Genomic DNA, 57320 nt, shown 5'->3' on the forward strand with positions numbered 1-57320 from the left:
CCCCGACGCTTCGCGTCCCGAACGGGTCGAAATGCTTCATCATCTGCTCCGGGACAGCGTTCTTTGCTTTCGTTACATCCTCCGAGACGTATGGGGAGTGCCGGCTTAGCTTATCTGGAGGCAACCTCCTCCTGTCCCGGCTCAACGGGCGCCGCCTGACGATCAATGGAGCTGCCGAACTCATCCCGTCCGCCGGCGTGACCCTTGCCGCAACGGGCCTGACTCCAGCCACCCTCTATTACATCTACGCCTATATGAACTCGGGCACGATGACGCTGGAAGCATCGACAACTGGTTCGGTGGTCGACTCGACAACAGGGATCATGGTGAAGTCCGGAGACGCGACGAAAAGCCGTGTCGGCATGGTCTATCCCGAGACGGGTCCGGTCTTCACCGATACGGCCAAGAAGCGCTTCGTTCGGTCGTGGTATAACGACGCCGGCGTCAGCCTGTTCAGCAATTTCACGGCCAACCGGGCGACGACAAGCACAAGCCTTGTCGAATTGAATTCCGAAATCCGGTGCGAGGCGCTTGTCTGGAGCGGCGAGATTTTCGAGGCGCTATCATCCGGTACATGCGTAAGCGGCGCGTCGAGCGGCGGCAATAGATCCTCGCTTGCCTTTAATGGCACGACACCAGAGCCGAGTGGGTCAATGGCAATCGTGGTCGCGGCCGGTGACTCCATCCCGTTTTCGGCGCAAGCCGTAAAAACCGGGCTTAGCGAAGGATACAATTACGTAACCCTGATAGGGGGCGTCCAAACGAGCGGGACCGGCACTTGGTATGGTGATGCAGATAGTCGCCGAACCAGCATCGCCGCTCGCGTCAGGAGATAGAAAGATGAACATCGGCCCGAATTTTGGAAATGAGTTGATTGCGGCTGGGCTCAGCGGTCTACCTATCGCGTGGGGAGAAGACGGCGATGTTGAATGCGGCGCTCTGACTGACGAGCAACGCGCAACGCTCGATCTCGTCATTGCCTCACATGACCCGAGCAAGCCGGACCAATCGACGTTTGATCGGGTGACGGCCCGTCAGTTCAAGCTGCAGCTTCTGTCTGCGGGCCTTCTCGATGCTGTTGACACATGGGTAGCTCACCAGCCGCGAGACGTTCAGATCGCCTATGAGTATTCTGGCGCGTTCGTGAAAGACAGCCCCATGATGACGGCCGGCTTCGCGGCTATGGGATTTTCGCCGCAGCAGATCGACGCTTTCTTTGCTGCGGCGGCGCAACTGTGATCCTCCGCTACATCGCCTACCTCCCGATCAACCTCCTCTTCGTCGGGCTGGCCTATCTGCTCTCGCCCTTCCTGGCTGCATGGTCGATGAAGCACGGCCCTGTTCTCCCGGGCCGCTGGCGCTGGTTCTCGACACTGAACGCTGATCTGGACGGCTACATCCCGCAGAAGGTCGCCGGGTTCGATCCTGCCGCCAAGGGCCTGAAACTCTGGTGGCAGCGTACCCGCTGGACATGGCGCAACCCTTGCAACGGCTGGCAATCCGAAGCGCTGGGCGTGGATGACATTGCCTCTGCTTTCACCGTCAAACGCGATGTCCCGCTGGCATTCGGTTTCTATCTCAAGCTCTGGCTTGGCTGGAATCCGATCAAACGGGGTGGCAACTTTTACCCATACATGCTGCAGGCCGGCTTGAAGCGCCGGTCGTAGTCACTTCCCACAATCTGGAGCCTACCCATGCTCGTCCATAACTGGCGGCGCGTTCTTGCGCGCTCCCTGTCGCTTTGGTGCGTCTATTTCGCGGGGATCTTCGAACTGGCCCCATACCTCGTCCCGTATCTCGATAGCTACATCCCGCCGTGGCTATCGATCGTCCTTCTCCTCCTTTCAGTCCCGGCTCGGGTAGTCGATCAGAGGCTTTCCAATGGCAAATAGAATGAAGAAGGGCAGCGCGGTTGCCGCGGCTGCTGTGGCGCTCGTCGGCGGCTTCGAAGGACTTCGGCAGCACGCCTATCCCGATCCGGCCACGCAGGGCCAGCCGTGGACGATCTGCTACGGCAGCACGAACGGCGTGAAGCCGGGAGACTACAAGACGGTCGCCCAGTGCAAGGCGCTTCTCTCGCTCGAGCTGCAGAAGTACGCCGCCGGCATCGAGAAGTGCGTGACGGTCCCGATGCCGGATTCGCGCTTCGTGTCGCTGACCTCGTTCGCCTATAACGTCGGCGTAACCGCCGCCTGCGGCTCCAGCGCCATCAAGCTGATCAACCAGGGCAAGACGGCGGAAGGCTGCGAAGCGCTGTTGCGGTGGAATAAGGCGGCCGGCATCACCTTCCCCGGCCTGACCCGCCGCCGGCAGAAGGAACGCCAGTTCTGCCTCGAGGGCGCATGATGCTTGCCTTCCTCGCCACACCGATCGGCAGATGGGTCGGCTCTATCGTCGGTGGCGCCTTGCTTATCGTCGCCCTCGTCGCGGGCTTCCGCTTGTGGCTCCATGGGCACGATAAGGCAATCCTCTCAGGCTATGTCGCCAAGAGTGAGAAAGACGCGTCCGACGCGCTGGTGAAAAAGCTCCAGCATGACCTTCTCCTTGGCCAGCAGATCCGCGAACAGGCTGACAAAGCATCCGAACAACTCGATATCGAAGCGCAGAAGAGGCGCGATGCTGATGAAAAGGCGATTGCCGACAACAAGGGCGGCGCGTCTCGCGTCACTCGTGATGATCTCGATCGTGTTGACCGGGTGCGGAACGCTCGATGAGCGGCTTTCGCGTGCGTCGGCTTCGAAAGCTGTGGCCGATAGCAGCACCATCCTTCCCGATCAGCCGCCTAAGTGCCAGGGCAAGATGCGCCGCATCAGCCCACAGGAAGGCGAGGAGTGGTTTGCCGTGCAAGTCCGGTGGATGACGGCGGCAGACGAGCAAGACGCGCGTACGGCTCTCTGTGCGACCTTCTACGACGACGTGAAATCTAAATACGGGACCGCAAAATGAGCCTCATGCTTGGATTGTCCACCGCCATCACCAACCAGTTGGGCGGGGGTGGTGCTGCACCGGGACAATTCAATTTCAAAACCTCGCAGTTCCCCAAGACCAAGGCCGCGCTGGCTCGTGTGGCCGGCGGCACTGGTCGCGGCAAGATCGTCTGCATTGGTGACAGCACGACCTTTGGCGAGGGCTCAGGAACGGGAGGCAACGGCCGGATAGGGTGCATGCCCAAATCATGGCCGGCCAAGCTGGCGGCGTCCCTGACGGCGCTCGGCACTCCTGCAGTGAACGAAAACAAGATCGGAAGCTCTGGCATCACGACGACGACTGTCACGATTGCGGAAAACCGCAACTCGATAAAGCCGGGGTTCAATCCAGCGTCTGCAGGGTGGGTCTTGTCAACATCGACGGCGGCCGGCGGCGTGCTCTTCACCAACACCGCGGACACGTCGAGCATCCTCAGCTATGCCCCGACAATCTCAGTTTCGAAATTCGAGCTGATCGATCTCACCGTCAGCACCGGCGGCTCGATCACATACAACGTTGATGGCGGTTCCGAAACCGTGCTTTCTCAAGCCGGATCCAGCACACTCCGAAGCACGATCATCGATTGCGGTTCGCTCGGGGCGCATACGCTCAACATCAAGCGGGTATCCGGGAACGCCTTCGTGGTCGGCGTCCGTGCGTGGGACGATACGGCCAAGGCCTTCGACATCTGGAACCTCGGCAACTGCGTGTCGCAGACATCAGACTGGATAGGGGTGGCAAACCCCTGGTCTTCTCTCAATGCCGCCACCACCTATTGCGCGGACGCCGATCTGGTCACCATCGATCTGACCATCAACAACGCGCTACTGTCGCCCTCGTCCTACAACACAACCTACCCCACGCAGATGCAGACGATCATCAACGCCGCCAAGGCCGGGGGCGCCGATGTCTTGCTGATGACCGGCAACCCGTCACGCGTCGATATCATCGCGGATTCTGTGCAGCAGCAATTCCGCCAGGCGCTGCGGACCCTCGCCACCACAAACGATCTGCCCATGATCGACCAGTATTCGAAATATACGGATTGGGTGACCTTGAACGCCCTCGGGTGGATGTTCAACGCCAACCACCCGAACGAGTTGCAGTATGCCGATCTTGGCGGGTTCATCGCCAGCAGCATCAAGACCTGGGCGGTTTAGCTCAATGAACAGTTTTCACCGGGATTGCGTCCATGAGCATGATGCTAGGCCTTAACCTCGCGATAACTGGCCATGTGGGCGACGGGGTCGGCGGAGCTATCGCGACCTTCTACGTGGACCCGGCAGGCTCTGACACCAACGACGGCCTCTCACAGGCTACCCCGTGGCAGACGCTGAGCAAGGTCAACGCGGCCACGCTGACACCGGGCTCCTCGGTTCTTTTCAAAGGCGGCTCGACGTTCACCGGTCAGTTGATCCTTGTCGAGGGGAAGCACTTCGGCAGTTCCGGGCTGGCGACCACCTTTGGGTCCTATGGCACTGGCAACGCAACGATCCAGGCGGGCGTGAACAGCGACAACGGGATATCCGCCCTCAACCCGCATCACGTCACCATTCAAGACCTGATACTGGTGGGCACAGGCAGCACCGTGAGCACGGGCACCGGATGCGCGCTGACCAATGATCAGCTCGGCAGCACAAAGCTTGCGGGCGTTTCGCTGCTTCGCTTGGATGTCAGCGCCTATGGCGTCGATGGAATTGCGGCATACACAGGCAGCACGGCTTACGCCGCCAATTCGGCATCCGGCTTCAATGCGCTCTTGATCGATGGCTGCATTGTCCACGACAACACCGGCAATACCGCGACGGGCAGCGGCAACGGCATCACCATGCAGGGTCTTTATGGCCTGCTCAATTTTGCCGCCAGCCATACCAATTGCATCGTCCGCAACTGCAAGATTTACAACAACACGGGCAAGGCAGGGCTTTCACAGCACTCCGGCAATGGCATCCTTCTTGGCCAGTGCTCGGGGGCTCTTGTTGAATATTGCGAGGCGTATAACAACGGGGCGAACAATTCGAACGCCGCCGGCCCGGTCGGCATTTGGATGTACGACACGATCAACTCGACCATCCAGTTCTGCGAGAGCCACCACAACAAGACCGGTGTCGGCACTGCTGACGGCGGCGGCTTCGATATCGACGGCGGTTGCCAGGGCTGCATCATTCAATATTGCTACAGCCATGATAATTATGGCCCAGGCTATCAGCTCTACCAATACAGTGATGCGGCGAATATCCTGCCCCTCAGCAACAACCTCATCCGCTACAACATATCGGAGAACGACGGGACGCAGGCGCCCGCGACCAAAGGTTCTGTCCACCTCGGGACCGCGGATCTTGTGCGCGCGAACACCGGCAACGCCATATTCAACAACACGCTCTACAGCAGCGTGGCGTCGGCCAACGGCCTCTACGTTGACAGCAACCCCGATAAATTCACGACGACCTATTTCTCCAACAACATCGTCTATCTGACCGGGGCAAGCACGAAGGTCATCAACTCGACGCCAAGTTCAGTGCCTGGCATCTTGTGCATCGGCAACTGCTATTCGTCGCCGGCAACCTCCATCAAGTGGGGACCGAGCACCTACACCACCTTCGCCAACTGGCGCGCAGCCTTCCCGACCCAAGAGACAGTGGCTGGGGGCGCTACCTTCAAGGCCGCCAACCCAACCCTGGTGGGGACCGTGCCCGTAGGCAACATCAACGGCTTCAATTCCGCTCTGCTGGGCGCCTACAAGACGCAAGGGGCTTCGGTCTGCCGCAATGGTGGCCAGAACATCAATAGCCTCTACGGCATCACCGTGGGGTCGCAGGATCTGTACGGGAACCCGATCCCGCAAGGGCTCTATGACATCGGCTGTTTTGAAAGCGCATAAGATACATGACATCCAATGAGGATATCCTGCGCGCCCTCGGCCGCGTGGAGGGAAGGCTTACCGGTATTGAGGAGAACGTCAGCCTCCTGCGCAATGAGGTGAGCGACGAGAAGGAAAACGCTCACGAAAGCAGGGCTGTTATCCACCGGCGCCTCGACGAGCAGGGGAAGCAGATCAACTTCCTCGACAAGGCCGTTGAGATAAGAACTGGCGTTGATGTGCAGGTTCGGGAAGAGCTGAAAGCCATCAAGGAGACGGTGCAGAAAAACCATGAAACCATCCAGCCAACGCTGGAGGAGTGGAAAAGGCTCAAAACTCTCGGCTATGGGATTTCAGGATTGATCGCCTTCGCCGGCCTCACGGTCGGCGGGACCATCGCCTATGCCAGCGACGGCGCTGTGGCTTGGCTTCGGCATTGGTTAAAGATCAACTGAACACGCACCAAAAAGGCCCCGCTTTTGGGGAGCGGGGCTAGTTTTGGGTTGAGTTGGGTCGCACATCGAAATGTCGAGTGTGGCTGCCTTACAAATCTCCGCACGACCCGCCTTCCTTACCGTCAATGAAGCTGATTGTTCCCGGCGGACGGATTTTTTATGATCCGCTAGGGACATGCGGGACCGTTGGGGGCATCAAAAAAGCCCCGCCGAAACGGGGCAATTTTGGAAAGGACGGATCGCAGGTGACATATGGCCCGGTCACAAAGGGCCACCCGTACGATCCTGTCGCTCTAACCGAAAAGGGGTTGCTTTGTTCCCGCATAGTTCCGCACCAATCATTTCGCCGCTGCGGATTAGATCAGGAGCCGCAGCAGGGTTTGCTCGTCCTTCACCCCATGCTGGAATGACTGGATAATCCGGCAGGCTAAATCCTCACGCTCAGCGTCTGCGTTGATTTGCTTCACCGAAACGACGTGGTCATAGACCCTTTGGCATAGCGCCACTTCGGCGTCGTTCAGCACGTTTTGCGCTTGCGCAATCTGCGACGGGATCATGACGGCCCTCACTTCCCCCGTTATAGAGGGTAGGGCGGGGAAACGCCGGTTCAAGCGCTGGGGCGAGATCTGACAATTAGTCGCACCAGTCATTCCGTTGCTTCGGGCTCCAGGTTCGCGCGAAACCCTCCTTGATCAGCTTCATGCCGATCTCTTCCCCATTTGTTCGATAGATGTTGACGAGCGGCCGGTGCGAAGGCGTCCGGTCGACCGCGCCACTCGACACGATCCGCAATCCCTTTTCAGCCAAAAGGTCTTTCAGCCTTCCTTTGGCGATCAGCGCCAGCTTCCGTTCCTTCATGCACTTCGCGTGCGACCCGATCTCCGGCGTGTCGATGCCCGAGACGAACGGAACACCTTCCCCAAGCAGCCGCATGTTCTGCCCGTCGCATTTGATTGTGTCCCCGTCGACCGCCGTCAGCGAGGCGCATACTATCAATTCAGCGATCATCCTTGCTCCCCCGCAGGCCATTATGTCGCATCAGCCGGTGATAGTATTCTTCGACCTTTCGCATAGCCTCCCGCGGCTTTGCTTCGAATCCTTGATGCGGCGTTAGTCTTACAGGCACATGCGGGCCGTGCCCGCTCCATTGCCACTGCCCATTTTTCGGGCCCCCGCTCACCATACGAATTCTCCCGATGATTACCTCCCCGTCATAGCCCAGCCAGTCGAGATCCGTCGGCTCGCCTTTCTCGTTGAGCTTCGTGCCGCGCCATTTGTAGAGTGGTTGGTATCGAGTTGGCATATCCGGATCATCGACCTAGCCGGTTCAATAATCAATCTGGGTGTGAGCTATGAGGGGGTTCCCAGAGCGGCGTCGGTGGACCGCACGGCCACTGCGAACAGGGGTGCAGCAGTACAAGATACTGAAGCCGTGCGGCCCGTCGTAAGAACCCATAACTGCCTGAACAGGTTCCCGGATCATCAGTTCACCGCGAACAAAAAAGCCCCGCTCGTTGGCGGGGCTAGTTTGTACGGAAAGGCGGCTGCGCCATAGTTGCTGGGGAGCGGACGAAAGCGCATCCTCGCGTAAAACCCGCCGTCGCAACAAACAGTTCCCGGCCCGCACCTAATGAATTTGGGCAAATTGCTTTTCCGAGCGCCGCTGCTGAAGTGTCAGCATGACGAAGCCGCCTCGCACACCCTCGAAGCCGCTGCTCGGCGACGTTGACGCACCAATCCGCAGCAAGGCGCGCCGCCGGCGCGATCCCGCCCAGCCGCAACTCCTCCTTGATCCCATGCCGGCGCGCATCGAGCCGTGCCTGGCGCTGCTGAAGCCGCGGCCCCCGAAAGGCCCGCAATGGACATACGAGGTGAAATGGGACGGCTATCGGCTGGCCCTTCACATCGAGCCGACCAGCGTTCGCATCCTGACGCGCGGCGGCCATGACTGGACCGAGCGCTTCCCGGCGATCCTGGCGGAGGCGAGGCGGCTTCCTGTCTCGACGGCCATCCTGGACGGCGAGGCCGTCGTGCTCGACGCGCAAGGCCGATCGGATTTCGGCATGCTCCAGCAGTCCCTCGGCGGTCGCGGCGGCAAGCGCTCGTCCAGAGATGCAATCTTCATGGCTTTCGACCTTCTCTATTTCGACGGCCATGACCTCACCGGGACCGAACTCAGTTCCAGGCGCCATCTCCTTGAGGGGCTGGTGCCGCCGGATCGCGAGGAGGCAATCCGGCTGTCCGAAGAGATCGAAGCCGACGGCGAGCAGCTGCTGCGCATCGCGTGCGAACACGACCTTGAAGGGATCATCGCCAAGCGGATGGACACCCCCTATCGCAGCGGCCGCCTCGGCGACTGGGTGAAGATCAAATGCGTCCAGAGTGATGGCTTTGTGATCGTCGGGTACGAGAAGTCGGCAGCATCGTTCGGGGGTATCGGACGGCTACTGCTGGCGGCGCGCAAAGGAAAGGAGCTTATCTATGTCGGGGGAGTGGGAACCGGCTTCAACGAACGGTCCGCGAGCGAGCTTCGAGAGCAGATGGACGAGCTGATCATAGGCAAGCCGGCCGTCGATACAGGACGGAAGCGAGATGCTGTCTTCGTCCGCCCGAAGCTCGTTGCCGAGATCGAATACCGAGCATGGACGCACGATCGCAAGCTGCGGCATGCTTCGTACAAGGGCTTGAGGGAAGCGGCTGATGGCGCCGAGATTTATGCCTTCGAATAGTGGAGATGTTATTGACGCTTCTCCCGCTGTGGGGCCGCTGGGTAGACTTTTCGCAGGAGGGCCCTACATCCCCTCAATCGTCGGCAACCGAAAACGTAGGCGCTGACGGCTGAGGGTTACGATGTGCTCCCGCCTGCAAACAGCGGTGTGCACTCATGGGCAAGCCCCCTATTGACGCTGCGGTGATATCCTCCCGCGCTCTAATCCAACAATCATACCAGTTGCTGGCATCGACCGGTCGGCTTGTATCTGCGGATCGGCGGATCCCAAGGTGGACTGAAGACGGCCATCCGGATTCTGAGTCGAGGCAGAGCGATCCGGAGGTTCGCCGGCTTGACGCGGCTCAGGCACTCCCGTCGACATCTCCGTCTTCCTCGAGGTGATGCACCGGCAGATAAAGGTTCTTCTCCATCCACTCCCGGACGATAAACCTGATCGTGTCGTTGCGCGTCATGCCGAACTCGCCGGCCAGGTCGCGCAAGGCTTCCTCAACATCATCGTCCATCGAGATGCCGCCGGCGTTGCGCAGCCGCAGCGCCGCGCGCCGCAACATGATCTGCAGATCCGGCCGCGAGATATCTGCGATCCGATCGGCGGCGTCCTCGAGGAGGGTGGCGGTGTCCGGCGATGTCATTGGCTTACCATCCTGACCTTTGAACCCTCATGCGCGCGGCGGCTTGCCACTAAGCACCAAGCTGCTTATCCACTTCCATCGCCGCGATAGCGCGCCCGAGTGCATCATGGAGCCATTTCGCCAGGTCGCAGGGTATTTCCGAGGCGGTTTCGATGTTTCCGTGATGCAAACGCAGCACCAGCGCATTTGCCGCCGCATCGAGTGAAATATGTATGTCCTCTATTTTCAGCGTCCGAACGTCGGCGGGCACATTTAGGCCGAGTTGTCCGGCCTCTTCTGCCGAAAAATGGACAACCTCACCGTTATCTCGGATGAGATCTGTGCCCGTCGGCGTTGCTATGGTTTTCATCGTCTTCTCCCAAATGATGGCCTTATGCCTGTGCCGACGCTGAAGCTATCTTGTCAAGAATATCAGCATCCTCTTTCATGCATCAAAATGGATTTCCCTGCCAACGTCCTTAGAACTTCCTAAAGGGTACCGGGCATCGCAAATGGACAACTTCCGAAATCGGATCGTAAACAAGCAGTCAGCGAGGCTTGCTCGCTGATCCGCAATTTCTTGGAGAACCGGATGTCTGAACTTGATGACCTCTTGAGGCAAAAGGCAGAACTTGAAACTCGAATCCAGGAGGTTATGGCAGGGCAGATAGACCGGCTAAAGCTGGAATTTGCCGATCTAGCCTATAAGCTTCGTGAGCTCGGCGCGCTACCGAGTGCCGTCGAGGCCATTTTCACGGACAAGGCCGGAACATTCAATTCCTACCGCGTAATGCGGGTGAAGAAGGCGTAGGCAATCCCGATGGCCGACGTATCTAACCTTGACGCTGGCATACTATGCGAAGAATGCGGCGACTGCTGAGCGTATGCGAGCCAAGATGGCTCGCCTCGGTGTCACGCCCGCAGGGCACAAAGTTTGGACGGAGATCGAAGATGATTTCTGCCGTCTTCTTTACTTCGACCAATTCGCCTTACGTCAAATACTCAGCCATCGAACGGCTCGGGCGATCCAGGCGCGTTGCTGTAAGCTTGGATTTGGGCGGGCGTATCATCGATGGGGGCCATTGGAGCGACAGAAGCTCCGCAAACTGTATCCCGAGGCCTCTCAGGAAGAAATTTGCGCCACATTCCCCGGCGTCCCGTGGGAAAATATCCAAGCCGTCGCCCGCTACTATGGCTACCGGCGGAAAAAGAAGCCTTACGTCATAACCGGGATCGTAGCCAATGATCAGGTCAGAGCATTTTGCTACGACCTCGGTTGGATCATGCGCGACCTCGATGAAGAGAGCGGCACAGGGCTCTATTTTCAGCGGAGCGGCAGTAGGCGCAAGTATCCAAATTTCAAAGCGATCAGCAGAGCTGTGAAAGCGCTTGGCGGCGTCTTACAGGTCCACTGGCCTGCGGAGGAGTGACAGGCAGTCAGCCTTGTCGTTTGGTCTCATCTGATGTTTGATAATTTGCAGCGACTGGCGCCTGCGTTTTCAGATACTTAGCGATAGCCTTTTTAAGAACGATCTGCCACGTTCCCAAGCTGATCTCCGTCCGTTCACCCTGTCGGCTGTTGTGAGCAGAACGGACCTCCGCTACCACTCTCATTGCAGATTTGGCGATTTGTGCGGCTCGGTTCGAGCCGATGCCAGCGGCCAGCAAAGCTGGCCGGCTTCTGATCGACAGGATTTCCGCTAGCGCCGATGACAGGACTATTTATAGAGCGTCAGAAGCGCTATTGGCAGCTTCATCGCCCACAGGTGGGATGCGGCAGCGATAATAATAGCCCATACGGCAAGCGAGAACGTCACCGCCGCCAACTTGATCCCGACTGGCTGCATCGTTTTCCTCCGTCCCAGCATCCGTATCCTCCTCGGACGATCTAATGCTAACAGGGCGCTGGTCGATCAGCTATCGTAAGAAATCGCTACCAGATAATCGAATCCAGTGATGCTCGGGAAGATGTAAGGTTTGGTGATGCGGCGCCCTTTCCCTAGCCCTCAAACGACAAAGTGGAAATTGTCGTATTGCGCGCCATAATAATCCGGTCCGCTCGTTTCGGTGATGACGGGCTCGGTGTCGAGCACGAGAGAATCGATTTCGCCGTAAGCGCTGAGATCGATCACTTGCGGGTCATGAATGCTGTCGGAGGTCACGTTGACCGTGACCAGGAAGACGGTATCGCCGTTCAGCTTACCTTCGATCGTTAGAACGTTGTCATAGTCCGATGTGCCGTTTGCCACGCTGAATTGCTCGATCTGGAAGGTGCCGCCATCGGCGGCTTGAATGGGTGTCCAGAACACGCCGCCTGCGAGATAATGGTTGCCGTCGGCTTCCTTATGTACCGTTGCATCGTCACCATCGTGCCAAGCGCCCCAATCGAAGCCTTTGTAACCCGTGGGGAAGTCGTGTTTGCCGACATCCTCGAAATTGACGAAGACGTCGCCGCGTTCCGGCAAGTCGACCGCGATATTGAGCAAACCAAAGTCGGTGGCGCCTTTGCCGTCCGATATCTTGAAATTGAACTGGTCGACGAGTTGATCGCCCGGGCCGAGCGCTGCCACCACCGGGTTGGAGTGATCGAGCTCATAGGTGTAGTGGCCGTTGGAATAGACAATCAGCGTGCCGTATTTTCCCTCGATTGTCGTCGTCGTGGCGGGTCCATCCGGGTCGGTCGGCTGCGGAATTCGCTGTCCGTTCACGAAGTTGAGGCGCACCCGATCTCCGTCGGCATCCGTTGAACTGGTGCTATCCAATATGTTGCCGTCGATCGGGTTGTCGATGTCAAAGATAGGCTGGTATACGTCACCTGCGACCGGCTTATGATTTGCCATTTCCACCTCCCGTGTGATGCGCTGTTCGACTATGCAACCCTGTCGGGTGTCTGGCAACCCAAATTGCTGGGAGGGGCAGAGCAGTTGCCGCCAGTCCAATGAATTTTCGGCCGGCTGCAGCTCAAATACCAAGTAAAGACGGTTCAGGAACCAGGGGTTTAGGTCTTTCCCTGCATTGCTGCCGCAGGGTCGACCATCATGTTTCTCGCCTTTCGGGCGATCCATCCATGCGGCCGGCGGGCAACTTTCGACCAGGATAATATTGGCAGGGCAATAACGACGTCGTGATGACGATATACTGCATGAATGGCTCGGCGTGCGAAGGGCAATCTGAAAGGCGGGGCGGGGTCACCGACGGCCCGGCTTCGGCCGGCCATCAATCAATGCAGGCCGCCGACGCCAAGCAGGCTCTCGACAGCCTCATGATCCTTGGTGAGGTTCTCAGGCGTCCCCGTCCAAGCCAGCCTGCCCCGTTCGAGAATGACGACCTGATTGGCGAAATCGAGCGCGCTCTGGATGCGCTGTTCCACAAGCACGATGGTCATGTCGCCCGATTTGGCGAGGTCGGCGAAAGCCGCCATCAGTTCCTCGCAGATAACGGGTGCCAGGCCCTCCAGCGGTTCGTCGAGCAGCAGGACGGACGGGCGGCCGAGAATGGTACGGGCGGTGGAGAGCATCTGCTGCTCGCCGCCGGAGAGCTGGCTGCCGAGGTTGCGGCGGCGCTCCTTGAGGCGCGGGAACATGGCATAGGCTTCCTCCAGCGCCGCCTTCGGCCGCGATTTCAGGCCAACGAAAAGGTTCTCCTCGACTGTCAGCGTCGGGAAGACACAGCGCGTCTGCGGCACATAACCGAGACCCTTATGCGCGCGTGTCGCGCTCGGCGCCGTGGTGACATCCGAGCTGCCAAGGCGGATATGACCCTCATATCGCCTGGTCTGCCCGGCAAGTGTTGCGAGCAGCGTCGTCTTGCCCATGCCGTTGCGGCCGAGCACGGCGAGCCGGGCGCCCGCCGGCACCGAGAAGGAAATGCCTTCCAAAACCCGTGTCGGCCCATATCCGGCCGACAGATTTTCGACCTCAAGCGACAGGGCTGGCATTGGCATAGCTCCCGAGATAGGCTTCACGCACACGCGCGTCCCTGGTGACGTCTTCAGGCAAGCCGTCGAAGATGATCGCGCCTGATGCAAGCACGATGACACGTTTTGCGAAACGGAAGACGAGATCCATGTCGTGTTCGATCATCAGCACGGCGAGATCTGCGGGCAGATCGGCCAGCGCCTGCTCGATGCGGCCGGTATCGCTCTGCGGCACGCCGGCTGCCGGCTCGTCGAGCAGCAGCACTTTCGGTCTCAACGCCAGTGCCACGGCGATCTCCAGAAGCCGCTGCTGGCCATAGGCGATCTCGCGGACCTTGCGGTGCATCAGTGATGCCAGCCCGAGCTTGCCAAGGAGATCGTCGACCTCCGCCATGACATCGGGCATGCGCAAGAAATTTCCGAAGACACGCGCGGACTTTCCGTCCCGCTGCAGAACGGCAAGCCCCACATGTTCGGCCGGCGTCATGTCCTGGAAAAGCCGCGTCACCTGAAAGGATCTGATAAGGCCGCGTTTGACCCTGCCGATCGCATCGACCTTCGTCACCCTCTCGCCGCCGAGGCGAACCTCGCCGGAATCGGGGGCGAGGTTGCCGGTGACGAGATTGACGAAGGTGGTCTTGCCGGCGCCGTTCGGGCCGATCAGCGCGATGCGGTCGCCTGGCGACATCGACAGCGAGACATCATTGGTGACGGCAAGGCCGCCAAAGGCTTTCCTGAGATTGGCGACTTCGAAGACCGGGCTCATGCGCGCTGTTCCCTGCGACGGCTGACGAAGGCGGCAGCCGTGCCGAACAGGCCTTTCGGCGCAAAGAGCACAACGGCAATCAGCAGTGCGCCGACCATGGTCAGCCAATGAAAGGGATTGGCGGCGGAGACGTAATCCTCGAAGAGCATGAAGATGACGGTGCCCGAAAGCGCCCCGACGAGAGAGCCGGTGCCGCCGAGCACGAGCATAACCAGCGCTTCGGCCGATTGCGTGAAAGACAGGCTGTCGAGGCCGACGACCTGGGTCGAGATCGCATTCAAGGCGCCGCCGACACCGGCGACCGCGCCTGAGATAACGTACATCCTGATGAGCGCCGCCTTTGGCGAAGCGCCCATGGCGCGGATGCGCAACGGATCCTGTTTGATGCCGCGGCAGAGCATGCCGAAGGGCGAGCGGACCAGCAATCTGAGCAGCACGAAGACGACAAGCAGCAGCGCCATGCCGAAGAAGAAGGCGGTGTGACCGTAGAGATCGAATTCGAAGAGACCGAAGACCGGGTCCGGGGCGATGCCGGAAAGGCCATCGCTGCCGCCTGTCCAGGACGAAGCCTTGTTGGCGAATTCATGGAAGAGATTGATGAGGGCAATCGACAGCACGAGCTGCGGCAGCCCATGCGCCCGCAGGATGATCGCGCCGCTGAGCAGCCCGGCAAGCGCGCCGCCGGCAATGCCGGCCAGCATCATCAGCAGCGGATCATTGATGCCGTAATGTGCCGACAGGATGCCGGCGGCATAGGCGCCGGAGCCGAAAAGGGCAGCATGGCCGAGGGTTGCGACGCCGCAATAACCCGTCACCAGATCGAGCGACAGGACGAGCAGCGCGATCGTGATCATCCGGGTCAGAAGCGCCAGATTATCAGGGAAGGCGAAATAGCCGATTGCGGCAATGGCTGTCATAACCGCTATTGCCGCGAGATCGCGGCCGAGGAACCCGCGCCGATGCTGAAGAGGTTCGGTTTCGTCGTTGATTGCAAGCGCCATATTACTTCGCCCTTCCGGCAAGGCCGCGTGGGAAGACGCAGATGATCGCAATCACGGCGAGATAGAAGAAGAATTCGCCGAATTCAGGCATCAGATAGCGTCCCGTCGTATCGATCGCTCCCAGCAGCAGGCAGGCGATCAGCGCGCCCGGAATGGAACCTGCGCCGCCGACGGAGACGACGACCAGGAAGGTGACCATGTAGCGCAGCGCGTAATAAGGTTCGACGGGCAGCAGTTCGGCGCCGACCACGCCGCCGAAAGCGGCAAGCCCGACAGCGACGGCAAAGCTCACCGCGTAGATGATCTCGGTGCGCACGCCAAGCGCGGCAGCCATTGCCGCATCGTCCACGGAGGCGCGCAGCTTGACGCCGAAACTGGTCCTTTCGATCGCAAACCAGAGCCCCAGCGCAACAGCCAGGCCGCAAAGGATGGCGAAAAGCCGGTGAACGGGAATGGTGCGGAAGCCGAGATCGGCCGATCCTTGCAGCGTCGCGGGAAGCGGTATGGTCTTCAGCGTCGGCCCCATCGCGTAATTGGCGATACCGATGACGCAGAAGGTGATGCCGATCGTCATCAACACCTGGGTCAGTTCAGGCGCGCCGTAAATCCGCCGGTAGAGCAAACGCTCGAGCGGGATGGCGATGATGATTGTGACCACCACGGCGGCGAGGACCGCTGCGGCATAGCCGAGGCCGAGGTCGCGGGCGGCATAGGAGGCGACATAGCCGCCGATCATCGCGAAGGCGCCATGCGCCAGGTTGACGACGCGCATCAGTCCCATGGTCACGGAAAGGCCGATCGATATGACGAAGAGCACCATGCCATAGGCAAAGGCGTCGACGGCGATGCTGAAGACTGTCTGCATGGAAATACCTTGCTTCGATGCGACGGGCTCGGCCGGATCGATGACCCCGCCCGTCGCATATCAATGCCGGAGCTTACTTGGCGGCCGCCAAGCCCGGGTCGCCCTGCTTCTCGAAAGTCTGGATCTCCTTGTTGATATAGGTCCCGTCATCGGCCTTGGCGACTTCGCGCAGATAGATGTTCTGCGTGATGTGCCGGCTTTCCTGGTCGATCGACACCGGGCCGCGCGGGCTCACCCAGGCAAGGCCCTTCACCGCATCGACGGCCTTCTCGGCATCCTGCTTGCCGCCCGTCGCCTCGATCATCTTGTAGATGACATACATGCCGTCATAAGCGCTGACCGCGGGGAAGGAGAGCTCGGCCTTGTTGCCGATCGCTTTAGTGGCAGCCTCGACGAAGGCCTTGTTCTCAGGCGAGTCGTGCGACACGGCATAGTGGAAGGTCGTCTGGATGCCGAGCGCGGCGTCACCCAGCGCCGGCAGGTCGGATTCCTGCGTCAGATCTCCCGGCGCAAAGAACTTGATGCCGGCGGACTTCAGGCCATTCTCGTTATAGGCCTTGACGAAGCCCAGCGTCGTCGGGCCCGATGGCAGGAAGGCGAAGACACCCTCGGCGCCGGAATCCTTGATGCGCTGCATGATAGGGCTGAAGTCGTTGGTCGCGAGCGGCATGCGGATCGCCTCGACCACCTGGCCGCCGGCCTTTTCGAAACCGGCCTTGAAGGCATTCTCGGCGTCGATGCCGGGGCCATAATCGCTGACGACCGAGATCACTTTCTTGACACCGGCGTCGAAGGCGACCTTGGCGATCGGCGTCGAGGTCTGCCAGGTGGTAAACGAGGTGCGCACGACGAGCGGGCTCTTGGTGACGATCGCCGAGGTGGCGGCATTCATGATGACCATCGGCACATTGCCCTGCTTGAGGATCGGCGTCACCGCCATGGCATCGGGTGTGAAATAGAAGCCGGCGAGATACTGGACTTTTTCCTTGACGATCAGTTCCTGGGCAAGCGCCTTGGATTGGGCAGGATCGGCCTGCGGCACGTCGCGATAGACGATCTCGACGGTATCGTTGCCGACTTTGCTGCCGTTAACAGCCATATAGGCGTCAATCCCGGCCTTGAAGTTTTTGCCCTGGAGCGCGAACGGACCGGAGAACGGGCCGATGACGCCGACCTTGATGGTGTCGGCATAGGCGCTCGTTCCGATGGCGATTGCCGCCGCGGCGGCCAGAAGCAACTTCCTCATTTTCTCTCTCCCTTTTCGGCGTACTCCGGCGCCGTATTGACTTTCAGGCTAGCTTGTCATGCGAAATGGTGATGTAAAATGAAATAAATCCCCAAACACATGATTTATTGGTTATGGTTCTGCCTCCCGAACATCCGGTGTTCACTGCGGATGCGCGCATCCTTCATCCGCAATCCTTCAGAATGGCAGCCCCACATAATTTTCGGCAAGGGCCGTCGAGGCGGCGCGGGAATGGGTGAGATAGTCGAGTTCGGCCTCCTGGATCTTCTGGTCGAAATCGCCGGTGTCGGGAAAACGATGCATCATCGTCGTCATCCACCAGGAAAACCGAACGGCTTTCCACACGCGGGCGAGCGCGGCCTGAGAATAGGCATCGATGCCACGATCCGAGCCTTCGCGGTAATGTTCGATCAGCCCGGAGAAAAGGTAGTGGACGTCGCTGGCCGCCAGGTTCAGCCCCTTGGCGCCGGTCGGCGGCACGATATGGGCGGCGTCGCCGACGAGGAAGAGACGGCCGAAACGCATCGGCTCGGCGACGAAGGAGCGTAACGGCGCGATCGATTTCTCGAAGGACGGCGCGGTTTTCAACGCTTCGGCGTGATGCGCCGGCAGACGCCGTCTGAGTTCGTCCCAGAAGCGATCGTCGCTCCAATCCTCGATCTTTTCGTCGAGAGCGCACTGGATGTAGTAGCGGCTGCGCGTCGCCGAACGCATCGAGCAGAGCGCAAAGCCTCTTGGATGGTTGGCGTAAATCAACTCGTGGCTGACGGGCGCCACATCGGCAAGCAGGCCCAGCCAGCCGAAGGGGTAGACCTTCTCGAAAATTCGGATCGCCCGCTCGGGAACGGCCTTGCGGCTGGCGCCGTGAAAGCCGTCGCAGCCGGCGATGAAATCGCAATCGATGCGCCTGGCAGCGCCGTCCTTTGTGTAAGTAACGAAGGGAGCGCGACCGTCGAAATCATGCGGCGCGACATCGGCGGCATCGTAGATCGACAGGGCGCCGCTTGCTTGCCGCCGCTCCATCAGATCGCGCGTCACCTCGGTCTGGCCGTAAACGGTGACGCGTCGGCCGCCGGTCAAGTCGTGCAGGTCGATGCGATGGTCGCGTCCGTCGAAAGCGAGTGAGAAGCCGTCATGCGGCAGACCTTCGGCATGCAGCCTCGCTCCGGCTTTTGCCTGATCCAGCAGCCCGACTGTGCCTTCCTCCAAAACGCCGGCGCGCACCCGGCCGAGGATATAATCCTTGCTGACGCGATCGAGCATGACATTGTCGATGCCGGCTTCGGTCAGAAGTTGACCGAGAAGCAAGCCGGATGGTCCCGAACCGATGATGGCGACCTGGGTTCGCAAATGCTTCCTCCGTCACGTTTCTTGCGTTTTGTCAGATTCTGCCGCGCCGACCGGATCGCTACAATGGACATTCCAGCCTAAAAATTGCACTAATCGAACATCAGCGCGGGAGGGAGCCGATGAGCAGGCATATACCGACCTACGAGCTCTACGGCGAAAACGTCGGACGATCGCCGGAATTTTGGTTGCATTGCGAAACAATTCGCTCCCGCAGCAGTCTGCATCAATGGGAGATCCGGCTGCACCGCCACGAAAGCTTCTTTCAGATATTGTACATCGAAGCCGGTTCGGGCGATGCAATCTTCGGTGAGAGCAGCCATGCCATCCGGCCGCCGGCGGTCATTACGGTTCCCCCGGGGCTCAATCACGGCTTTCGTTTTTCGCGCGATGTCGACGGTCTTGTCATCACCATATTGCGGTCCCATCTCAGCCATCCACCCGGCGAGCGGAGCCATCTCGGCGAATGGCTGGCGACGCCGCAGTTGACGCGGCTCAATCCTGATGATGCCGAGGCTGCCCATGTCATGCAGACGTTGCGACGGCTGGGCGACGAATTCGAAAACCGCCGCAGTGGCCGCAACGAGGTCTTGGCAGCCTACGTCGCCTTGGCGCTGCGGCTGACGGCACGGATTTCTCATGAGGGGAATTCGCAGGAGCTTGCGTCAAACGAAAACGAGCGACGGATGGACATGCTGGGCGAGCTCATTCAGCAGCATTTTCGATCCCACAAGCCCGCATCCTTCTATGCCAGGGAGCTCGGGGTTTCGCCGACGCATCTCACCCGGATCGTCCGGTCGATGACCGGCAGCACGCCGCACGAGTTGATCGCCGCCAAACTCGTTGAGGAGGCGAAACGTCAGCTTGTTTTTACGCTGGGCAGCGTTCAGGAAATCGGATTCCGCCTCGGCTTCGCCGACCCCGCCTATTTCTCGCGCTTCTTCCTGAAATATGCCGGCGAAACGCCACGAGTCTGGCGCATGACGGAAAAGGCCCGACTCGACCGCGCATAAGGTTTTGGCATCCGGTGACGGCGCATTCGCAGGCGTTAATCACCGATGTCTCACGTTGCCGGCCATGCCCAGTCCCGCACCTCCGGCATGTCCTCGCCATGTTCGCGCACATAGTCGTGGTGTTCCGAAAGCTTGCGGCGGAAGGCGGCGAGGGCTTCCCCCGCTTTTTCCTTGAGACCCGGTACACGCTCGATCGCTTCGATCGCGAGGTGGTAGCGGTCGAGTTCGTTGAGGACGGTCATGTCGAAGGGTGTCGTCGTCGTGCCCTCTTCGATGAAGCCACGGACGTGGATGTTTTCGTGGTTGGTGCGCTTATAGGTCAGGCGGTGGATGAGGTAGGGATAGCCATGATAGGCGAAAATCACCGGCTTATCTGAGGTGAAGATCGCGTCGAACGCCTCGTCGGAAAGGCCATGCGGATGCTGGTCGCTGGATTGCAGCGCCAGCAGGTCGACGACATTAACGGTGCGGATCTTCAGCTCGGGAATGGCCTTGCGCAAGAGGGCGACGGCGGCAAGCGTCTCCATCGTCGGCACGTCGCCGGCGCAGGCCATCACGAGGTCGGGCGCGACGGCGTCTTCCTCGTTGCTTGCCCAGCGCCAGATGCCGATGCCGGCCTCGCAATGTTTCACCGCTTCGTCCATCGAAAGCCATTGCGGCTCCGGTTGTTTACCGGCGACGATCACGTTGATGCGGTCATAGGTGCGCAGGCAATGGTCACCGACCCAGAGCAGGGTGTTGGCATCCGGCGGCAGGTAGATGCGGACGATGTCGGCCTTCTTGTTGGCAACGAGATCGACGAAACCGGGATCCTGGTGGCTGAAGCCGTTATGGTCCTGGCGCCAGACATGCGAGGTCAGCAGGTAATTGAGCGATGAGATCGGCTTTCGCCATGCAAGTTCGCTCGTCACCTTCAGCCATTTGGCGTGCTGGTTGAACATGGAATCGATGATGTGGATGAAGGCCTCGTAGCAGGAGAAGAGGCCGTGGCGGCCGGTCAAGAGATAACCTTCCAGCCAGCCCTGGCAGAGGTGTTCGCTCAGAACCTCCATGACGCGCCCGTCCCGTGAGAGGTGGACATCGTACGGCTCGATATCCTCCATCCAGACGCGGTCAGTGACCTCGAAGACGCTGCCGAGGCGGTTCGATTCCGTTTCGTCGGGGCCGAAGATCCGGAAATTCGCTGCCGCCGCGTTGCGCTTCATCGTGTCGCGCAGATAGTGGCCGAGGATCTCCGTCGATTGCACCATGGCGCCGCCGCGCTTGCCGATATCGACGGCGTAGTCCCGGATATCGGGAACGACCAATTCCTTGCGCAGCAAGCCGCCATTGGTATGCGGATTAGCGCCCATGCGGCGTTTGCCGGCAGGGGCGAGTGCCCGCAGCTCGGGTTTCAGCCGGCCGTCGGCGTCGAACAGGTCTTCCGGGTGATAACCGCGCATCCAGTCCTCGAGAATCTTGCGATGGCTCTCACTCTCGCGGCAGTTGGAAACCGGCACCTGATGGGCGCGCCAGAAGCCTTCCACCTTCTTGCCGTCAACCTCCTTCGGACCCGTCCAGCCCTTGGGGCTGCGCAGCACGATCATCGGCCAGCGTGGGCAGCCGTCCGCAGCTTTGCCGTCACGGGCCTGGCGCTGAATGTCGCGGATGCGGTCGAAGATCTGGTCCAGTGTCGCAGCCATCTGCTGATGCATGTCGCTCGGCTCATGGCCTTCGACGAAGAAGGGTTCGTAGCCGTAGCCCTCGAAGAGACGGCGGAGATCATCGTCACCGGTCCGGCCGAGAATGGTCGGATTGGCGATCTTGTAGCCGTTCAGGTGCAGGATCGGCAGCACGGCGCCGTCGCGGGCGGGATTGAGGAATTTGTTGGAATGCCAGCTCGCGGCAAGCGGCCCGGTTTCGGCCTCGCCGTCACCGACGACGCAGGCGACGATCAAATCGGGATTGTCGAAGGCGGCGCCATAGGCATGGACGAGGGCGTAGCCGAGTTCGCCGCCCTCATGGATGGAACCGGGTGTTTCCGGCGCCGCATGGCTGGGGATGCCGCCGGGGAAGGAGAATTGCCGGAAGAGCTTGCGCATGCCTTCGGCATCCTCGGAAATGTCGGGATAGATCTCGCTATAGCTGCCTTCGAGATAGGTATTGGCAACCATGCCCGGTCCACCGTGGCCGGGGCCGCATATATAGATGACGTCGAGACCGCGGGCGCGGATCAGCCGGTTCAGATGCGCATAGATGAAGTTGAGGCCGGGTGTCGTGCCCCAATGGCCGAGCAGGCGGGGCTTGATGTGTTCGGGTTTCAGCAGCTCGCGCAGCAGCGGATTGGCGAGCAGGTAGATCTGGCCGACCGAGAGATAGTTGGCGGCCCGCCAGTAGCGGTCGATCAGGGTGAGTTCGGCGTCGGTCAAAGCGGCGGTCGAGACATGCTTTTCCATGGGTTTCTCCCGTTCGAAAACCTGTTCAACGTCAATTCTACCGGCCGGCGCGAGGCCTGCCGTTGATCTGGATCAGCCAGTGCCGAGTATGGACAGCGCCTCATCGGCGATGACCTGCTCCTCGTCGGTGGCGATGACATGGGCGGCGATGCGGCTTTCTCCAGTGCTGATTGTGAGCGCATTGGCGCTATTGGCCTGTTCGTCGATCGAAAGGCCGAGCCAGGAGAGCCGCTTGGCCACGCCGGCGCGGATCTCCGGCTGATGTTCGCCGATGCCGGCGGTGAAGACGACGGCGTCAAGGCCGCCGAGCGTCGCAGCCATGCGGCCGATTTCGCCGGCGATGCGCAGCGTGAAGAGGTCGATAGCCTGGCGCGCCTCCGGCCGACTGTCCCTCAACAGATCGCGGGTATCGGCGCTGATGCCTGAGATGCCGAGCAGGCCGGAGCGGTGATAGAGCAGGTCTTCGATTTCTTCGAAGGATTGGTTTCGTTGACCGGCCAGATGCAGAATGACGCCGGGATCGAGTGCGCCCGGGCGCGTCGCCATCGGGATGCCGTCGAGCGTGGAAAAGCCCGTGCTGCAATCGCGGCCGACGCCCTGATCCAGCGCACAGAGGCTGGCGCCGCTGCCGAGATGGGCGACCACCGCCTTCGCCGCGCCCGGCGCCTTGCGGGTTAGTTCGCCGGCGATGAATTTATAGGACAGGCCATGGAAGCCGTAACGCTTGATGCCTTCGTCGTGCAGCGCACGGGGGATGGCGAAGCGGCGAACGAGATCGTCCTGCGTGGCATGGAAGGCGGTGTCGAAGGAGGCCGTCTGGGCAAGATGCGGTTTCAGATGCCTGAGCGCACGGATGAAGCGCAGCGCCTGCGGTTGATGCAGGGGTGCCAGCGGTGTCAGTGCATCGACAGCATCGATTGCGGCGTCGTCGAGGGCGATCGCCCTGGTGAAACGGTCGCCGCCATGGACGACGCGGTGGCCGGCGGCGCGGGTGGCGGCAATGTCGAAATGATCGGCAAGAAGCGCGAAGGTCTCATCGATGATGTCGTGCAGGTCTTCCGTTACCTCGGCTCTCAACGGCACGTCGAATGTCAGCGATCCCTTGACAAGGCCGAGCGAGAGCGGTTCGGCGCGGAAATCGATCACGCCTTTGCCGAGGCGCCGCGCCTTGTCGCCATCCATGGCAAAGATGCCGATCTTGATCGTGGAGGAGCCGGCATTGAAGGTCAGGAGCAGGTCGGTCGATGACATGTCTACAGAGACTCCGCGCAGTCGTCACGATGGCCGAACTTAGCGTCGGGGCAGCGGACGGAAAGGTGTGTCCCCACCCTTCATGCGTTTTGTCGATGCGCAGCCTATCGTCATCCCCGGCGGGGCTCGAGTACAGATTTTATAGATGTGCCGGGCTGGAAGCGTGCGATTGGCGCTGGCGGCTTCGATTGCATTCGTGCTCTTTCTCGGTGACGCCGGGGCATGGCGTCAGGCCGTTGAGGCCAGACTGGCATTACGATCGCGGATGAAGATGCCCGCCTCGGCGGCGGGCATCGCCTTGCCGAAAAGATAGCCCTGGCCGATGTCGCAGCCGAGCTGCAGCAGGAAGGCGAACTGGCCGTGCTCCTCGACGCCTTCGGCGGTCGTCTTGATGTTGAGGCTCCGGCCGAGTCCGAGCATGGCGCGGACGATCTTTTCCTGGCGTTCGTCGCCGCGATAGGTGGCGATGAAGCTTTTGTCGATCTTGATCTTGTCGAAACGATAACGGGCGAGCTGGGCCAGACTCGAATAGCCCGTGCCGAAATCGTCGAGCGCGATCTGGATGCCGGCCGCGTGCAGCTCGTCGAGGATGACGGCGGCGACGGCGGGATCCTGGATCAGCGCGTTCTCGGTGATCTCCACCTCCAGGCGCTGCGGCGGCAGCCGGCTTGCCGCAAGGACCTTGAGAATACGTGACGTCAGTAGCCTGTCTTCCATCTGCACCGGCGAGACGTTGAAGGATAGCATCACATGGTCCGGCCAGGTGAGTGCGTCGCTGCAGGCCTGGGCGAGCAGATCCTCGAACAATGCGGTGATCATCCCATTTTCCTCGGCGATATCGATGAAAACAGGCGGTGGAAATTTGACGCCGTCTTCGCCGATCCAGCGCGCCAGGGCCTCGAAGCCGCAGAGCTGACCGGTCTTCAGGTCGATCAGCGGCTGATAGAAGGGTTTGATCGCCTTGTTGGCGATTGCGGCGCGCAGCCTGGTTTCCAGCGCGGCGCGTTCCGTGACCTTGTCCTGCATGGCCGGTTCGAAAGCGAAATAATGGTTAGGGCCGCGTGATTTTGCCTCGTACATGGCGAGGTCGGCACGATGGGCGGCATCTTCCAGCGGTTCGGCTCCCTCGGTCCAGCGGTCGTAGCCGACGCTGGCGCCGACTTCGACGGCAAAGCCGTCGATATGGATCGGCCGGGTGACAGCCTGGATCAGCAGTCTGGCAAAACGCTCCTCGCGCTGTGCGGTCAGGGCAAAGGCAACGATGATGAATTCGTCGCCGCCGAAGCGGTAGACGCAATCGGCGTTGCCGAGCGCGCAGATTCGTCTGGCAACCTCGATCAGCAGAATGTCGCCGCCCTTGTGGCCGACGAGATCGTTGACTTTCTTGAAGCCGTCGAGATCGACGGAGAAGAGCGTGACGTTGCGGTCCCACTCCTCGATCTGGTCCTCGTCGTCCTTCACCGGCGTGAGAGGATCTTGCGCTCGAAGGCGTAGCGGTTCGGCAGCTTGGTCAGATGGTCGTGGGTTGCGGTCCAATCGGCCTTCGCCTGGGCGGCGGCGCGCAGTTCCGTTTCCTTGCGCAGGTCGGCGATACGCAGCACCGAATAGATGAAGCTCATGGCGCCGGCGATGCCGAGCGCCAGAACGAGTTTGTCGGCGCCATATTCGCCGAAACCGGTCATGAAGGAGACAAGGCTGTCGTCGAGTTGCAAAAGCACGCCGAGGAGCCAGAGAGTTATCCCAAGCCCGACGATCGACATGCATTGCCTTCCGGCCCTGCTCTGGAAAAACACCGGCATATGGCCTTCTCCATCTCCACCCTGTGCCGAACTATCATGAAAGTCTGAAATGTTCGTTGAAACCAGAAGGCGAATTATTAGAGACGGCAGCCTGTTGCTGCACCGTCGAGAGACGAATGCGCCTCTCGTGACGCGGGGGGAGGAAGAGCACGAAGGCGAGCGTGCTGTCGCATGCTCGCCCTTTCTCGTGCTTCAGGCGGTGACGATCAGCAGCGGCACGCTGACGATGAGACCGACCAGAACCGTGATTGTGGCGAAACGCATCAAGCGCAGGCGCCGCGTACGCTCCCCACTCCAATCATATGTCATGTCTTCCATCTCCTTGGGATAAGGAAGTAGCCCCGGCGAAACCGGGTTCAATAGAGATGACGCGATTTGCTTGTGTAAGGCTGGATAAGATGAGGGATCGCTAAAGCATGTCGCGCAAAAGTGTGGAGCGGTTTTGCGGCAACGGCATGCGCAAGAACAAAGCGATAAAGCGAAGGAGCGAATCTGAAAGATCGCGACGCGCTTTAATGGTGAAAACGCAGAGACCAGCGCCGTCCGTTGCTGGTCATGCGAACGATACCAAGCGGCTCGATGTCGACGAGCCAGAAAGAGGACGGCGGGGCCCGAAGCACATGCGCAACCGCTGCCCGGATGACGGCGGCGTGGCTGATGGCGATCACATGGCCGCCGAGGGCGGATTCATTGTCCATCCAGCCGGCGACGCGTATGGCAAGATCAACAAGGCTCTCGCCCCCGTGCGGGACCGCTTCCGGATCGCTCATCCAGGCCATGAGGCCCTCCGGTTCTTCGGCCTCGATCGCCGCGATCGACTTGCCGGCCCAGCGGCCATGATCGCAGTCGCCAAGGACAGGGTCTATCCGGGCTTGGAGGCCGAGCGCGTCGGCAGTCTGGCGGGCGCGCAAGGCCGGGCTGGTGGCAATACGGTCGGCGCGAGGCAGGGCGGCCATCCCGGCCGCTTCTTCCGCGGCCTTGTCCTCCAGCGGTTCGTCGAGCGGGAACAGGCCCTTGCGGCTTGCCGCCGTCGCGCCGTGGCAGATCCAGGTAAGGCGCGTGTTCACGGTCGTTCCGATCTCCGGATAGCGATGGGAATAGCCCTTCGCCCCTTCATGAAGTTTCGTTGACAGGCTCTTCGGCGTGCAGGTATAACCGGCCTGTTGCGGGTTTGGAAGCCGGTGGAAATCCGGCGCGGTCGCGCCACTGTGACCAGCGTGTCGAAGCTTCTTCGCGCTGGAAGTCAGACCTTACCGCACAAGCACTCTTTCGACTGAACGCGTCATTCCGGAGGAATACATGTCTGACACCACTTTCGCGCCGGTCGCGGCACCGGCACCGATCCCGGTAGGAGAGATCCTGCCCTGGGCGATCTTCGGCGGCCTGCTGATGCTCATCGCTATTTATTTCGTCGGCACCGAGGAAGGCGCGATGGCGCTGTTCAACGGCATGTATGTGCACGAATTCGTGCATGACGCCCGCCATCTCCTCGGCTTTCCCTGCCACTAGGGAGATATCGACATGGTTGGAAACCTTCTCCTTCGCGGCATGCTCGCGGGGCTGCTCGCCGGTATCCTCGTTTTCGCTTTCGCCCATGCCTTCGGCGAGCCGCTGGTCGATGCGGCGATCGCCTTCGAGGAGGCGAGCGCCCAGGCGGCCGGCGAAGCTGCCGAACCTGAAATCGTCAGCCGCGCCACTCAGGCGGGGCCCGGGCTCTTTATCGGCGTCGTGGCCTACAGCATCGCCGTCGGCGGGCTTTTCGCGCTCGCCTTCGCTTTTGTGCATGGCCGCATCAGCAGCCTTTCGGCGCGCGGCACCTCGGCGGTCATCGCCATTTTCGCCTTCGTGGCGATCGTGCTCGTTCCCGCTATCAAATATCCGGCCAACCCGCCGGCCGTCGGCAATGCCGATACGATCGGCGTCAGGACCGAGCTGTTCTTCCTGATGATCGTCGTTTCGCTCGCCGCGCTGATTGCCGCGGTGGTGCTGTCGCGCCGTCTTTCCGAACGTTTCGGCCACTGGAACGGCGCGATCATTGCCGGTATCGCCTATTTCGTCTTCATCGGCCTCGTGCTCTATCTGCTGCCGCCGATCAACGAGGTGCCGGAGAACTTCTCGGCCATGGTGCTCTGGCGTTTCCGGACGACAACGCTCGCCATGCATGCGATCCTCTGGGCAACACTTGGCCTTGCCTTCGGGGTGTTGGCGGAAAAGCGGCTTGCAGCGAAGGGCGGGCAGCGGCTGGCGTTTCGGTGATTGGGCGTATCGAGGTTGCGGCTTGCTACCCCTTCTCCCCAGCGGGGAGAAGGTGGCCCGAAGGGTCGGATGAGGGGGCCACACGGCACGCCCTCTATGTTGCCCTTCGCTTGTGCTCAGTGCATTCGCAGCTTTGCTGCTCCCCCCCTCATCTGCCTGCCGGCATCTTCTCCCCGCTGGGGAGAAGGGGTATGTGGCAACGCCGTGTTCCTCTCTCGTCCGTCAGGAGTCCGAGGACAGGAATGAGGCAAGCTGGAGGGATGGCACGCTATCTCTATCGATGGCTTGCTTTTCTCGGTCTCAGCGCATGCTTGCTTCTAGTCATTGCTGAAAACGCCCTTGCTCATAGCCGCAGCGCCGGCGGCAGCCATGCGGGCCTCGATATCCCGGCAATTTCGCATGGCGAGATGGCGGTGATTTCGGACTATCGCGACCGAATTATCGGCCTGGCGTCCCAAGCCGTCGATACGAACGAGCCATTCCGGCGGGTTCTGAACTATGCCCAAATCCAGTATTCCTATTGTCTCTGGGGACGGATGCCGGGCAGCGTTGGTGACGAGGGGAGCCCGTTCAACGAATGCGCCCATGCCTATCTGGCGGCGACCAAGGCGGTATTGCTTTCGATGCGTGAGATACCGCGGGAGGCCGTTGCGGCTGGTGACATCATTTCCGCGGTCGATGCCGATATGGTGCGGCGCAGCCTGGCGCTCATCACCTGCCGGTTCAGCGGCGAGGCGTTCAACACCGCCGATGTCGTCAAACCAAGCTGGAGCAAAGTGCCGTTTCATCTAGCCAGCATGGCGTCGCTGACGGGGCTCGCCGCTCTGTTCGCCCTTGCGGTGTTTGCGCTTGGCCGCTTTCTGCGGCCGAAGGCTCAATCGTCGGAATAGCGCTGCTCGCGCCACGGATCGCCATACATATGGTAGCCGTTCTTTTCCCAGAAGCCGGCTTCGTCCTTCGGCATCAGTTCGATGCGGCGCAGCCATTTGGCGCTTTTCCAGAAATAAAGATGCGGCACGACGAGGCGCATCGGGCCGCCGTGGTCCGGCGTCAGCGGCAGGCCTTCCCATGATGTCACAAGAATCGCATCCTCGGCGGCGAAATCCGCCAGCGGCAGGTTGGTGGTATAGCCGTCATAACTCGTCAGCATGACGTAACCGGCTTCCGGCTTCGGCATGGCGAGATCGAGCAGGTCGCGCGTGGAAACACCCTGCCATTTGTTATCGTAGCGCGACCAGGTGGTGACGCAGTGGATATCGCTGACCTTGGTGCTTTGCTCGATCGCCTGGAAGTCGGCCCAGGTAAGGGTCAGCGGCGCTTCCACGAGGCCGCGCACTTCGAGACGCCAGGTATCGGTAGAGATGACGGGCTGCTGGCCGAGGTCGAGCACCGGCCAGTTTTTGACGAGATGCTGGCCGGGCGGCAGGCGCTCGGATTCAGGGCGGCTGATGCGGCCGGTCAGGAACTTGCCCTCTGCCGCCCAGCGACGCTTGGAGCTGGTGAGCTTGCTGTCGGCAGGCGTCTTGTCGTCGCTCATGATGGGGTTCCTTGCGATACGGCAATAGGGCATTCGCGTCTCCGGGTGTCAAGTTTCGGCAGGCCCTTGGAAATCCCTGTCGGCGTCATTAAACTTGAGCCGTCGGGTATGCCTCGCTGGGGAGGGGAGGCGGAAAGGGGAGGAGCCGGATCTGTCTTCGAGATATCGTGCGATAGCGGCCTTACTGGTGGTGCCGCTAATCATCTTCGCCTTCTTCACCTATGGAAGCGCGATTGCGACGCGCGCCTATATGGGAGAGGCCTCGGCGCAGGCGGGAACGGCGCTGCGCCTTGCCGTCTCGGCGCTCAGCGGTCACCTCAACCGCTACGAGGCGCTGCCGGCGCTGATCGCCGATCACGACGACATCAAGGAACTGGTGAGCGCCCCTGAAAATGCGGCACTGCGCGATGCGGCCAATCTCTATCTCAAGGAGATCAACGGGCTGCTGAAATCCTCCGACATTTATGTGGTCAAGCCTGACGGAGAGACAATCGCAGCCAGCAATTACGATGGCCCGGGAAGCTTCGTCGGGCAGAATTTCAGCTACCGGCCTTATTTTCAAGACGCGATCGAAGGCCGGCAGGCGCGGTTCTATGCACTCGGCACCACTTCGCTGAAGCGCGGTTATTATTTCTCGGCGCCGATCAGGGTCGAGGCGGATATTCGTGGCGTCATCGTCTTCAAGGTCGACATCGACATGATCGAATCCTCCTGGGGCGGCGGCGAATACAAGATCTTCGTTTCGGATCCGGAGGGTATCATCTTCATGTCCGGCAGCCCGGAATGGCTCTACGGCGCGATCCTGCCGCTGACGACCGACCGCATCGCTCGGACGGAAGGCTCGCGGCGTTATGCCAATGCCAGGCTGACCGAGTTGCCGGTGACGCGCCAGCGCTTTGAGCCGCATGAGCTGATGACGCTCGCCGGCGAGCGCGGCTCCAGCGAATATCTGGTGCTCTCGCATTACATGCCGGCCGAGGACTGGACGGTAAATGTGCTGATGGAAACGAGTTCCATTCGCGCCCAGGCGCGCACGGCGCTTGCGGCCGTCTTTCTCATCCTCTGCATTGCCGGGCTGGCGGTCGCGGTTCTGCGCCAGCGGCGGGCGCGGCTTGCCGAGCGCATGCAGCTGCAAACAGAGGCTCGCAATGAGCTGGAGCGGCGCGTCGAGGAGCGCACGGCCGATCTTGCCCGCGTCAACAGCCGCATCGAGGAGGAGATATCGGAGCGGCGTCTGACCGAGCAGCAGCTCCGCCAGACGCAGGCCGATCTCATCCAGGCCGGTAAGCTTGCCGGGCTGGGGCAAATGTCGGCTGCGCTGTCGCACGAATTCAACCAGCCGCTCGCCGCCGCCAAGACCTATACGGACAGCGCCTCCGTTCTCATCGATCGCGGCCGGACGGAGGAAGCGCGGGACAATATAAGGCGGATCGGCGGGCTGATCGACCGCATGGCGGCGATCAGCCGGCATCTGCGCAACTTCGCCCGCAAACCGAACGAGAAACTCAGCTCGGTTCCTCTCGACGAGGCGATGCATGACACGCTCGAGATCATCGCCTGGCGGCTGAAGGCGGCCGATGCCGAGCTCCGGCTTGATCTGGGGACCCGACCGCCGGTGGTGCGTGCCGGTTCGGTGCGTCTGCAGCAAGTGCTGGTGAATGTGATTTCCAATGCGGCCGATGCGGTGGAAGGGCTGGACGACAGACGTATCGAGGTTTCGGCCTTCGAGGAGGCTGGCAAGGTGGTGCTGACGGTGCGCGACCATGGGCCGGGCGTGCCGGCGGCGATTGCCGAGCGTATCTTCGATCCCTTTTTCACGACCAAGGGCGTCGGCAAGGGGCTCGGTCTCGGGCTGTCGATCTCCTACAATATCATCAAGGATTTCGGCGGCAGCCTTTCCGCGGCCAATCATCGGGAAGGGGGCGCTGTGTTCCGTATCGAGCTGCAATCGGCGGCAGGGCTGATGCCGGAGGCTGCGGAATGAACGACGCGAAGATCCTGCTGGTCGACGACGAGGAGGAGTTGCGCCGCTCGACGGCGCAGGCGCTGGAGCTGTCCGGCTTCAGCGTTGACACCTTTTCGAACGGCGATCATGTGCTGGAATTGATCGGCTACAGTTTTCCAGGCGTCGTCGTCAGCGATATCCGCATGCCCGGCATGGACGGCATGACGCTGATGCAGAAGATCCGCGAGCTCGACCCGGAGGTGCCGGTCATTCTCGTTACCGGCCATGGCGACGTTCAGCTTGCGGTAAAGGCGATGCGTGAAGGCGCCTATGATTTCATCGAAAAGCCGTTCACGCCGGAGATGCTTGCCGGCGTCATCCGCCGGGCGATGGAGCGGCGCGGCCTCGTGCTGGAAAACCGGCTGCTGAAAGCGGTCGCCGGCAAGCGCGATGATATCGAGGCGCGGCTGCCGGGGCGCACGCAGGTGATGGTGGATCTGCGTTACCGTCTCCGGGCGATCGGGGCGAGCGATGCCGATACGCTTGTTGTCGGGGAAACCGGCGCCGGCAAGGAGGTGGTGGCGCGGGCGCTGCATGATATCAGCGCCCGGGCGAGCCGGCCGTTCATCGCGATCAATTGCGCCGCGCTGCCGGCAAACCTGATCGAAAGCGAGCTCTTCGGCCATGAGGTTGGCGCCTTTCCCGGCGCCGTGAGGCCGCGTTACGGAAAGTTCGAGCATGGGCGCGGCGGCACCATTCTGCTTGACGAAATCGGCTCCATGCCCTTCGACCTGCAGGCAAAGTTCCTGCGCGTGCTGCAGGAGCGGATGATTTCCCGGCTGGGATCGAATGAGACGGTGGCGCTTGATGTGCGCTTTATCGCGACGAGCAAGGTGGATCTCGAGGCGGAGGTGGCAGCGGGACGCTTCCGCGCCGACCTGTTCTACCGGCTGAACGTTGCGACGCTGCATGTGCCGTCGCTGTCGCAGCGCCGGGCGGACGTTCCGCTGCTCTTTCTGCAACTGGTGCGGGAAGCCGCCGCCCGCTACGGCCGCGACGAGGTGGCCGTGCCGCCCGAGGTGATCTCCGACATCGCCCAACGCGACTGGCCGGGCAATGTGCGTGAACTGAGGAATGCTGCCGACCGTCTGGTTCTCGGTCTCGACGATGGAGGGCCCCAGGCCGGGGAGGCGACCGGGCTTGCCGAGCGCGTCGCCGAATTCGAGCGGGGTGTCATTGCCAGCGCGCTGGTGGCACATGGCGGCAGCCTAAAGCCCGTCTATGAGACGCTCGGCATTTCCCGGAAGACCCTCTACGAAAAAATGCAGAAATACGGCCTCGACAAGCGGATGCTGACCACCGAAGACTAATTCTCGGCGGTCGACTGTGTTCGTCATGGGTGGAAATCCACCCATCGTATAAGCCGTTTGTTTCCAAATCGACCCATGCTGCATCGCACTGTCGCAAAATCGTCTGTCGAAAGTGGCTGCACTGATTGCGGGCCGGTTTTTCCCGGCGGCAAATAGGTCATGCCCGGCGCGGAGGATGTGTCGGCGGGCTTGCTTGTTTCATCAGGGAGGAAACGATGAAAATTCTGAAGGCCATGCTCGGCCTGACCGCGGCTGCCGCAGTCTCTCTTCTCGCCGGCGCCGCTTCGGCGCAGACCTATCCCGAACGGACCATCACCATGGTCGTGCCCTTTGCGGCCGGCGGCCCGACCGACACCGTCGCGCGCCTCGTCGCCGAATCCATGTCGAAGGATCTCGGTCAGCAGATCGTCGTCGAAAATGTCGGCGGCGCCGGCGGCACGCTCGGCGCCGGCCGCGTGGCCAGCGCCGATCCCGACGGCTACACGATCCTGCTGCACCATATCGGCATGGCGACCAGCGCCACGCTCTACCGCAAGCTCGCCTATGACACGCTCGGCGCCTTCGATTATGTCGGCCTCGTCACCGAGGTGCCGATGACGATCGTCGCACGCAAGGATTTCGAGCCGACCGATCTCAAGGGCCTGATCGACTATATCAAGGCCAACAAGGACAAGGTGACGGTCGCCAATGCCGGCATCGGTGCGGCCTCGCATCTCTGCGGCATGATGTTCATGAGCGCCATCCAGACGCCTCTCACCACCGTTCCCTATAAGGGCACCGGCCCTGCCATGACCGACCTGCTCGGCGGCCAGGTCGACGTCATGTGCGACCAGACGACCAACACGACCAAGCAGATCCAGGGCGGCACGATCAAGGCCTATGCCGTGACCTCGCCGAAGCGCCTCGACGTGATGAAGGACATTCCGACGGCAGTCGAAGCCGGCCTGCCGGGTTTCGAAGTCGGCATCTGGCACGGTATCTACACGCCGAAGGGCACGCCGGCCGCAATCAACGAACGCCTGTCGAAGTCGCTGCAGGTCGCTCTGAAGGACCCGAATGTCGGTGCCCGCTTCGCCGAACTCGGCACGGCGCCATCCTCCGACGCCGATGCGACGCCGGCTGCGCTGAAGGCCAAGCTCGAAAGTGAGATCGCCCGCTGGAAGCCGGTGATCGAGGCTGCCGGGGAATATGCGGATTAGTGAGGGATGCGCCAGGAATAGCCCCTCACCCTAACCCTCTCCCCGTAAACGGGGAGAGGGGACCTGCCGTAGTGATCGCGGCAGAGACAGTGGCCGGCGGCATGTCCCTTCTCCCCCGCAGGGAGAAGGTGGCGGCAGGCGGATGAGGGGCAATCGCCGCAGCAACGACGCTCCATCTCCAACTCCAGGAGACACCATGAAATCCATCAGTTTCGATACCACCAATGCGATCTGCGGCGGACTTTTCGTCGCGACCGGCGCTTTCTTCGCCATCCAGTCGCTGGGGCTCGACCTCGGCACGGCGGTGCGCATGGGACCCGGTTATTTTCCGTTGGTGCTGGCCTGCGTGCTCGTGCTTCTCGGCGCGATCATCTTCATTCAGGCGCTGCGCGTCGAGGGAGAGCCGATCGGTCTCTTTGCCTGGCGCGGCATGTTCTTCATCCTGCCGGCGCCCGTCTTCTTCGGGCTGACGGTGCGCGGGCTCGGATTTGCGCCGGCGCTGTTTTTCACCGCGTTCATCGCCTGCTTCGCATCGCAAAAGATGAACGTGTTCTTCGCGATCATCCTTTCGCTGCTGCTGACTGTCTTTTCGGTTGCGGTCTTCAGCTATGGGCTCGGCCTGCCATTCGAGCGCTTCGGTCCCTGGGTCCGGTTCTAGGAGGCGATGATGGATCTTTTCAGCAATCTCGCGCTCGGTTTTGAGACAGCCGGCACTCTGGACAATCTGCTCTTCTGCCTGATCGGCGTGCTGCTCGGCACGTTGATCGGGGTGCTGCCCGGTATCGGCGCCACGGCGACGATCGCCATGCTTTTGCCGATCACCTTCCAGCTCGAGCCGGTCTCCTCGCTGATCATGCTGGCCGGCATCTATTACGGCGCCCAGTACGGCGGTTCGACGACGGCGATCCTTATCAACATGCCGGGCGAATCCTCCTCCGCCGTCACCGCGATCGACGGTTACCAGATGGCCCGCAAGGGCAGGGCGGGGGCAGCGCTTGCGATCGCCGCACTCGGTTCGTTCTTTGCCGGCACGGTCTCGACCTTCCTCGTTGCGATCTTCGCGCCGCCGCTCACCGCGATTGCGCTGCAATTCGGCTCGGCGGAATATTTCTCGCTGATGATCGTCGGCCTCGTTTCGTCGATCGCGCTTGCGCACGGCTCCGTCGTCAAGGCCTTAGCGATGGTGGCGCTCGGGTTGCTGCTCGGTCTGGTCGGCACCGACATCTATACCGGCACGCCGCGCTTCACGCTCGGCATCCGCGAATATGCCGACGGGCTAAATTTTGTGGCGCTCGCCGTCGGTGTCTTCGGCGTGGCGGAAATCCTCCGCAACCTCGAGGGTGAATCGACACGCACGGTGCTGATGGCCAAGGTCTCCGGCCTCTTGCCGTCGCGCCAGGAATTCAAGGAGATGATCGCGCCGGTCTTTCGCGGCACGGCGATCGGTTCGGCGCTCGGCATTCTGCCCGGCGGCGGCGCGATCCTCGCTTCCTTCGCCTCCTATACGGTGGAGAAACGCCTGTCGAAGACGCCCGAGGAATTTGGCAATGGCGCCGTCGCCGGTGTGGCCGGGCCGGAATCGGCCAACAATGCCGGGGCGCAGACGTCGTTCATCCCGCTGCTGACGCTCGGCATTCCGGCCAATCCCGTCATGGCGCTGATGGTCGGCGCGATGATCATTCAGGGGATCGTCCCGGGACCGAATGTCGCCACCGAGCAGCCGGCGCTGTTCTGGGGCATCATCGCCTCGATGTGGATCGGCAACCTGATGCTGGTCATCCTCAACCTGCCGCTGATCGGGCTCTGGGTGAAACTCTTGACCGTGCCCTATTACGTGCTTTTCCCCGTCATCATGGCCTTCTGCTCGATCGGGGTCTACAGCGTCAACGCCAATGTCTACGACCTCTATGCCGTCGCCTTCTTCGGGCTGATCGGCTACGTGCTGGCAAAGCTTCGCTGCGAGCCGGCGCCGCTGCTGCTCGGTTTCGTGCTCGGGCCGCTGCTTGAGGAGAACCTGCGGCGGGCGATGATCCTGTCGCGCGGCGATCCGATGACCTTCGTCACGCGGCCGATCAGCGCCACGCTGCTGGCGATCGCGGTCGCCGTGCTGATCGTGGTCTTCCTGCCGAGCGTCAAGAAGAAGCGCGAAGAGGTGTTCGTCGAAGAGACTTGATGGTTGAACTTGCGGCCTGTTTGATGAACAAAGGATGATCTGACGCGGGCGCCGGTTGGGCGCCCGTTTCGCTTGACAGGATATCCCGGCCCCAGGAGCATTGCCCGATGAGCATCCCCGCCCGGATCAAGGACGATCTGCCGTTCCTCACCTCTTTGCGCCACGATCTGCATGCCCATCCCGAACTCGGCTTCGAGGAGGAGCGCACCAGCGACATCGTCGCGAGACTTCTCGAGGAGGCCGGCATCACGGTGCATCTCGGCCTCGGCGGCACCGGCGTCGTCGCCACGCTCCAGGTCGGCAATGGCACGCGCAGGATCGGGCTGCGCGCCGATATGGATGCGCTCGCCATGCCTGAAACGGCGGATCGCCCTTATAAATCGACCGTGCCCGGAAAAATGCATGCCTGCGGCCATGACGGTCATACCACGATGCTTCTCGGCGCCGCACGATATCTTGCGGCGACGCGAGGTTTTTCCGGCACGGTGCATTTCATCTTCCAGCCGGCCGAAGAGGGCCGCGGCGGCGCGAAGCGCATGGTGGAGGAGGGGCTGTTCAAGCTTTTCCCCTGCGACGCCGTCTACGGGCTGCACAATATGCCAGGACTGTCGGTCGGCGAGATTGCCGTGGTCGAGGGGCCGCAGCTCGCCTCTTCCGATAGCTGGCGCATTACCTTTCGCGGCATCGGCACGCACGGCGCCAAGCCGCATCTCGGCCGCGATCCGATCACCGCCGCCGCCACCTTCCTGGCATCGCTGCAGACGATCGTCGGGCGGGTGGTCGATCCGCTGCAGCCGGCCGTTGTCAGCGCCTGTTTCCTGCAGGCGGGCGATCCGAAGGCTTTAAATGTCATTCCCGATATTGTGGAGATCGGCGGCACGGCACGCGCCTATTCGCGCGAGGTGCGGGAGCAGCTGGAGACCGAGATCGGCCGGCTGGCTAGCGGAACGGCTGCTATGTACCGCATATCGGCCGATTGTCGTTTCGAGCGGCGCATTCCGCCGGTGATCAATGACGCGGATGCGACCGCCCGGGCGCTTACTGCTGCCGGCACCGTCTTTGGTGAAAAAGTGCGGACAAACTTTCCGCCGTCGACGGCGGGCGACGACTTCGCCTTTTTCGCCCAGAAGGCGCCGGGCTGCTACGTCTGGCTCGGCAACGGGCCGGCGGTGGACGGGGCGCTGCATCACAACACCGCCTATGATTTCAACGATGGCGCGCTTGGTTATGGGGTGGCTTATTGGGTAGCGTTGGTGGAGCGGGAGTTGAAGGCGTAGCTAGAACTGCGGTTGCGGCCCCCTCATGCGCCCTGCCGGGCACCTTCTCACTGGGGAGAAGGGAATTGTCGCAGCGTCTCGATTCCCCCTTCTATCCCTCGGGGAGGAGGTGCCCGTAGGGCGGATGAGGGGGCTGCACGGCAATCCCTCACTTTGTGGTCTGTGCTTCCAGACTTACAAAACCTCCAACACCGGGCTTTCCAGCACCTTGCCCGTCACCACATCCGCAATCCCCCGGTCCGTCTGGTGCGGGCCGGCATTGCAGGCAAGCGTTGCGCCGAAGCAGGCCTTGAAGACCCGGTAGGGCGGTTTCCAGTCGACGATTTTTTCCATGGCTTTGCGGATGCCGGCGAAGGCCGAAGCGGTGTCCTTCAGCGAGGCGCCGGTCACTAGGCCGGAGAGCGGTAGCGGCAGTATCGCCTCGATCTTTCCGTCTTTGGCGACCGCCATGCCGCCGCCGGCTGATATGACGGCGTTGGCGGCGAGCGCCATGTCGCGCGCATTGCCGCCGAAGACGGTGAGGTTGTGGCTGTCATGCGAGACGGTGGTGCAGAAGGCGCCGCGCCATTCGCCCCAGCCGGTGAGGAAGCCGATGCGCGGAGTCCCGTCGGCCTTGCCGTGCCGATGGGCGACGGCGATCATGGCGCTGCCGACCGGCGGCACGACGAACCCGCCTCTGACCTGCGTCTCCGCCTCGGCCCATTGCGTGAAGCGCGGGCGGTCGATGGTGGCGACGCGGACGCGCTCGCCTCTCGACGGGATACGGAAATCATCCTCGGCGAATTGCGGAAGCTTCACCGAATTTTCAAGCGGCGCCGTATCGAGCTGTTTGGCGTCGACCTGCAGGCTGCCGTTACCGGCGACGATGCGTCCACCCGAGATGACCAGCCGCGCCCGGAATTGCTCGAGGTCCTCGAAGAGCACGATGTCGGCGCGGCGGCCGGCGGCGATAAGGCCGAGATCGGAGCGCTTCAGCCGCTCGGCGGCGTTAAAGGTCGCGGCCCGGAGCGCCCATTCCGGCTTCATGCCGTAGCGCACCAGACGGCGGATGACATCGTCGAGGCCACCGCTTTGGTAGAGCTCATCGGGAAAGACGTCGTCGGTGCAGAGCGTCACTGTCGGCGGCAGGTGGCCGAGGCCGTTCAGCACCTCGACGAATTCCTTGAGCAGATGGTCATGCGAGCCGCGCAGCTCGATCGTCAGGCCGGCGGCAAGCTTGGCGGCGAGATCGGCGCCGGAGGTGAGTTCATGGTCGGAGGTGACGCCTGCAGCCATGAAGGCGTTGAGATCGGCACCCTCGAGGCCGCGGGCATGGCCGCAGACGAGTTTGCCGGCGGCAAGACCGGCATTGACGATGGCGCTCATGCGCGGCTCGCCGTCGATGATGCCGCGCATGTTCATGACCTCGGCGACGCCGCCGACGGCGGAGGAGCGCAGCATTTCGGCGATGACGGCGGCATCGAAATCGGCGCCGGCCAGTTCCAGGCCGGGTGCCGACGGCACGCAGGAGGGCGCGAGCAGGATCATGCGTAGCGGCAGTGAGCGCGCCGCCTCTACAGCCCAGTGCACGCCGTCGAGGCCATGGACATTGCCGAATTCATGCGGATCCCAGACGATGGTGGTGACGCCGCGCGGCAGCACGGCACGCGCATATTCGGCCGGTGTCACCATCGAGCTTTCGACATGCATGTGTGTGTCGATCAAGCCGGGTGTCAGGATGCCCCCAGCCGCATCGATGATCTCGGCGGCATCCGTGCGGCTTGCCGAAGCATGAACGCTGGCGATCAGCGCACCGACGAGACCGATATCGGCGTCTCGGATCAGGCCCGTCACCGCATCGAGCAGCCGGCCGCCGGTAATCAGCACGTCGAAAGGGGCATCGCCGCGCGCAGCCGAAACGGCGCGGGCGCGCAAGGCGGGATCATTGAGATCGGCAGGTTCCTGGCGAGGGGCGGCGTTCATTTGCGGGCCTCGTTGACCAGTGCGGCGAGAATGATCGCGAGCGCCCTGTCGGCATCGATGTCGGCGGCGAATTCTGCGTTGAAGCTGGCATGCGTGGCGCGGGTCTCGACGACGGTGCGGCCACGCGTCAGGCTGCCCTGCAGCTCGACGTCGATGCGCGCGGGGCGGAAGCTGACGATATCGGGGGCGACGAAGGCGACCGCGGCGCAGGGGTCGTAGATCGCCATTGCAGGGCGGCCGCGGCTGGTGGCGATGCGGATATAACCGGAAAACAGATCGGCGATCAGCGCGGCATTGGCGCCGCCGGCATTGCGCACCGGCTCGGCATTCTCCGGCCGTGCCAGCACCTTGCGGCAGAGGTCTAGATCGACCATGCGAAGCGGCAAGCGATGGGCGATGACGATCGACAAGGCTTCAGGATCGGCGAGCGCGTTGAACTCGGCAGACGCCGTGTGGTTGCCTGAGGTTACGCCGCCGCCCATCCAGACGAGGTCGCTGATGCGGGCGGCGAGATCGGGGCGGGCGAGCGCCACGGCGGCGACATTGGTGAGCGGTCCGAGCGCCAGGATGCGGTGCTGGCCGTCACGTTCCAGCCAGCGGCAAAGCGCTGAGAAGGCATCGCTTTCGGCAACGGCTGGTGCCTCCGGCAGGCTCCTGCCGATCGTCGGGATGCCGGTTGCGCCGAGGATCGCCTGGGCGGTTTCGAGCTTGCCGAGAACCGGCATGGCGCGGCCGGTGTGGATGGGGAACTTCCAGCAGAAGGCGGTGGCGGCGCCGGCGGCGTTCCTTCTCACCTGGAGCAGCGGCGCATTGCCGAAGACCAGCGATATGCCGTCGATGTCGAATTCCGACTGTGCCACCACCAGAATGGCGGCGATGTCGTCGAAGCCCATGTCGGTGTCGATCCAGACGCCCATGATTTTACCCGAACCGTTTGAGGGTGGCCGCGCCGGCAACCGGCAGATCGAAGGTGAGCGCGCTGCCGATTTCGTGCGTCGGCAGGCTTGCGTCGATCTCGGCCTTGATGGGCCCAAGCGGCGTATCAAGGAGATATTCGCGGGTGTTGCCGGCGAAAGACGTGCCGCGCACGGTGCCCAGGAATGGACCGGAGCCAAGGTTTACCATGCGCGGACGCCAGGCAAGGCCCGCCGCGGCGTCCGGGACCCCAGCGGAAAGCGCGACCGGGCCGTTCGGCGTTGCAAGCTTATCGTCTTTCAGCGCAAAGACATTCTCGAAGCCGACGAAATCGGCGACGAAGGCGGAGGCGGGCTTGTTGTAGATCTCCTCGGGCGTACCGATCTGCTCGATGCCGCCGTTCAGCATGACGACGATGCGATCGGCGAGCGCCAAAGCCTCGACCTGATCGTGAGTAACGAAGATCATGGTGACGCCGGTCTCTTTCTGCACCCGCTGCAATTCGGCGCGCATTTCGAGGCGAAGCCGGGCATCGAGATTGGAGAGCGGCTCGTCGAGCAGCAGCACTTTCGGCTCCATCACCATCGAACGGGCGAGCGCCACGCGCTGCTGCTGGCCGCCAGAGAGTTCGGCCGGCTTGCGGCCGGCGAAGGCCGATAGGCCGACTGATTTGAGGCCGGCGCCGACGCGGGCGTCGAGATCTGCGCCCGAGATGCCTTTGAGGCGCAGACCGAAGGCGACGTTCTCATAGACCGTCAGATGCGGGAAGAGGGCGTAGGACTGGAAGACGAGGCCGACGGCGCGCTTGTTGGCGGAGACGCGGGTGATATCGGCGCCATCGAGGCTGATGCGGCCGGAGGCGGGCGTCAGGAGGCCGGCGATGGCGCGCATCGTCGTCGTCTTGCCGCAGCCGGAGGGGCCGAGCAGCGCCACCAGTTCGCCTTTGCCGATCGTAAGGTCGAGATTTCCGACCGCGACCGTATCGGCATAGGCAAGCGTCAGCTTGTCGAGTTGAAGATAGGCATCAGACATAACGCGAGAATCCCAGGAAACGTTCGGCGAGGAAGACGATGCCGATCGAGAGAAAGGCGAGAAGGGCGGAGAGCGCCGCAATGGACGGGTCGTAGGTGGTTTCCATGTAGCCCAGCATGTCGATCGGCAGCGTCCGCACACCGGGACCGGAAAGGAAGAGGGAGACGGGCACCTGGTTGAAGCTGGTGACGAAGCCGAGGATGAAGGCTGCCAGAATGCCGCCGCGGATATTCGGCATGACCACGCGGAAGAAGGCGCCGAGCCTGGAGGAGCCGAGCAGCACGGCGGCCTCCTCGATATCCGAGCGCAGATTGTCGAGGCTCGCCGAGACGACGCGCACGGCATAGGGCAGCACCAGGGCGGTATGGGCAAAGAAGAGCGCGAGCGTGATGTTGAAGCCGAAGGGCACGACGAGATAACGCAGCAGCGCCAAGCCGACGATGATGCCGGGCACGATGATCGGTAGCGAGACGATGGTGCGGACGGTCTCGGCCGCCGGCAGCCGGTAGCGCGACAGCGCGTAGGCGGCCGGAATGCCGAGGATGAGGGCTGTGAGCGTTCCGAAGACGGCAAGGAACATCGACATGGCGAAGCTGTCGCGGAAACTTTCGACGGTGAAGACCTTCATCACCCAGCGCAGCGATAGTCCCTGCGGCGGGAAGGCCAGCGTATCGCCTGCCGACAGCGAAGCGGCGATGATGATCAGGAAGGGACCGATCAGAAAGACCAGCAGCAGGAAAAGTACGATAGGCGAAAACAGGCGCAGGGTCATCGGCGGCTCCTTGCCGTCGCAAGCCGTTTCAGCAGGATATTGGCGGCAAAGCTCATGATGATCAGAATGAAGGCGATGACGCTTGCCGAGACGAAATCATTGGCGACCGAAACCTGCTGATACAGCAGCGTTTCCAACATCAGCACCTTGGAGCCGCCGAGCACGGCAGGGGTGATATAGGCGGTCAGCGATCCGGTGAAGACAAGCGTGCCGCCGATGACGAGGCCCTCCCTGGTCAGGGGAAGGATGACCTTCCAGAAGACCTGGAACCAGTTGGCGCCGAGCACGCGGGCAGCCGGAATCGCATCCTTCGGCATGTTCTCGAGCGCACTGATCAAGGAAAGGATCATCAGCGGCAGAAAAAGCTGCAGGAGGCCGATGAAGACGGCGGTCTCGGTGAATAGCAGCCGCAGCGGCTCGGCGCTCAGGCCGAGGCCCGTTATCGCCTGGTTGACGATGCCGGTGCGACCGAGAATGACGATCCAGGCATAGGTGCGCGCCACCGGCGAGATCATCAGCGGCAGGGTGACGAGGCCGATCATGCGGCCCTTACCATTAGGCGGCAGGTTGACGATGGCGAAGGCTGCGACATAACCGATGACCGCCGAGACGGCGGTGACTTCGAGGCCGAGCCGGAAGCTGCGCAGGAAAACGGTGCGGTTGAGCGTCTCGGAAAAGAAACCGGCATAGGCCGACAGTGACCAGCCGCCGCCGGCACGGAAACCCTCCGACAGCAGGATCGCGACGGGCAGCAGGAAGACCACGGTCGCGAAGACGGCTGCCGGCAGGGCCAGCGCCATGGCTTCTGCGCGGTTCTGGAACATGAGGCGCCTTTCGAGCGGACAGAGGATGGTCCCGGCAGAGGTGTCGGGACCGGTTCTCATGCAGGCCTTACTGGCCGACCTTTTCGTTCCAGGTCTTCAGCCAGCCGGCGCGGTTGTCGAGGGCGACGGCCGAAGGGATCAGCTTGAGGCTCCCGGCGGTTTTATCGCCATAGGTAAGATTGTTGGCAGCGGCTTCGGACAGCTTGACCTCGCTGTTTGCGGGACTGTCGACCAGCTTTTCGGCGAGTTTGGTCTGGATGTCGGTCGAAAGCCAGAAGTCCATGAACTGCAAGGCGAGATCCTGGTTCTTCGAACCCTTGGTCAGCACCAGGACGTTCATGCCGCCGGTCTGTCCCTCTTTCGGCGTCGCCCAGGCGACCGGGACATCGAGCTTGGTGAAGCCTGCCCAGGAGAAGCGGCCGATCGGCGCTGCCCAGATCTCCTCCTGCTGCATCAGCTGCACGAGCTGCGAGGATTTCTCGTAGAAGGTGACGATGTCGTCCTTCTTCTCGCCCAGCGCCTCGATCGGTGCCTTCAGATCCGGCGTGTCCTTGCCGAGCGCCAGGCCGAGCATATAGAGGGCCGGCGGCCCCTGATTGGTGGTCACGTTCGGAAAGGCGACGTGGCCGACATATTCCGGCTTCAGGAGATCGGCCCAGGAGTCGATCTTCATCTTGTCGGAGCGATAGGCGATCGAGGTGGCGTAGAAGGTATAACCGACGCTCATGCCGTCGCCGTTCGGATCCTTGGCAACGTCGTAGAGCTTGGCGAAATTGGAAAGTTTCGCGGTATCGACCTTGTCGATCAGGCCGGCACGGGAGGCTGCCAGCGCATCGGCCATGGAAACTGCGGCGAGATCGACGACGGGATTGGCCTTATTGGCCTCCATCTTGGCCAATCGTTCGACGCTGTTGCCGGTCTCGACCACCAGCTTGCAGCCGCATTTGGCTTCGAAGGGATCGTAGACCAGCGTCTTGAAATCATCCTGCGCAAAGGCATAGACGGAAATGGTCAGCGTGCGATCCGCTGCGGCTGCTCCGAGCGGAGACAGCGCGGCGAGTGCCGCCGAGGCAATGAGAGCTTTTTTCATCTTACATGTTCTCCATCTCTGAGGTTCTTGGTGCCGGGTTCACAGGCCCGGATGACTGGCGGATGATCAACTGCATGGCGACGCGCTCGATCTCAGCGGTAACGAGCACGCCCTGCCGGATGCTGTTTGCGCTTATGGCATCCGCGAGCGCCGACACGGCAATCCCGGCAATCGCGTCCATGTCCATGCGAACCGTCGTCAGCGACGGCGTGACGACGGGCGACCAGATGAGATCGTCGAAACCGGTGACGCTGACATCGGCTGGAATGTTGACGCCGGCCTGCTGTAGCTCCGTCAGCGCGCGCAGTGCCTGCAGATCGGAGAGTGCCGCGAAAGCAGTAAATCCCTGCTTCACTCTTTCGGCGAGCCCGAGCGGGCAGCCGCTGCCCCCATCCCGTTCCAGCCTGTCGATCCACAGGGTTTCAGCATGCATGTCGGGGTGCAGACCGGCGCGGATGCCACCGGCGCGGTCGTTCTGGACACTGGACTCCTGATTGTTGCCGATGATGAGGATGCGGCGATGGCCAAGGCCGGCAAGATGGCCGGCGATTTCACCGCCGCCCTGCCAATGGTCGGCGGAAACGGTGTTGCCCGGCGTCGAAGGGGTGTCGATGACGGCGATCGGACAGGCGGCGGACGAAATGCGCGTGGCGCGGCGAGGAATGATGACCATGCCATCGACACCGCGTTCGACCAGCCGATTGATCGCCTCGGTCTGGGCGGCGACATCGCCGCGGGAATCGGCGATCAGCACGCCGTAACCGGCGGCGGAGGCAGCGAATTCGATCGCCTGGGCGATCTTGGGAAAGAGCGGGTTGGCGATATCGGGCAGCACCAGTCCGAGAACGCCGCTGCGGCCGGTCCGCAGCGCCCGTCCGGCCTGGCTCGGGACGTAGCCGAGTTCGGCTGCATGCTCGCGGATTCTTTCGACCATCTGGCCGGAGACGCGGCCCTTGCCTGATAATGCATTGGAGACCGTGGCGACCGAGACGCCGAGCGAGGTCGCTATCCTGCTGAGGTTCGGTCCCGAACGCGATGAAGCCATGATCGACGGCGCTCTGATTAATCGTTTAACCAGTTTTACATCAGCTCTTTTCGCTTGTCGATTCCCGATTCATCTTATCGCGTATTCTCCGCGATACAAATTCGGCCGACATGAAAAAGCCCCGCGAGACGATCGCGGGGCTGTGTATGTCCAGACGGCGCAAGACGGCCGATCAGGTCTTGGCCGGCTTAACCACGACAGTGGTGTTGGCCACGGTGGCCTTGCCGCCGGGGGCATAGCCGCCGCCGACCGCGATGTTGAGGGAGACATAGTCCTTGGCCATCTGCTGAACTGCTTGGGCAAGGCTTGCCTGGGCGAGCGAAACCTGGCGCTGCGCGTCGAGAACGTCGAGCAGCGAAGAGGCGCCGTCCTTGTAAGATGCCGTCGACAGTTCGAGGGTTTCCTGCGTGGTCTTCACCTGGGCCTGAAGCGCCGAGACCGTGCGGGCGTCACGCCGGACCGCGGCGAGCGCGTTCTCAACCTGCTCGACGGAGGTCAGCACCGTCGATTTCCAGTTGAGGTAGGCGGTCGCGGCGTCGGACTGCGCAGACTTGACGTTGGCGCGCAGGCGGCCGCCATCGAAGATCGGCAGGTTGAGGGTCGGACCGAAGGACCAAGGCGTCAGGCCGCCATGGATGCCGCGCTGGTTGATGTAGGACGGCGAGATCGAACCGCTGAGCGAGATGCTCGGATAAAGCTGCGCCTGGGCAACACCGATATTGGCCGTTGCCGCGGCGAGATCGCGCTCCGCGACGCGAACGTCGGGACGGTTGCGGATCAGGTCTGCCGGGATGCCGGAATTGATGCCGCCTCGGAACACGGGCTGTCCACGGCCCTTCAGCAGTTCGTCGACGAGGGCCGAAGCCGGCAGGCCGAGCAAGGTGGCAATGTGATGGGCTGATATGCGGATGTTGGTTTCGAGGCCGGGAATTTCGGCGAGCGTCGATTGTACCAAGCCTTCGGCCTGGACGACGTCAAGGCGCGAGGCGGCGCCGGCTTCAAGCTGGAATTTGGTGAGCTCGTAGGTTTCCTGACGCGACTTCAGGTTGGCCCTCGAAAGCGCCAGGCGCTGCTGATAGTAGCGAACGTCGATATAGCTCGAGACGAGATCCTGCACCAGGGTCAGCTTGGCGACATCAGCCGATGCGTAGGCGGAATCGAGCGAAGCAAGGGCGCTCTCGGTGCTGCGCTTGTAGAGGCCGAAGAGATCGAGCAGCCAGCTCAGCTGGACGTCGCCGGCACTGGTATTGCGCGTGTCGAACTGCGTGCGCAGCTCGCCCCTCTGGCCGCTGACCGTGTGCGAGCCGCCGACCGTCAGATTCGGCAGGCCGCCGGCACCGGCGGTGGTGACGTTGGCGGAGGCCGCATTGATGCGTTCGATCGCCTGCTGGACAGTCAGGTTCTGATCGAGGCCGGCCTGGACATAGCCATTCAGTTTGGGATCGTTGAAGGCGGTCCACCAGGCTGCGGTAGCAACATCGCCTACACTCTTCGTGCCACCCTCTCCGAATTTGGCGGGCAGCGGCATCTCAGGAGGAACATGATCCGGACCAACAACGCAGCCCGACAACAATAACAATAATGCCGGTGTGGCGGCAAAACGAAGAGATACCATTCATTTCATCCTGTACTCGAGCAAGTCAATTCTTGTCCGAAGCTTCATGCTTCACTATCGGCCGCCGCGCCTCGTTTACCAAAAACACCATTCCGAAGCAGTCGGGCGCAATGTAGCAACGCCAACAGCATTATCACAGTGCATTTATATCACAGTCCTGCCGCATTTTTGCCGCCTGTGGCAAAGATGCGTCGGATGACGACGAAAAACGACGGCACGAAGAAAATTCCGAGCATCGTCGCCGCCAGCATGCCGCCGAGAACGCCGATACCGATGGCGTTCTGTGCCGCCGAACCCGCGCCTGTCGCGATCGCCAGCGGCACGACGCCGAGAATGAAGGCAAGCGAGGTCATGATGATCGGCCGCAGGCGCAATCTCGCCGCTTCCAATGTCGCCGCGTAGAGCCCCATGCCGCTTTCCATGCGGTCCTTGGCGAATTCGACGATCAGGATCGCGTTCTTCGCTGCTAGCCCGATGGTCGTCAGCAGGCCGACCTTGAAATAGACGTCGTTCGCCTGACCGAAGAGCGTTGCCGCCGTCAGCGCTCCGAGAATGCCGACGGGTACCGCCATGATCACCGAGAAGGGGATCGACCAGCTTTCGTAAAGCGCTGCCAGGCAGAGGAAGACGACGAGAACCGAGATCGCGTAGAGCATCGGCGCCTGCGAACCGGAAAGCCGCTCCTGATAGGAGATGCCCTGCCAGGCGACCGTATAGCCGCCGCCGAGCTGTTCGGTCAGCGCTTCCATCTCGTTCATTGCATCGCCGGAGGAAACTCCGGGCGCGGAAGCTCCGTCGAGCGGAATGGCGCTGACGGCGTTGAAGCGGGCAAGCGAGGGCGCTCCCTTGACCCATTCCGTTTTGGTAAAGGCGGAGAAGGGCACCATTTCGCCGTCATTGTTGCGGGCGTACCAATGGTTGAGATCATCGGGCTGCATGCGGAAGGGGGCGTCGCCCTCGACGTAGACCGGTTTGATCTCGCCGTTCAGGGTGAAGTCGTTGACGTCGCGACCGGTGAAGATGATCGACAGCATCGAATTGACCGAGGCGATGTCGACGCCCATGGCGCCGATCTTCTCCTGATCGAGCACGACGCGCATCTGCGGCTCGACCTCCTTGTTGCTGCTGCGCAGCGCCACGATCTTGCCCGAGGTGTTGCCCATCTGGATCAGCCGTTTGGAGGCGGCCGTCAGGGCGTCATTGCCGTGGCCGCCGGTATCGACGAGATACATGGAGAAGCCGCTCGACACACCAAGACCCTGGATCGCCGGCGGCAGGAGCGCAAAGACTTGCGCCTCGCGGATCGCAAAGAAATTGCCGAGCGCACGGTTGACGACCGACTGGGCGCTCAGCTTGGGATCGGTGCGTTTGGCGAAATCCTTGAGCTTGGTGAAGACGATGGCGCTGTTTTGGCCGGAACCGTTGAAGCCGAAGCCGAGGGCGCCGAAGACGGATTCGACCGCATCCTTCTCGTTTTCACGATAATATTTCTCGACCTTCTCGACGACCGCCTGGGTCTGCTGGGTTGTCGAGCCCGGCGGTGTGGTGACGATGGTCAACAGCACACCCTGGTCTTCCTGCGGCAGGAATGAACTCGGCAGTCGGGTGAAGAGATAGGCGCAGCCGGCGCCGACGAGCAGGAAGACCAACATGACCTGGATCGGCCTCTTCAGCAGATAGCCGATGGTTCTGACATAGCCGTTGGTCGAGCGGGTGAAGTTGCGGTTGAACCAGTCGCCGACGCGGTGCTTCCGGTGTTCTCCGACCGGCTTCAGCATCGTGGCGCAAAGGGCCGGCGTCAGCACGAGGGCGACGAGCGCCGACAGCAGCATGGCCGAAACGATGGTGATCGAAAACTGGCGATAGATGATGCCTGTGGAGCCGCCGAAGAACGCCATCGGAATGAAGACGGCGGTCAGCACGAGCGCGATGCCGACAATGGCACCGGTGATCTCGCCCATCGATTTTTCCGTCGCCTCGAGCGGCGAAAGCTTCTCTTCGGACATGATGCGTTCGACGTTTTCGACGACGACGATGGCGTCGTCGACGAGAAGGCCGATCGCCAGCACCATGGCGAACATCGTCAAGGTATTGATCGAGTAGCCGGTGACCGCCAGCACGCCGAAGGTGCCAAGCAGCACCACGGGAACGGCAATCGTCGGGATCAGCGTCGCCCGCAGGTTCTGCAGGAAGATGAGGAGGACGACGAAAACGAGCACGATCGCCTCGATCAGCGTGTGCACGACCTTCTCGATCGACAGCTCGACGAAGGGTGTCGTGTCGTAGGGATAGGTGATTTCCACACCTGCGGGCAGGCCGCGGCCGATGACATCGAGCGCCGAGCGCACACGGGCGGCGGTGTCGATGGCGTTGGCGCCGATCGCCAGGTTGACGGCAAAACCGGTCGAGGGCTGGCCGTTGTAACGCGAATTGCCGCCATAGCTTTCCTGGCCGATCTCGATGCGCGAGACGTCGCTCAAACGAACGGTCGCGCCATCCTTTTCGACCTTCAGGATGATGTGCTCGAAATCGGCGACGGTGGTCAGCTGGCTTTGCGCTGTGATGGTGACGTTGATCTGCTGGCCGGGGACCGCCGGCTGGGCGCCCAGCGAACCGACTGAGACCTGGGTGTTCTGCGCCTGGATGGCCGCGGTGACGTCGCTCGGCGTCAACTGATATTTCAGCAGCTTGAAGGGATCGAGCCAGACGCGCATGGCATATCCGGAACCGAAGACGTTGATGCTGCCGACGCCTGCGAGACGCTGGATCTGATCTTCGATCGAGGTCGACAGGATGTTGCCGAGGTCGACCGAGTTGCGCTTGCCGTCGGTCGAGACAAGCGAGCCGACGAGAAGGATGCTCGAAGTCGAGCGGGTGACGCTGATACCGGCATCGATGACGTCGCCCGGAAGCTGCGACTGAACCAGCTGCAGTTTGTTCTGCACCTGCACCTGAGCGATATCGGGGTCGGCGCTCGTCCCGAAGGTCAGCTGGATGCTCGCCGACCCCGTCGACGAGGTCGAGGTCATGTAGGTCAGATCGTCGAGGCCGGTCATGCCGTCCTCGATGATCGTCGTCACCGATTTCTCGACGGTCTCGGCACTGGCGCCCCGATAGGTGGCGTTGATGCGGACCGTTGTCGGGGCGATGTCGGGATATTGCGAGATCGACAGGGTGAAGATCGCCAGCAGGCCGGCGAGCATGATGGTGATCGCAATGACCCAGGCGAAAATCGGACGTCGGATGAAAAACTTGGCCATCGGTTGTTCCTGTGCGGCTGAGACGGTGACGATGCGAGCTCGAAGCGACTATTTCGCTGCGGGCTTTCCAGCGTCACCGGCCGCAGGCTGCTCGGCAGCCACGACCACGCCGTTGTCGGTGATCTTCATCGGAACCGGCTTCACCGGCATGCCTGACGTGATCGATTGCAGGCCGCTGACGATCAGCTGGTCGCCGTCCTTGATGCCTTCGGTCACCAGCCAGAAATTATTGGAGGGCGAGCTGTTTTCGAAAGCGCGGGTTTCGACCTTGCCGTCAGCGGAAACGAATTGCGCCGTCAGCCGGCCGTTGGCGTCACGACTCGTCGCCAGCTGCGGCAGCGCATAACCGTCCTCGGCGCCGAGCTCGACGGTTGCCCGGACATACATGCCGGGCAGCACGATACGGTCGGGATTGGGAAAAAGCACGCGGATGATGAAGGTGCCCGTGGTCTCACTGACCACCTGCTTCGACATGTCGAGCTTGCCCTGCTGATTGTATTCCTTGCCGTCTTCGAGGATCAGGTGGAAGACGACATTGGCTGCACCCTTGATATCGCCGGCCGCCATCGCATCGCGTAGCTTCAAGAGGTTGGTGCTCGATTCGGTCAGTGAGATATAGATCGGATCGAGCTGGCGGATCGTCGTCAGCGCCGTCGTCTGGTTGGCCGAGACGACGTTGCCGACATTATAGGCCGTCTGGTCGATAATGCCGTCGAAAGGCGCGATGATCCTGGTGTGGTCGAGGTCGATCTGCGCGGCCGATAGTGCGGCCTTCGCCGACTCGACTTCGGCCTTGGCCTGCAGCAACGTCGTCTTGGCCGTTTCGAATTCGATCTGGGTGGCGCCGCTGCCGACGAGGCGCTGGTAGCGGTCGAGATTGCTTTCCGCGCTCGGCACACTCGCCTCGGCTTTGGAGATTGCCGCCTTGGCCTGCTCGACGGCGGCGATATAGGGCGCATCCTCGATCTGGTAGAGAAGGTCGCCCTTCTTGATCTCGCCGCCTTCCTTAAAAGCGATCTCGCGGATGAGGCCGCTCACCTGCGGCCGGATATCGGCTGTCTGGAAGGTCTCGGCGCGGCCGGGAAGGATCGTGGTGATCGGGAAACTGCCCTTTTTCAGCGTAATCACGCCGACGGGCGATGCCGGCTGGGCCGTGCCAGCGCCGGCATTGCCGGCGGGCTTGCCGGTATTGTCGCTGCAGGCTGCGAGCAGGGCGCCGAACGCCAGCGCCGAGGAGATGAGGAGGGCACGCCGTATCATTCTGAATTCCCTGTACGGTGGCAGTGGCCGTCCGATCCACGGGCTCGGCTCAGCCGAGCGCAGGCTTATGTAAGCGTCAGGATTGCTTCGGCTGCAAATGCCATCATCCGAATTTAAGAAAAGCTTTACGAAGTGACGTAAGTCAGCAATCGTCACTTAGCAAGCATTATTTTGCAGTGCGGCATCGACAAAATCCACGATGCACTCGGCGCGGTGCACCAGTGTTTCCTTATCGTCGCGGACGATAAGGATGGGGTGCAGCACGCAGGCCAACACATCTGCGACGGTGCGTGCCGCGCTTTTCGGATCGCGGCAATGGTAGCGGTTCTCCGCCATGCCCTCGCGGATGATCCCACTGAGCTTCTCTTCGATGCGGGCGCGATAGCGGTTGCCGGCCTCGAGTTTGGCTTCGACCGTCGAAAGCACCATTTCGAAGATGTAGGGGTTTTTTTGGATGTCCTGCAGATGGCCTTCCAGCAGGCGCAGGACGAAGCGGAGCAATTGCTCTTTCGGCGGCAGGTCTTCGTCGAAGGCCGCGAAACGCTCGGTGGCATTGTCGAGATGGCGCCCGGCGATCGCATCGACCAGCGCCACCTTGGAGCGGAAATGCTTGAAGACATTGGCCGGCGACATGTGGAGCGCGCCGGCGATGTCGGCGATCGACACCGCGACATAGCCGCGCTCGCGAAACAGCATCTCCGCCATGGAGAGGATATCCTCCCGCGTTTCCTCGGCCTTGCGTCTCGGCCTTCTTGCCATCCGTCCCCCGTCGGGCCGAGCCCGATCCTTTTGGCCGATGTTAGCGCGATTGCACGAAATGCCGCAAGCCGATGAGTGGCCGGCGGCTTTCGCGTGCCGCCATCTCAGGGGAAGTGCGAGGCGAGGTTCTGCCGGATGCGGGCAAGCGGCGTCTCGCCGCTATCGTCGGGAACAAAGCGCTCGCCGGTGATCGCCTCATAGGCCTTGATATAGACGGCCGAGGTTTGTTCGATCAGTTCGGTGGGAATCTCGGGGATCTCATCCTTATACGGGTCGCAACGCTCGGCCACCCAAGCGCGGACGAAATCCTTGTCGAAACTTTCCGGGCGTTGTCCGGCGGCAAAACTTGCCGGATAGCTTTCGGCAAGCCAGTAGCGGCTGCTGTCGGGCGTGTGGATCTCATCGGCGAGGATGATGTTGCCGTCGCTGTCGGTGCCGAATTCATATTTCGTGTCGACGAGAATGAGGCCGCGTTTGGCCGCCATCTCCTGGCCGCGGGCGAAGAGCGCGAGCGCGTATCGCGAAAGGGTCTCCCACTGCTGGCTGGTCAGCAGGCCGCGCGTGACGATTTCGGCAGGCGTCAGCGGCTCGTCATGGCCACCGTCGAATTCCTTGCTGGTCGGGGTGATGACGGGTTCGGGCAGGACCTGGTTGTCGCGCATGCCGTCAGGCAGGCGCATGCCGTACATCTCGCGCTCACCCTTCTTATAGAGCGTCAGGATCGACGTGCCGGTGGTGCCGGCGAGATAACCGCGCACAACGATTTCGACCGGCAGAATGTCGAGCCGTTTGCCGATGACGACATTGGCATCGGGATAATCGATGACGTGGTTCGGGCAGATATCCTTCGTCGCCTCGAACCAGTAGCGCGCCGTCTGTGTCAGCACCTGGCCCTTATAAGGAATGCAGGTGAGGATGCGGTCGAAAGCGCTCAGCCGGTCGGTGCTGATGATGATGCGGCGTCCGTCCGGAAGATCGTAATTCTCGCGCACCTTGCCGCGATAATAGTTCGGCAGTTCCGGGAAATGGGCTTCGGAGAGGATTCGCACGGCGCTCGACTGTCCTTGTGATTGGGTGAAGGCTTCCTGTCGTTTCATCGCCGGGAAGTCAAGGTGGCCCCAACTATCGCATCACAGCCAGAACAGAGCCAGAAAAAACAAAGCGAGGCCGTAGCTTGTGACGGCAAGCGGCCAGCCGGCGCGCAGGAAGTCGCGGAAGCGGTAGCCGCCAATGCCCATCGCCAGCGTGTTGTTGTGATGGCCGAAGGGCGTCAGGAAATCCAGCGAGGCGCCGGCGGCGACGGCGATCAGGTAGGCGTCCGGGACGTGGCTGCCGGCTTTCGCGAATTCCAATGCGATCGGGGCCAGAACGATTGCGACCGTCGCATTGTTGACGAAAGGGGTCAGCGCCATGGCGAGGAAGAGGATGAGAGCGATGCCGAAGAGCGGATGGGTGATCGGCACGACGAGGCTTAGCCAGCCGGCGATGGTTTCGGCCGCACCGGTGCTTGCCACTGCCTGACCGATGGGGATCATCGCCGCCAGCACGATAATGATTGGCCAGTTGAGATCGGCCATCGCCTGGCGGATGTTCAGATGGTTGAGCAAAGCGAGCACGAGGACGACGCCGGCAAAGGCGACGTCGGGACGCAGGCCGGCGGCAGATGCGGCGATGCCGCAGGCAAACAGCGCGAAAGGCCGCCAGGAGAGCGAGGCCGGCTCGCTCGAAACAGCCGAAGCGAGTGGCAGGCACTCGCTTTCTTCAAGCCCTTCGGCGATTGCCATGCGCGGCCCTTCGAGCGTCAATATATCGCCGATCGACAGCTGCAGGTCGAGGAAACGGCCCTCGATGCGCGGCGCCCGCATGGAAAGAGCGGTGACCGCGACGCCGCGGCTGTGAAAGATTTCGAGCGAGCGGATGCGCGAGCCCACCAGCGTGCTTTCTGGCATGACGACGGCTTCGACACGGGTAAAATCCGGCTGAAGACCATGCGGATGGCTATCGGCGATCAGCGCCTGGGCGGCGGCAAGGCCGGCAAAGACGGTATCGCCGCCTTCGGCAAGCAGCACGTCGCCGGCTTCGATCACCAACTGGTCGAGCGGACCGAAGACGAAATTTTCGCCGCGGATCAGCGCATGCGGCTTGACGCCGAAATGCGTGGGACAATCGGAAAGCTGCACGCCGATCAGCGGCGACCCGTCAGGGATGCGACGCTCGACGACGATGCGGCGCGTGGCCGGTGAGATTGTCGTCGGCGTTTCGTCTGGCTCCGGAAACAGCCGCTGCACCTGAAAGGCGATGAGCAGAATGCCGGCGATGGCGACGGGCAGGCCGACATAGGCGAAATCGAAGAAGCGAAAGCCTGATCCGGTCGCCTTGGCGAGCGCATCGCTGACGAGCAGGTTGGCCGGCGTGCCGATCAGCGAGACGAGGCCGCCGAGCAGGGCTGCAAACGAGACCGGTAGGACGAGCTGGCGGCGGGGAATCGTCAGCGCCGTGCCCAGCCGAAGCGCCACCGGCAGGGTGATCGCAAAGGCACCGATATTGTTCATGAAGATGGAGATGAAGCCGGCCAGCGAAGAGGTGCCCGATATAACCTGGAAGCGCGAGGGTCCTGCGGCCGCGAAACGGGCGGCGAGATTGTCGAAGAGCCTGGCGCGCGCCAGCACCTGGACGATCAGCAGGATCTCGACGACGGTGACGACGACGGGACTGGCAAAGCCCGTGAAGATCTGGTCGGGGGGGTAAAGCCCGAGCGCATAGCCGGTGAGCAGGCCGGCGATCGAAATTACCTCGATGCGAATGCGATCGAGTGAGAAGAGAACGAGCATCGCCAGCAGAAGGATCAGCAGGGATGCTTGCTCGAACGTCATGCGTGGGTCCGGTGTTTCATCGACGAGGCGGACTGTAATCGTTCCTCATGCGCTGTACAGAGGTTCCTTCAGGCAAAGATTGAACAATTCTCAAATCTCGCGTCAAGCCGATGGTACCCACCGGCCGGCTTCGTTTCGCTCCAGAATGGGGGTGGCGAAAACGCCGACGGTGCGCGCGACCCATTGTGGTCCCGCGGCTGCCAGGCTTTCGCGCCAGCGCTCCGATTGCAGCATCGCCGCACCGATGGCCGCGGGTTCGATGTCGCAGCCCATCAGCAGCTGAAGGCCGGCTGTAATCGAGGCGCCGCTGGATATGACGTCGTCGATCAGAGCGACGCGCCGTCCGGTCAGCAGCGGGAGCATGCGCGGATCGATATAGAGGCGCTTCTGCTGTGTCGGCGTGGTGATTGAGGACAGGGCGACGGAGAGCTCGTCGCGGTACCAGAATTTGCGCGAGGTGCCGAGCGGAACGTACCTGTTATGACCGAGCTTCTGGGCCACGGCGGCGGCAAGCGTCAGGCCGAGGGTCGGCAGGCCGGCGACGACATCGATCGACATCGGCCTGATCTTTTCGGCGAGGCTTTCGGCGAGCGCATCGAGCACGGCGAAGCTCGCCTGGTTGACGATCAGCGAGGCGAGCGCATGTTCGCCATCCGCCAGCACGCGGATCGGCAGGCGAAGCTGGCGGCCGTCCTCCAGCGCGGCAACATAGAAGGAGGTGAACTCACCGGCGGCGGCGAAGGTGCCGGGCGGATGAAACTCCTGCCAGAAATCATGCGGCTCGATGCCGGCCCCACCGGTCAACTGCGTCTTGTCCTTTCGACGCCGGTTTTCCGGCGTAGCGCCTGTAACTCCGCCTCGGTCAGCGCACGCACGGCGCCTTTCGGCAGCTCGCCGAGTTCGAGCCCGCCGATTGCGACGCGCACCAGGCGCAGGCATTCGGTTCCGAGCGCCTCCAGCATGCGGCGGATCTGGCGGTTGCGGCCCTCCTCGAGCTCGACCTCGATCCATGAGTTCCGGTCGCCCTGGCGCAAGCGCCGCGCGGCGGTCGCCGTCAGCAATTCGCCATCGTGACGGATGCCCGCTGTCATGGCGGCGATGCCCTCGTCATCCATGATGCCGTCGATCTGGACATGATAGGTCTTCGTCACATGCGTGATCGGATCGAGCAGGATCTGTGCGAATTCGGTGTCGTTGGTGAAAAGCAGCAGGCCTTCGCTCGCCTTGTCGAGCCGGCCGACCGGGGAGAGGTACGGGATGTCGAAATCCCTGAGACAATCATAGACCGTCGGCCTGCCTTCGGGATCGTCGCGGGTGGTGACCAGCCCGCGCGGCTTGTTGAGCATCAGATAGAGTTTCGCTTCGGCGGCGATGACGAGACCGTCGACACTGATCTTGGCCGTAGCAAGGTCGACCCAGGCGGAGGTATCGCTGATGGTCCGACCGTCGACGGCAACGCGACTTTCGGCGATCAGCCGCTCGGCCTGCGTTCGGGAGCAATAACCAAGCTTGGAAAGAGCACGGGGGAGGGTGACCCGCTTGGCCGCGGCGTCGGCGGCGGGCTTTGTCCGCTCGCGCGGCTTATATGATGCACGCCGTTCCCTCATCTGCGTTCCTTATGCTGTCTTGACGCCTTCTCTTGGCATGAACGACGCAAGGATGCCAGCAAGGCAAAGAAAAACCGGGGGGAGAAGAGACGCCGTAAAAGAACGTCAGCGCTTTGGAGCAAAGCGCCGTTCCGGCATGATGAGTTCGCGCTGGTTCAGCGGCAGGCCATGAAGCCGGCAAGTTCCTTGCGGCTGACAACGATTCCGGCGGCGGCCTTGACCGGGTCCGGATGCGTATACGACAGACTTGGCATTTCGGGCAGGTCGAGTGCCTGGCGCATATTCATGATGCCGACGGCGTAACGGCCGTTGACGCCATCGACGCTGACTTCAATGATGCAATTGGCCCTCTTGTTTTCCATGTTGTCCTCCCTTTCGTTTTTTATGGTCCTTTGCTTGCATTAAAAATTGGTTTTTCTAAGACATAAGCATTTACGCACCCTGCCGAAAAACGGATCGGCGGGTGCGTAAAAATATGATTTTTCAGCGGATACGGCCGGGCTCTAGCGCCACCAATGGCGAGGCTGCGGCTGGGAGCTGCCGGAAAGCAGATAGCCGGCGAGGAACCCAATGGCGCCTGCGAGCATCAGCGCAGTTGTTGCTGCGGTGGGATGCTCGCGGGCAGCGCCGGCGGCAGCGGCACCTTCGGCCTTGATCTGGGCGACAGCATTCTTGGCGCGGGGCAGGGCTTCATCATAAGCCTTGCCGGCGCGGCCGCGCACTTCGTAATAGGCTTCGGCGCCCTGAGCGGAAATCATCTTCTGCAGGCGCGAAACCTCCTGCTGGAGTGCGGCGATGTCCTTGCTGACAGATGCTCTGATATCATCGGTGTTGGCAGCCATATCGGTCTCCTTCCTTTAATGGTAAAGTCAACACTCCAGACGGCGATAGGTTCCGAAATGTCCGCCGCTGATTTGTGACGGAAATTTAAAGCCTGCCGCCGGACGCACGTTAATCCTCGGTTAACCATAAATTCCCTCAAGCAGCTGTTTTTTGTGATTTTTCGCCGGTTGAGAGCGGGTTTCCGGTGATTTTTTGACCGGGCGGTAAAGGAATTTTTCGAAATATGCCCCGAAAATTCCGGCTGTGGATAAAGACTGACGAAAAAATGCATGCCGAATCAATCTGTTACAAAAATGTCAAAAAACTTTTGGTATGGCTGTTGACTTGGAAAAGGGGTTAGTTCTATAAGCCCACTCACTGAACGAGGGCGGCGGCGCTGCTGGCGACGAAGTCTTTCGTTCTAAAGAAACTCAAGCGGATTGGCGAATTGCTGGTTTGTGTTC

At 61.8% G+C, this 57320-nt stretch carries 53 protein-coding genes, 1 pseudogene and 1 riboswitch (1 of these 55 cut by a window edge); of the genes and pseudogenes, 21 read left to right on the forward strand and 33 right to left on the reverse strand.

What is annotated here, in order from left to right:
• The 8 genes from ATY75_RS35040 to ATY75_RS12050 form a co-directional block, all read left to right on the forward strand.
• On the forward strand, positions 1–836 hold the 3' portion of the coding sequence (locus tag ATY75_RS35040) for a hypothetical protein (RefSeq protein ID WP_245317561.1). 493 nt of this gene lie to the left of the window's left edge; 836 of the gene's 1329 nt are visible here — the last part of the coding sequence; its start codon lies off the left edge, out of view; the stop codon is at positions 834–836.
• A gap of 4 nt (positions 837–840) precedes the next feature.
• Entirely contained in the window at positions 841–1239 is a 399-nt protein-coding gene (locus tag ATY75_RS12015; RefSeq protein ID WP_245317562.1) for a hypothetical protein, read from the forward strand.
• Positions 1236–1667 carry a hypothetical protein gene (locus tag ATY75_RS12020; RefSeq protein ID WP_088937698.1) on the forward strand — a complete coding sequence of 144 codons (432 nt, stop codon included), beginning with the start codon at positions 1236–1238 and terminating at the stop codon, positions 1665–1667. Before ATY75_RS12015 ends, ATY75_RS12020 begins: the two co-directional genes overlap by 4 nt.
• A 214-nt stretch (positions 1668–1881) precedes the next feature.
• Positions 1882–2346, forward strand: a complete 465-nt coding sequence (locus ATY75_RS12030) for a lysozyme (RefSeq protein ID WP_088937700.1) — start codon at positions 1882–1884, stop codon at positions 2344–2346.
• Complete coding sequence (locus ATY75_RS33875) at positions 2343–2714, forward strand: hypothetical protein (protein ID WP_143535293.1); 372 nt, start codon at positions 2343–2345, stop codon at positions 2712–2714. The genes ATY75_RS12030 and ATY75_RS33875 overlap by 4 nt, the downstream gene beginning before the upstream one ends.
• A gap of 228 nt (positions 2715–2942) precedes the next feature.
• A complete protein-coding gene (locus ATY75_RS12040) occupies positions 2943–4127 on the forward strand; it encodes an SGNH/GDSL hydrolase family protein (RefSeq protein WP_088937702.1) in 1185 nt (394 codons plus the stop codon).
• A 32-nt stretch (positions 4128–4159) separates the two neighbouring features.
• Positions 4160–5848, forward strand: coding sequence for a hypothetical protein (locus tag ATY75_RS12045; RefSeq protein WP_143535294.1), 1689 nt, complete (start codon positions 4160–4162; stop codon positions 5846–5848).
• Between the two features lie 5 nt (positions 5849–5853).
• A complete protein-coding gene (locus ATY75_RS12050) occupies positions 5854–6282 on the forward strand; it encodes a DUF1515 domain-containing protein (protein WP_088937704.1) in 429 nt (142 codons plus the stop codon).
• Positions 6283–6638: 356 nt separating this feature from the next.
• Here the strand turns inward: ATY75_RS12050 and ATY75_RS12055 are convergent, their stop codons facing one another.
• Both ATY75_RS12055 and ATY75_RS12060 read right to left on the reverse strand, forming a co-directional pair.
• Positions 6639–6839 carry a hypothetical protein gene (locus ATY75_RS12055; protein WP_088937705.1) on the reverse strand — a complete coding sequence of 67 codons (201 nt, stop codon included), beginning with the start codon at positions 6837–6839 and terminating at the stop codon, positions 6639–6641.
• Positions 6840–6915: 76 nt separating this feature from the next.
• Positions 6916–7290: a thermonuclease family protein gene (locus tag ATY75_RS12060; RefSeq protein ID WP_088937706.1), complete on the reverse strand. Its 375-nt coding sequence runs from the start codon at positions 7288–7290 to the stop codon at positions 6916–6918.
• 671 nt (positions 7291–7961) lie between these two features.
• On the opposite strand from ATY75_RS12060, the gene ligD reads away from it, so the two are divergent.
• A complete protein-coding gene (gene ligD, locus ATY75_RS12070; RefSeq protein ID WP_088937707.1) occupies positions 7962–9011 on the forward strand; it encodes a non-homologous end-joining DNA ligase in 1050 nt (349 codons plus the stop codon).
• 343 nt (positions 9012–9354) lie between these two features.
• Here the strand turns inward: ligD and ATY75_RS12075 are convergent, their stop codons facing one another.
• Both ATY75_RS12075 and ATY75_RS12080 read right to left on the reverse strand, forming a co-directional pair.
• The gene (locus tag ATY75_RS12075) at positions 9355–9645 is read right to left on the reverse strand and encodes a CopG family transcriptional regulator (protein ID WP_088937708.1); all 291 of its coding nucleotides are present in this window, start codon (positions 9643–9645) and stop codon (positions 9355–9357) included.
• Positions 9646–9694: 49 nt separating this feature from the next.
• Entirely contained in the window at positions 9695–9994 is a 300-nt protein-coding gene (locus ATY75_RS12080; protein ID WP_088937709.1) for a hypothetical protein, read from the reverse strand.
• 222 nt (positions 9995–10216) lie between these two features.
• Here ATY75_RS12080 and ATY75_RS12085 point away from each other — a divergent pair, with 222 nt between their 5' ends.
• Positions 10217–10435 (forward strand): hypothetical protein, encoded by a 219-nt coding sequence (locus ATY75_RS12085; RefSeq protein WP_088937710.1) that lies wholly within the window; start codon positions 10217–10219, stop codon positions 10433–10435.
• 28 nt (positions 10436–10463) lie between these two features.
• Entirely contained in the window at positions 10464–11054 is a 591-nt protein-coding gene (locus ATY75_RS12090) for a hypothetical protein (RefSeq protein ID WP_245317563.1), read from the forward strand.
• A 576-nt stretch (positions 11055–11630) separates the two neighbouring features.
• Here ATY75_RS12090 and ATY75_RS12095 read toward each other — a convergent pair.
• From ATY75_RS12095 to pobA, 7 genes are all read right to left on the reverse strand, one after another.
• Positions 11631–12689, reverse strand: a complete 1059-nt coding sequence (locus ATY75_RS12095; RefSeq protein ID WP_280950588.1) for a VCBS domain-containing protein — start codon at positions 12687–12689, stop codon at positions 11631–11633.
• Positions 12690–12844: 155 nt separating this feature from the next.
• Complete coding sequence (locus ATY75_RS12100; RefSeq protein ID WP_088937712.1) at positions 12845–13561, reverse strand: ABC transporter ATP-binding protein; 717 nt, start codon at positions 13559–13561, stop codon at positions 12845–12847.
• Positions 13542–14306, reverse strand: a complete 765-nt coding sequence (locus tag ATY75_RS12105) for an ABC transporter ATP-binding protein (RefSeq protein ID WP_088937713.1) — start codon at positions 14304–14306, stop codon at positions 13542–13544. Before ATY75_RS12105 ends, ATY75_RS12100 begins: the two co-directional genes overlap by 20 nt.
• On the reverse strand, positions 14303–15307 hold the full coding sequence (locus ATY75_RS12110) for a branched-chain amino acid ABC transporter permease (protein WP_088937714.1): 1005 nt from the start codon (positions 15305–15307) through the stop codon (positions 14303–14305). Before ATY75_RS12110 ends, ATY75_RS12105 begins: the two co-directional genes overlap by 4 nt.
• A gap of 1 nt (position 15308) precedes the next feature.
• The gene (locus ATY75_RS12115; protein ID WP_088937715.1) at positions 15309–16172 is read right to left on the reverse strand and encodes a branched-chain amino acid ABC transporter permease; all 864 of its coding nucleotides are present in this window, start codon (positions 16170–16172) and stop codon (positions 15309–15311) included.
• Between the two features lie 73 nt (positions 16173–16245).
• Positions 16246–17418, reverse strand: a complete 1173-nt coding sequence (locus ATY75_RS12120) for an ABC transporter substrate-binding protein (protein WP_088937716.1) — start codon at positions 17416–17418, stop codon at positions 16246–16248.
• A 177-nt stretch (positions 17419–17595) separates the two neighbouring features.
• Positions 17596–18768 carry a 4-hydroxybenzoate 3-monooxygenase gene (gene pobA, locus ATY75_RS12125; protein WP_088937717.1) on the reverse strand — a complete coding sequence of 391 codons (1173 nt, stop codon included), beginning with the start codon at positions 18766–18768 and terminating at the stop codon, positions 17596–17598.
• Positions 18769–18887: 119 nt separating this feature from the next.
• On the opposite strand from pobA, the gene ATY75_RS12130 reads away from it, so the two are divergent.
• Positions 18888–19778: a helix-turn-helix domain-containing protein gene (locus tag ATY75_RS12130; protein ID WP_088937718.1), complete on the forward strand. Its 891-nt coding sequence runs from the start codon at positions 18888–18890 to the stop codon at positions 19776–19778.
• A 50-nt stretch (positions 19779–19828) separates the two neighbouring features.
• Here the strand turns inward: ATY75_RS12130 and ATY75_RS12135 are convergent, their stop codons facing one another.
• The 4 genes and pseudogenes from ATY75_RS12135 to ATY75_RS12150 all read right to left on the reverse strand — a co-directional run bounded on the left by ATY75_RS12135 (position 19829) and on the right by ATY75_RS12150 (position 26330).
• Positions 19829–22213 carry a phosphoketolase family protein gene (locus ATY75_RS12135; RefSeq protein ID WP_088937719.1) on the reverse strand — a complete coding sequence of 795 codons (2385 nt, stop codon included), beginning with the start codon at positions 22211–22213 and terminating at the stop codon, positions 19829–19831.
• 72 nt (positions 22214–22285) lie between these two features.
• Positions 22286–23464, reverse strand: a complete 1179-nt coding sequence (locus tag ATY75_RS12140) for an acetate/propionate family kinase (protein ID WP_088937720.1) — start codon at positions 23462–23464, stop codon at positions 22286–22288.
• A gap of 228 nt (positions 23465–23692) precedes the next feature.
• Positions 23693–25263, reverse strand: a pseudogene (locus tag ATY75_RS12145) (bifunctional diguanylate cyclase/phosphodiesterase).
• A gap of 512 nt (positions 25264–25775) precedes the next feature.
• Positions 25776–26330 (reverse strand): histidine phosphatase family protein, encoded by a 555-nt coding sequence (locus ATY75_RS12150; RefSeq protein ID WP_088937721.1) that lies wholly within the window; start codon positions 26328–26330, stop codon positions 25776–25778.
• A 106-nt stretch (positions 26331–26436) separates the two neighbouring features.
• A riboswitch (cobalamin riboswitch) is annotated at positions 26437–26512 on the forward strand.
• Positions 26513–26562: 50 nt separating this feature from the next.
• Between ATY75_RS12150 and ATY75_RS12155 the strand changes: the two genes are divergently transcribed.
• The 3 genes from ATY75_RS12155 (at position 26563) to ATY75_RS12165 (ending at position 28409) form a co-directional block, all read left to right on the forward strand.
• A complete protein-coding gene (locus tag ATY75_RS12155) occupies positions 26563–26772 on the forward strand; it encodes a CbtB-domain containing protein (RefSeq protein WP_088937722.1) in 210 nt (69 codons plus the stop codon).
• Between the two features lie 12 nt (positions 26773–26784).
• Entirely contained in the window at positions 26785–27519 is a 735-nt protein-coding gene (locus tag ATY75_RS12160) for a CbtA family protein (protein ID WP_088937723.1), read from the forward strand.
• A 260-nt stretch (positions 27520–27779) separates the two neighbouring features.
• Positions 27780–28409, forward strand: coding sequence for a hypothetical protein (locus ATY75_RS12165; protein ID WP_088937724.1), 630 nt, complete (start codon positions 27780–27782; stop codon positions 28407–28409).
• Here the strand turns inward: ATY75_RS12165 and ATY75_RS12170 are convergent.
• The gene (locus tag ATY75_RS12170) at positions 28394–29056 is read right to left on the reverse strand and encodes a sulfite oxidase-like oxidoreductase (RefSeq protein ID WP_088937763.1); all 663 of its coding nucleotides are present in this window, start codon (positions 29054–29056) and stop codon (positions 28394–28396) included. The two genes, ATY75_RS12165 and ATY75_RS12170, sit on opposite strands and share 16 nt — an antisense overlap.
• Positions 29057–29243: 187 nt before the next feature.
• Here ATY75_RS12170 and ATY75_RS12175 point away from each other — a divergent pair, with 187 nt between their 5' ends.
• From ATY75_RS12175 to ATY75_RS12200, 6 genes are all read left to right on the forward strand, one after another.
• Positions 29244–31040: a sensor histidine kinase gene (locus ATY75_RS12175; protein WP_348627399.1), complete on the forward strand. Its 1797-nt coding sequence runs from the start codon at positions 29244–29246 to the stop codon at positions 31038–31040.
• Positions 31037–32371, forward strand: a complete 1335-nt coding sequence (locus ATY75_RS12180; protein ID WP_088937725.1) for a sigma-54 dependent transcriptional regulator — start codon at positions 31037–31039, stop codon at positions 32369–32371. Before ATY75_RS12175 ends, ATY75_RS12180 begins: the two co-directional genes overlap by 4 nt.
• A gap of 215 nt (positions 32372–32586) precedes the next feature.
• Positions 32587–33570 carry a tripartite tricarboxylate transporter substrate-binding protein gene (locus ATY75_RS12185; RefSeq protein WP_088937726.1) on the forward strand — a complete coding sequence of 328 codons (984 nt, stop codon included), beginning with the start codon at positions 32587–32589 and terminating at the stop codon, positions 33568–33570.
• A 196-nt stretch (positions 33571–33766) separates the two neighbouring features.
• Positions 33767–34228: a tripartite tricarboxylate transporter TctB family protein gene (locus ATY75_RS12190; protein ID WP_088937727.1), complete on the forward strand. Its 462-nt coding sequence runs from the start codon at positions 33767–33769 to the stop codon at positions 34226–34228.
• A 9-nt stretch (positions 34229–34237) separates the two neighbouring features.
• Entirely contained in the window at positions 34238–35743 is a 1506-nt protein-coding gene (locus ATY75_RS12195) for a tripartite tricarboxylate transporter permease (RefSeq protein WP_088937728.1), read from the forward strand.
• A 107-nt stretch (positions 35744–35850) separates the two neighbouring features.
• Positions 35851–37020, forward strand: a complete 1170-nt coding sequence (locus tag ATY75_RS12200; RefSeq protein WP_088937729.1) for a M20 aminoacylase family protein — start codon at positions 35851–35853, stop codon at positions 37018–37020.
• Positions 37021–37194: 174 nt separating this feature from the next.
• On the opposite strand, the gene ATY75_RS12205 is transcribed toward ATY75_RS12200, so the two are convergent.
• The 17 genes from ATY75_RS12205 to ATY75_RS12285 form a co-directional block, all read right to left on the reverse strand.
• Positions 37195–38982 carry an adenine deaminase gene (locus tag ATY75_RS12205; protein ID WP_088937730.1) on the reverse strand — a complete coding sequence of 596 codons (1788 nt, stop codon included), beginning with the start codon at positions 38980–38982 and terminating at the stop codon, positions 37195–37197.
• Positions 38979–39899: a nucleoside hydrolase gene (locus ATY75_RS12210; protein ID WP_088937731.1), complete on the reverse strand. Its 921-nt coding sequence runs from the start codon at positions 39897–39899 to the stop codon at positions 38979–38981. Before ATY75_RS12210 ends, ATY75_RS12205 begins: the two co-directional genes overlap by 4 nt.
• Positions 39900–39903: 4 nt before the next feature.
• Positions 39904–40929 carry an ABC transporter ATP-binding protein gene (locus ATY75_RS12215; RefSeq protein WP_088937732.1) on the reverse strand — a complete coding sequence of 342 codons (1026 nt, stop codon included), beginning with the start codon at positions 40927–40929 and terminating at the stop codon, positions 39904–39906.
• The gene (locus tag ATY75_RS12220; RefSeq protein ID WP_088937733.1) at positions 40922–41701 is read right to left on the reverse strand and encodes an ABC transporter permease; all 780 of its coding nucleotides are present in this window, start codon (positions 41699–41701) and stop codon (positions 40922–40924) included. The genes ATY75_RS12215 and ATY75_RS12220 overlap by 8 nt, the downstream gene beginning before the upstream one ends.
• A complete protein-coding gene (locus ATY75_RS12225; RefSeq protein ID WP_088937765.1) occupies positions 41698–42525 on the reverse strand; it encodes an ABC transporter permease in 828 nt (275 codons plus the stop codon). Before ATY75_RS12225 ends, ATY75_RS12220 begins: the two co-directional genes overlap by 4 nt.
• 67 nt (positions 42526–42592) lie before the next feature.
• Positions 42593–43615 (reverse strand): ABC transporter substrate-binding protein, encoded by a 1023-nt coding sequence (locus ATY75_RS12230; RefSeq protein ID WP_088937734.1) that lies wholly within the window; start codon positions 43613–43615, stop codon positions 42593–42595.
• A 1-nt stretch (position 43616) separates the two neighbouring features.
• Positions 43617–44660: a LacI family DNA-binding transcriptional regulator gene (locus tag ATY75_RS12235; RefSeq protein WP_088937735.1), complete on the reverse strand. Its 1044-nt coding sequence runs from the start codon at positions 44658–44660 to the stop codon at positions 43617–43619.
• 172 nt (positions 44661–44832) lie between these two features.
• Positions 44833–46275 (reverse strand): efflux transporter outer membrane subunit, encoded by a 1443-nt coding sequence (locus ATY75_RS12240; protein WP_088937736.1) that lies wholly within the window; start codon positions 46273–46275, stop codon positions 44833–44835.
• A gap of 149 nt (positions 46276–46424) precedes the next feature.
• A complete protein-coding gene (locus tag ATY75_RS12245; protein WP_088937737.1) occupies positions 46425–49535 on the reverse strand; it encodes an efflux RND transporter permease subunit in 3111 nt (1036 codons plus the stop codon).
• Positions 49536–49583: 48 nt separating this feature from the next.
• A complete protein-coding gene (locus tag ATY75_RS12250; RefSeq protein ID WP_088937738.1) occupies positions 49584–50795 on the reverse strand; it encodes an efflux RND transporter periplasmic adaptor subunit in 1212 nt (403 codons plus the stop codon).
• A 156-nt stretch (positions 50796–50951) separates the two neighbouring features.
• Positions 50952–51554: a TetR family transcriptional regulator gene (locus ATY75_RS12255; protein ID WP_088937739.1), complete on the reverse strand. Its 603-nt coding sequence runs from the start codon at positions 51552–51554 to the stop codon at positions 50952–50954.
• A gap of 104 nt (positions 51555–51658) precedes the next feature.
• Positions 51659–52603 (reverse strand): phosphoribosylaminoimidazolesuccinocarboxamide synthase, encoded by a 945-nt coding sequence (locus ATY75_RS12260; protein WP_088937740.1) that lies wholly within the window; start codon positions 52601–52603, stop codon positions 51659–51661.
• A gap of 81 nt (positions 52604–52684) precedes the next feature.
• Positions 52685–54427 carry an SLC13 family permease gene (locus tag ATY75_RS12265; RefSeq protein ID WP_088937741.1) on the reverse strand — a complete coding sequence of 581 codons (1743 nt, stop codon included), beginning with the start codon at positions 54425–54427 and terminating at the stop codon, positions 52685–52687.
• Between the two features lie 102 nt (positions 54428–54529).
• Positions 54530–55213: a phosphoribosyltransferase gene (locus tag ATY75_RS12270; protein WP_088937766.1), complete on the reverse strand. Its 684-nt coding sequence runs from the start codon at positions 55211–55213 to the stop codon at positions 54530–54532.
• Positions 55214–55227: 14 nt separating this feature from the next.
• Positions 55228–56034: a pseudouridine synthase gene (locus tag ATY75_RS12275; RefSeq protein WP_088937742.1), complete on the reverse strand. Its 807-nt coding sequence runs from the start codon at positions 56032–56034 to the stop codon at positions 55228–55230.
• 155 nt (positions 56035–56189) lie between these two features.
• Positions 56190–56396: a hypothetical protein gene (locus ATY75_RS12280; protein ID WP_003590425.1), complete on the reverse strand. Its 207-nt coding sequence runs from the start codon at positions 56394–56396 to the stop codon at positions 56190–56192.
• A gap of 141 nt (positions 56397–56537) precedes the next feature.
• Positions 56538–56876, reverse strand: a complete 339-nt coding sequence (locus ATY75_RS12285; RefSeq protein WP_088937743.1) for a hypothetical protein — start codon at positions 56874–56876, stop codon at positions 56538–56540.
• Positions 56877–57320 lie beyond the last annotated feature (444 nt).

It is taken from the genome of Rhizobium sp. N122, assembly GCF_002211295.1.
Lineage (GTDB): Bacteria > Pseudomonadota > Alphaproteobacteria > Rhizobiales > Rhizobiaceae > Rhizobium.

What these genes read in the sequence shown, in the direction of transcription:
- ATY75_RS12105 (WP_088937713.1), bottom strand. Translation starts at nt 14,306, where the DNA reads ATGAGCCCGGTCTTCGAAGTCGCCAATCTCAGGAAAGCCTTTGGCGGC.
- ATY75_RS12130 (WP_088937718.1), top strand. Translation starts at nt 18,888, where the DNA reads ATGAGCAGGCATATACCGACCTACGAGCTCTACGGCGAAAACGTCGGA.
- ATY75_RS12115 (WP_088937715.1), bottom strand. Translation starts at nt 16,172, where the DNA reads ATGCAGACAGTCTTCAGCATCGCCGTCGACGCCTTTGCCTATGGCATG.
- ATY75_RS12265 (WP_088937741.1), bottom strand. Translation starts at nt 54,427, where the DNA reads ATGACGTTCGAGCAAGCATCCCTGCTGATCCTTCTGCTGGCGATGCTC.
- ATY75_RS12100 (WP_088937712.1), bottom strand. Translation starts at nt 13,561, where the DNA reads ATGCCAGCCCTGTCGCTTGAGGTCGAAAATCTGTCGGCCGGATATGGG.
- ATY75_RS12055 (WP_088937705.1), bottom strand. Translation starts at nt 6,839, where the DNA reads ATGATCCCGTCGCAGATTGCGCAAGCGCAAAACGTGCTGAACGACGCC.
- ATY75_RS12015 (WP_245317562.1), top strand. Translation starts at nt 841, where the DNA reads ATGAACATCGGCCCGAATTTTGGAAATGAGTTGATTGCGGCTGGGCTC.
- ATY75_RS12285 (WP_088937743.1), bottom strand. Translation starts at nt 56,876, where the DNA reads ATGGCTGCCAACACCGATGATATCAGAGCATCTGTCAGCAAGGACATC.
- ATY75_RS12245 (WP_088937737.1), bottom strand. Translation starts at nt 49,535, where the DNA reads ATGGCCAAGTTTTTCATCCGACGTCCGATTTTCGCCTGGGTCATTGCG.
- ATY75_RS12060 (WP_088937706.1), bottom strand. Translation starts at nt 7,290, where the DNA reads ATGATCGCTGAATTGATAGTATGCGCCTCGCTGACGGCGGTCGACGGG.
- ATY75_RS12190 (WP_088937727.1), top strand. Translation starts at nt 33,767, where the DNA reads ATGAAATCCATCAGTTTCGATACCACCAATGCGATCTGCGGCGGACTT.
- ATY75_RS12050 (WP_088937704.1), top strand. Translation starts at nt 5,854, where the DNA reads ATGACATCCAATGAGGATATCCTGCGCGCCCTCGGCCGCGTGGAGGGA.
- ATY75_RS12225 (WP_088937765.1), bottom strand. Translation starts at nt 42,525, where the DNA reads ATGTTCCAGAACCGCGCAGAAGCCATGGCGCTGGCCCTGCCGGCAGCC.
- ATY75_RS12195 (WP_088937728.1), top strand. Translation starts at nt 34,238, where the DNA reads ATGGATCTTTTCAGCAATCTCGCGCTCGGTTTTGAGACAGCCGGCACT.
- ATY75_RS12280 (WP_003590425.1), bottom strand. Translation starts at nt 56,396, where the DNA reads ATGGAAAACAAGAGGGCCAATTGCATCATTGAAGTCAGCGTCGATGGC.
- ATY75_RS12135 (WP_088937719.1), bottom strand. Translation starts at nt 22,213, where the DNA reads ATGGAAAAGCATGTCTCGACCGCCGCTTTGACCGACGCCGAACTCACC.
- ATY75_RS12230 (WP_088937734.1), bottom strand. Translation starts at nt 43,615, where the DNA reads ATGAAAAAAGCTCTCATTGCCTCGGCGGCACTCGCCGCGCTGTCTCCG.
- ATY75_RS12200 (WP_088937729.1), top strand. Translation starts at nt 35,851, where the DNA reads ATGAGCATCCCCGCCCGGATCAAGGACGATCTGCCGTTCCTCACCTCT.
- ATY75_RS12240 (WP_088937736.1), bottom strand. Translation starts at nt 46,275, where the DNA reads ATGGTATCTCTTCGTTTTGCCGCCACACCGGCATTATTGTTATTGTTG.
- ATY75_RS12250 (WP_088937738.1), bottom strand. Translation starts at nt 50,795, where the DNA reads ATGATACGGCGTGCCCTCCTCATCTCCTCGGCGCTGGCGTTCGGCGCC.
- ATY75_RS12165 (WP_088937724.1), top strand. Translation starts at nt 27,780, where the DNA reads ATGGCACGCTATCTCTATCGATGGCTTGCTTTTCTCGGTCTCAGCGCA.
- ATY75_RS12210 (WP_088937731.1), bottom strand. Translation starts at nt 39,899, where the DNA reads ATGGGCGTCTGGATCGACACCGACATGGGCTTCGACGACATCGCCGCC.
- ATY75_RS12095 (WP_280950588.1), bottom strand. Translation starts at nt 12,689, where the DNA reads ATGGATCGCCCGAAAGGCGAGAAACATGATGGTCGACCCTGCGGCAGC.
- ATY75_RS12045 (WP_143535294.1), top strand. Translation starts at nt 4,160, where the DNA reads ATGAGCATGATGCTAGGCCTTAACCTCGCGATAACTGGCCATGTGGGC.
- ATY75_RS12160 (WP_088937723.1), top strand. Translation starts at nt 26,785, where the DNA reads ATGGTTGGAAACCTTCTCCTTCGCGGCATGCTCGCGGGGCTGCTCGCC.
- ATY75_RS12120 (WP_088937716.1), bottom strand. Translation starts at nt 17,418, where the DNA reads ATGAGGAAGTTGCTTCTGGCCGCCGCGGCGGCAATCGCCATCGGAACG.
- ATY75_RS12030 (WP_088937700.1), top strand. Translation starts at nt 1,882, where the DNA reads ATGGCAAATAGAATGAAGAAGGGCAGCGCGGTTGCCGCGGCTGCTGTG.
- ATY75_RS12180 (WP_088937725.1), top strand. Translation starts at nt 31,037, where the DNA reads ATGAACGACGCGAAGATCCTGCTGGTCGACGACGAGGAGGAGTTGCGC.
- ATY75_RS12040 (WP_088937702.1), top strand. Translation starts at nt 2,943, where the DNA reads ATGAGCCTCATGCTTGGATTGTCCACCGCCATCACCAACCAGTTGGGC.
- ATY75_RS12185 (WP_088937726.1), top strand. Translation starts at nt 32,587, where the DNA reads ATGAAAATTCTGAAGGCCATGCTCGGCCTGACCGCGGCTGCCGCAGTC.
- ATY75_RS12215 (WP_088937732.1), bottom strand. Translation starts at nt 40,929, where the DNA reads ATGTCTGATGCCTATCTTCAACTCGACAAGCTGACGCTTGCCTATGCC.
- ATY75_RS12140 (WP_088937720.1), bottom strand. Translation starts at nt 23,464, where the DNA reads ATGTCATCGACCGACCTGCTCCTGACCTTCAATGCCGGCTCCTCCACG.
- ATY75_RS12080 (WP_088937709.1), bottom strand. Translation starts at nt 9,994, where the DNA reads ATGAAAACCATAGCAACGCCGACGGGCACAGATCTCATCCGAGATAAC.
- ligD (WP_088937707.1), top strand. Translation starts at nt 7,962, where the DNA reads ATGACGAAGCCGCCTCGCACACCCTCGAAGCCGCTGCTCGGCGACGTT.
- ATY75_RS12170 (WP_088937763.1), bottom strand. Translation starts at nt 29,056, where the DNA reads ATGAGCGACGACAAGACGCCTGCCGACAGCAAGCTCACCAGCTCCAAG.
- ATY75_RS12205 (WP_088937730.1), bottom strand. Translation starts at nt 38,982, where the DNA reads ATGAACGCCGCCCCTCGCCAGGAACCTGCCGATCTCAATGATCCCGCC.
- ATY75_RS12220 (WP_088937733.1), bottom strand. Translation starts at nt 41,701, where the DNA reads ATGACCCTGCGCCTGTTTTCGCCTATCGTACTTTTCCTGCTGCTGGTC.
- ATY75_RS12255 (WP_088937739.1), bottom strand. Translation starts at nt 51,554, where the DNA reads ATGGCAAGAAGGCCGAGACGCAAGGCCGAGGAAACGCGGGAGGATATC.
- ATY75_RS12155 (WP_088937722.1), top strand. Translation starts at nt 26,563, where the DNA reads ATGTCTGACACCACTTTCGCGCCGGTCGCGGCACCGGCACCGATCCCG.
- ATY75_RS12235 (WP_088937735.1), bottom strand. Translation starts at nt 44,660, where the DNA reads ATGGCTTCATCGCGTTCGGGACCGAACCTCAGCAGGATAGCGACCTCG.
- ATY75_RS12085 (WP_088937710.1), top strand. Translation starts at nt 10,217, where the DNA reads ATGTCTGAACTTGATGACCTCTTGAGGCAAAAGGCAGAACTTGAAACT.
- ATY75_RS12075 (WP_088937708.1), bottom strand. Translation starts at nt 9,645, where the DNA reads ATGACATCGCCGGACACCGCCACCCTCCTCGAGGACGCCGCCGATCGG.
- ATY75_RS12110 (WP_088937714.1), bottom strand. Translation starts at nt 15,307, where the DNA reads ATGGCGCTTGCAATCAACGACGAAACCGAACCTCTTCAGCATCGGCGC.
- ATY75_RS12275 (WP_088937742.1), bottom strand. Translation starts at nt 56,034, where the DNA reads ATGAGGGAACGGCGTGCATCATATAAGCCGCGCGAGCGGACAAAGCCC.
- ATY75_RS33875 (WP_143535293.1), top strand. Translation starts at nt 2,343, where the DNA reads ATGATGCTTGCCTTCCTCGCCACACCGATCGGCAGATGGGTCGGCTCT.